Genomic DNA, 57,671 nt, shown 5'->3' with positions numbered 1-57,671 from the left:
ACACCGACTACATCGATCTGCTCTACTTGCACGCCTGGGACTTCCACACGCCGGTCGACGAAATCCTGCGCGGCATGGACGATCTCGTGCGGGCGGGCAAGGTGCTCTACGTCGGTATCTCGGATGCGCCCGCCTGGCAGGTCGCACGCATGCAGACGATCGCCGACCTGCGCGGGTGGTCGCCGCTCATCGCCCTGCAGATCGAATACAACCTGGCCGAGCGGACTGTCGAACGCGACCTCATCCCGATGGCACGGGAGCTGGGGCTCGGCGTCATCCCCTGGTCACCGCTCGCCAGCGGCGTGCTCACCGGCAAGTACAGCCGGGCCGACCTCGCACACGACGCCGAGAGCTCACCGGAGGGCAGCCGCAAAAACGTTGCGGCCGCACAGGGTTCGCTCACCGAACGGACGCTCGACATCGCCGACGTGGTCAAGGACGTGGCCGGCGAGCTCGGCAGGTCGCCCGCGCAGGTCGCGCTGGCGTGGACGCTGCGCAACCCCGGGGTGACCGCGCCGATCATCGGCGCGCGGACCGCCGCCCAGCTGGAGGACAACCTCGGCGCGCTCGACGTCGAGTTCGACGCCGGACAGCTGGCCCGCCTGGAACAGGTCAGCGCGATCGAACTCGGGTTCCCGCACGACATGCTGGCCCGGACGATGACCCGGAATGTGGTGTCCGGCGATCTGAAAGTTCAAGCCCGCGTGTGAGCCGAGCCGTCGGGCGCGGCTCAGTTCACGCAGGGGATGGTGTCGCTGGCGATCGCGGCCTGCACCGGTTTGCCGACATCCGGTGCGGGATCGGCGGTTTCGGTGGTAGTCGGGCTCCCTAGCGGGGGTTCGGATTTGAACAAAGCGGTAGCGGGGTCCGGCTCACCGAAGGCGATCCGGACCTCGCGGCGGATGGCGGCCGGGTCGACGATGTTGACGTCCTGGCCGTTGATGGAGTCGTAGCGCAGCACCGGAAGTGTGCGGAACTCGACGGCGGGGCTGCCCGCGGTGCCGAGGGTGCGCAGAAAGTCGGTGACGTTCCAGCCGTCGGACAGGACGATGTCGCGGTGCGCGACGTCCATCAGCGCGTTCAGTTTGCGCAGGTCGGTGAACGTGCCCGAGCGGCGCAGATCGAGCGCCACCGAGGTGAGGAACGCCTGCTGGCGGTGGGTGCGGTCGAGATCGCCGTTCTTTAGGCCGTGGCGTTGGCGCACGAAGGCGAGCGACTGCGCCGGATCGAGCCGCTGCCGCCCGGCCGGGAAATCCGCTCCCGAATACTCGAGGTCCCGCACCGGTTGATTCAGGCACACCTCGACGCCGTCTAGGGTCTCGGCGAGATCGTAGAAGCCGGCGAGGGTCACCTCGGCGAACCGATCGATCGGCACGCCGGTCAGATCGCGCACCGCCTGCACGACCGACGCCCGGCCCGCTTCCCGGCCCGCCCGCTCCAGGCTTTTCTGGTCGGTCATCCCCTGGTTGATCAACTGGTCCTGCACCGCGGCCTTCTTCAGGCCGTACGCTTCCTTGATCTTGGCTTTGGTGTAGCCCGGGATGCCGGACACCGAGACGTAGTCGTCGCGCGGAATCGATACCGCCACAATCTTTTTCAGGTCCGCAGGGATGTGTACCAGGATCAGCGTGTTGGCGTTGTAGCCGCCTTCTTCCCCGTCGCCCGCGTGCAGTCGATCGAGGATCTCCGTCGGCAAGTCGTTGCCGTCCTGGTCTTTTCGGGTATCCAGGCCGATCAGCAGAACATTCATGTCCCCGGCGAGCGAATGCGGCGCGTCCACGCCCAGCGCCGCCGATCTGGTGAATCCTCGATCGAACCTGGCCTCCGTCGCCCAACCGACCGCAGTCCCCGCGAGCATCGCCGTCGACAACCCGCCGATGACGACCTTCAGCACGATCCGCCCGACCCGGCGAGCCGGTCGCTCATGCACATTCCGAATCGACCGTCGAGAGTGCCGCACACGAGCCCGCCGGGATTCGTCGACCGGAAGGACCGGTGCCGAGTGTTCATCCATAACCCCGTCAAGTCTGACACGAAATCAGTAACCAGCAATTTGCTAATTTCGGCTAACGCGCTGGTCGAGGGCGTGCGAGCGGACCCCGGCAGAGCATGCTCAGCACTTCCAGCTGTGGCGCGAAGTCGGGACAAAACGCTCGTTACGGCTCAGTTCGCCGTCACGGGCCACTGCGGATCGAAGCGGGTGGCGCGACGCGAACCCGAACCGAACACTACGTTCCGACAACCGCCTACTGTGTTGCAGCACACATTTGGCATCCATGTTTGGTACGCGCCGAGCGCTGGGGCAATCTCCAGTGTCCGCAGCCGATCGTCTGCTTTCCGGTGATCGTCCACGGTGCCCGATCACGTTCGGGGACTCGATGCGACCAGGCAGCGAGCGACACGGGTACGGCCTCAGCCTTAACTCGACTTTAAGTTCACGCCAAGGCTTTTCGCGCATGCTGCCCGCATGACGATTCGCACGGTCAGCCTTCTCGCTGCCGCCGCCTGCACGGCAGGCTTGACCACAGCAGCCCTCACCGGGACCGCGCACGCGGACGACTCGGTCTTTTTCACCTCCCCCAGCGGCAATATCTCCTGCGCGATCTTCGGGAAAGAGTTCAACGGCGCCGGGTACGTCCGCTGCGAAATACAGAAATACGACTACACGCCGCCGGAGCGGCCGGCTCGGTGCTATTTTCCGGACGGCACGCCGACTTCGCATTACTACGGCAAAGTCTTCCATCTCAGCGCGGCCGAGGGCGCGGGTTTCGACTGTGGCGGCGGTGGCACCATCGGCTGGAGCGGTGCCGTGCTGGAGTACGGTTCCTCGGTCACCTACGACGGTTTCACCTGCACCAGCGCTGTCGACGGCATCCGATGCAGTCTGGGGAACAAGTCGTTCCGGGTCTCTCAGTTCTCCTACGAGTTCAGCTGAGCCGCAGCGTATTCCAGTGCGCGCGGGTCAGTTTGCGGAGTGCAGGTCGAGGATGCGGGTGAGGGCGTGTTCGAGGGCATAGCTCGCGTCGGCGGCACCGCCTTTGACGTCGGCGTTCAACGTCGCGACCACCTGGAGGGCGGAGCCGATGGTGGCGGGGGTCCAGTTGCGGGCTTGCGCCTGCGCCTTTTTGACCTTCCACGGCGGCATGCCCAGCTGCTGCGCCAGTTTGAACGGGTCGCCGCGGCCCGCGGAGCCGACGCGGGCGATGGTGTGCACCGAATCGGCGAGGGCGTCGGCGAGCAGCACGTGCGGGACGCCGCGATCGTTCGCCCAGCGCAACGCCTCCATCGCACCGGAACGGTCACCGGCGACGGCGAGTTCGGCCACGTCGAACCCGGATACCTCGGCCTTGCCCGAGTAGTACTGGCGGACGGCGGCGACATCGATCTTGCCACCGGTGTCGGCGACGAGCTGCGAACACGCCGCCGCGAGCTCGCGCAGATCGGAGCCGATGGACTCCAACATCGCCTGCACCACGTCGCCGGCGACGCGCACGCCCGCGTTGCGGAACTCGCCCCGGACGAACTCCACCCGCTCGGCAGACTTGGTCAGTTTCGCGCAATCGTGCTGGACGGCACCGGCTTTCTGGAGCGCGGGGACCAAAGCTTTCGCGCGGCCACCACCCGAGTGCAGCACCACGAGCACCACACCGGGCGGCGGGTCGCCCGCGGCTTCGGTGATCACGGTGACGGCTTCCTTGCCCGCCTCGGCCGCCGACTCCAGGATGATGACGCGGTCCTCGGCGAACAGCGACGGACTCAGCAGTTCGGCCAGTTCCGCGGTGCTCGCGTCGCCAGCCCGCATCCGGTCGACCGGCACGGCGTCGGCGTCCGGCGCGGTCTCCCGCACCTGCGCGGTGACCGCGCCGATCGCTCGTTCGACCAACAGTTCTTCATCGCCGAGCACCAGGTGCAACGGTGCGGGCGTGCTCATGACTTCGCCCCGCCGGCCCGCACCTTCGCCCCACCCGACGAAGCACCGTGCCTACGGTTCACTCGCTGACGCTCGTTGTGGTCGGTCACGGCAGCGATCCTACGGTGACCCACCGACAGCCTCCCCGCAGGTTCACCGTTCACCGCGCTATCGGGAGGTCATGGTTCTGGGTGGGTTGCCGCCGAGGACCAGCAGGTCGCCGTGGCGGTCGGTGCGGAGGACGGTGGTGCCGAGGGTGGTGAGTTCGGCCAGGATGCCGTGGTGCGGGTGGCCGAAGGTGTTCTCTACGCCGACGCTGATCAAGGTCAGGCGTGGGTGCACTGCGTCGAGGAAGTCTTTTGTGGTCGTCCGGGATCCGTGGTGCGGCAGCTTCAGGATGTCGGCGCGCAATGCGGTTCCCTGCCGTAGCAGTGCTTGCTGGGCTGGAGCCTCGATATCACCTGTCAGCAGGATGCGTCCGGCCGCGGTGTCGGCGGCGAGGACGATCGACCGGTCGTTGGCATCCTCGGCTTCGGCGCCGGGTGTCGGCCGTGCGCCCGTCGGTTCGGGTGCGAGCACCGTCAACCGGACCGAACCGATGTCCAGCACTTGCCCGGCGGCAAGCGCTACCATCGGAATTCGTTCGCGCCGTGCAGTATCCACCACCTGTGTGAGGTCCTCGACTCGCGCGCCGTTGGAGCGCGCCGCCGGTGGTACATCAGTTCGCCGACACCGGTCGCCACCGGTCGCACACCCATCGGTGGACGCGCATGGTGCCTTACGTTCGTCTCCTGAATGCCCACACCCGCCTACCGCCGGGAGGCACCGCTCGGCTTCGAGTTCACCGCCGTTCGAGTCCGCCCCGGCAGCCGAGCGTGTAGCCGACTCCTTTTGTGCCCCATGTGCTTCGCACATATCAGCATCCGACTGGTGTGAGTCCGGCTCCGTGCCGACGTTCTGAGCTGGTTCCGATGGCCGGGTACGGACCGGCGCACCATCGTGTTCCTGCGCGCCATCGTGTTCGGGCCCACGATCGAGTTTCTGCCTACCGTCGAGTTCGTACCCACCGTCGAGTTCCCGCGCACCGTCGTGTACCTGCCCACCTCCGTGCACCTGCCCACCGCCGAGTTCCTGCCCACCGCCGAGTACCTGCCCACCTCCGTGCACCTGCCCACCGCCCTGTACCTGCCCAGCGCCGAGTTCCCGCACACCATCGAGTTCCCGCGCACCGACCGCGATCGCTGCGACCGCTCGGTCTTCCAGCGCACCGGCGAGCCCTCCGATGTGGTCGGCGTGGGGGTGGGTCAGTACGAGGAGGGCGATGCGGGATACGCCCAAGCGGTTCAAGCACATTCGGATGCGCCGGGGTTCGGGTCCGACGTCGATCACCACTGCGGAGTCGGCGCCGGTGGACAGTGCGAGCCCGTCACCCTGGCCCACGTCGCAGACGGCGAGTACCCAACCGGGCGGGGGCCAGCCGGGATGCCAGACACGGACCGGAATCAGCACAGCGGCGACGCCGGCGGCGACCGTCAGCACCAGCCTTCGGCTGGCCGCGAAACGCAACGCGAGGATGCCGGCGACGATGATCGCTGCGGCGACCAGCCCGCCGGACAAGCCGCCGGGCACCGCGACGGACGCGCCCGGCACCGCGGCCGCGTGTTCGGCGACGAACAGCAGCCACCACAGCGGCGGTGCCGCGCAGTGCACGACCAATTCGGCCAGGGGCGACCAAACCGACGCCAGCACCGCGGCGACCGCCCCGATCACGGTGACCGGCGCGATGACCGGTTCGACGAGCATGTTCGCGAGAATCGCGACGAGGCTGAGCTTTCCGGTCATCGCGATGACGAGCGGCGCCGTAACGACGAACGCGGCGGCCGCCACCGCACAGAGTTCCGCGAGCAGACGCCACCAGCCGCGGGCGCGCAGCCAGTCCGCCCAACTCGGTGCCAGCAGGATCAGTCCGCCGGTCGCGGCAGCCGACAACCCGAAGCCCATCGACACCGCGAGCGCGGGCCATATGGCGAGCAGGCCGATGATCGCCGCGCACAGCGCCGGAAGTGCTTGTTTCCGCCGACCAGTCACCAACGCGAGCAGGGTGATCGATCCCATCGCTCCGGCGCGCAACACGCTCGGGTCAGGCCTTGCGACGATCACGAACAGCACCAGTACGAGCCCGGCGACCAGCGCGGCCGCACGCGGACCGAGGGTGAGCCCGCGCACTGCACCCAACACGACCGCCAGCAGGATCGTGAAGTTCGTGCCGCTGACGGCGCAAAGATGTTCCAGCCCAGCGATTTCGAAGTCCTCGCGGACCTGATCCGACAATGCCGAGGTGTCGCCGACGACGAGCGCCGGGAGCAACCCCGCTGCTTCGGCGGGCAATGCGCGGGTGACCGCCGCCGCGAAATCGGTACGCACAGCCCGAGCCAACCGTTGCCACCAGGGCAATCCGCCCACGGGCTGCGGTTCTCCCACTGCCCGCAGTGTCGCAACGGTGAGGTCACGCTGCCTGGGAAGGTCGGTTTTCGCCGGGAACTGCACCGTCTGTCCGGGCGAAAGATTCGCCCAGCCCGCACCGGCAGCCAGAATCACCACCGCGCCACCGGCCTGCACCGTCCGCTCGCCGTACCGGTACTCCCGCAGGTTCGCCCTGAGCACCCAGCGATCCCCACCGAACGCGTTGCTGCGCACCGGTTTCGGATCATCGCTCGATGTCACCAACACCCGCACCGAATGCCCGGCCAGCGCCCGCAGCGGATGCGTCGCCACCTGATGTTCCCGCCACGCCGCCGCCACCGCGAACCCGGCCGCGAGCAACACCGCCGCCAGCATCACCACCGCCACCGCCCGCCGCCGCACCCGCCGATGCGCCATCGCCCACAGCAGCAACACCCACAACCCGATCGCCAGCACAACCAGTGCGATCGCCACGCACACCCCCACCACCCACCCAGCAGTCAACGCCACAATTGTTGCCCCCCAACAGCACAACGCCGCAGGCACCAACCGCGCATCGAGCACCTCCGGCCCTCGCTCCGCCGCCTCCTCCCGCACCTCGATCGCACCGCCGGCCCTCATCCCCGCCCCCGTGCACCACACCGCGTAGGCCGCGCCGGGCCGACACTATCCGCCACACCGAACTCGGCGATTGCGATGCGACAGCCGCGCACGCACCGAGCGACCATCACGGCGCCCCAACGACACAACGCCGCAGGAATCAGCCGCGCATCGAGCACATCCGGCCCCCACTCCGCCGCGACACCGCCGCGCACCTCGGCCGCACCGCCGGCCGTCATCTCCGCACCCGCCCTTGGGGCCCGGCAGACCGCACCGGGCTGATACTGGCCGTCGCGCCCCGGATCACCGCAGGCCACCGTCCTCATACCCGCACCAGTTCACGGAGGCGGGCGAGGCGGGCTGGGCCGATGCCATCTACTTCGCCGAGTTGGGTTACGTCGGTGAAGCGGCCGTGGGTGGTGCGCCAGGCGATGATCGCTTTGGCGGTGACGGGGCCGACGCCGGGGAGGGCGTCGAGTTGGGCTTCGGTGGCGGTGTTCAGGTCTAGCCGGCCCGACGAGGGTGGGGGCTGGGCAGATCCTGGGGCGGAGGCTGTGGGTCGGCCGCCCGCGCTGATTGTCGCGCTGCCGAGTTTCGGTGCTGCGGGGTCGGCGCCGGACGGGCCGACGAGCACCTGATCACCGTCGGACAGTCGCTGGGCCAGGTTGAGGCCGGTCGTGTCGGCACCGTCCCGCGGGCCGCCCGCCGCGGTGAGGGCGTCGGCCACCCGCGCTCCGGTGGGCAATCGCACCAACCCGGTCCGGTGCACCAGCCCTACGACGCTGACCACCAGTTCACCTGCGGCCGGGGCGGACTCGACGAGTTTCGGCCGGGCCGCGCTCTGTGTTTCGGTACCCGGTGGAAGCGCAGGCGCAGCAGCGTCAGCGGTCGAATGCACCGCGGGCAGCGGCGGCACCGGTCGCGCGATCGGCCGCTCACGAAAGATCGCGACGCCGGCCACCACCATCGCCACCACACCGACCGCCAGCAGCGTGCACACCCCGCGCCGCCCGGGATCGACCCGGATCCCCCGAAACCGCTCCGGCACCAACCGATCCCGCCACCCGCGTCGAGCCACCGGCTCCGTCAGCCATCCAGGCGACCGCACCACCCCGACGTCATCGCCCGCAGCCCTGCAATCCGCCGCAGGAGCCAAAACCTCTTCGTCCCAATTGCCTTCGTGCCCTGCCCCTCCCCGGCGCACGCCAGGCAGAGCCACCGGCTCCGTCCGGCTCGTGTGCGACCGCGCCCCATCGACGTCGTCACCCGCAGTCCCAGGGTTCGCCGCAGCGGCCACCGCCTCCTGGTCGCCATTGCCTTCCTGCTCTGCCCCTCCCCGGCGCACGCGCGGCAGAACCACCGGCTCCCTCCGGATCCTGTGCGGCCCACCGACACCGATGTCGTCGCCCACCCTGGGCACCTCGTCATCCGCCGCGGGAGCCAAACCTCCGAGCGCCCAGTTCACCTGGGGGATGTGACGTTCCCTGTGCGCGCCGAGGCTCGCGTCCGACACAGCTGCCCGTTGGGGCGCACCTGATCTCGAGTCGGCACTGTTCACTGCGGTCGACGGCATGGCCGCATCAGGATCGGCACAGTTCGCGTCCACCCGCGTTTCGACGCTTGCCGAAACCCCCGCCAGCGCATGTATACTCGAGGCTCCGTTCGGGTCGCCCACCGACGAATCGCAGCGGTCAGCGATTACTTCGACACGGTTCGACCGTGCAGGCGGTGCCGAGTCCGTGCGCGGTGGCGCTGCAATCGGCGGTGCACTGGCGCTCGGGTCCGGTGCCGATCGCGTTTCCGTCAGTACCCGCAGTCCCTCGGCCTCCCACCGCTTCACCGCCAGCGCCCGTGACACGTGGGGCCGCCGGGTGCGCGGAGGTTTCGGGCTGGTGCCGCGTCCGGCGCTCACGCGGGCGGTCAGGGTGCCGAGTCGCTGCTGGGTCCGGTCGCGCTCTTGCTGTCGTGACATGGGACCGAACGTAGTTTCGGGGGCGGGGCAAAGGTCTTGGTCGAACAGGTATTTCGCCTGTCTTGTGGACCGTCGCGCGATGGGGACAACTCGCCGACGACACGCACACCGGCGCCCGGATCACCGGTGCGCGCGCACCCGGATTCCGCGGGCTGATGCCAGACTGGCCCCGTGATCCGTTTCCGTTTCGGCTTGGCGCCGGTGGACCGAGTCGCCCCGTGGGGAGAGCAACGCCGGACGCTGCGGTGGTTCGCGCTGACCGAGGGTTGGTACGGCATCGACCTCGGCGGGCAGACCTTGCTGCGTTATTCCGCGCGCACCACCGAACTCCTGCGCACGCAGTCCGGCGGCGCGGAGACGCCTTACGACTGCTACGTCGCCTATTACGTTGCCCGCCTGTGGGAGGATCTGCTGGCCCTGCTGCCCAGCGTGCTGGAACCGGTCCCCGAGGATCTCGCCGATTTCATCGGTGCCGACGCCGCAGACTGGTCCTGGGCCGAATCCGACGAGGCCGATGCCGCCGCCACCTGGTATGGCGAACATACCCTGGACACCGGCTACCTCTGGTTCGGCCCGCATCTGCGCTGGTGGCGCACGGTCGACGGCGCCGCCGACACCGTCACCCTGGCCTGGCACCACCCGCCCGACCCGGAGCACGAGATCGAGTTCGCCGCACCGTCGTCCGGCCGGATAAGGGTATCGACCGACGAATTCCGCAGCGCCGTCATAGAACTCGACCGCGCACTGCTGTCCGCCATGGCGACCCGCCTGCGCGAGTTCGAATCATCCGGTCCCCCACCGGGTATCGATCTCGACCTCGATCACCTCGCGTACGAACAGGACGACCGAGCACGCTGGCTCGCCCGCGCGATGAACCAGCGACCCGATACGGACTGGTCAGCCATTCGGTCCGGAGCCGATGCGCTGCGCCGATCGTCGTCCGCCCTGCCCTGACCGACCGGCTACGCGCAGCCGCCCGGCAGCACGAGCACGCCGACCGCCCCGAGCCCTAGGTGCACCCCGAGAGCGGGCCCGAACTCGGCCACGATCAGTTCCCGAATCCCGGGCACGAGCTCGCGAAGCTGCGTGGCGACGGTCTGTGCGGCCTCTTCGGCCCCGAGGTGCTGGACGGCGACCGCGGCACCGTCCTCCCCTGCCGCATCCACCGCTGCCGCAACGAGTTTCGCGAACGCCTTGGATCGGGTACGCACCTTCTCGCGCAGTTCCAGGCGCCCTTCGACGATCTGCAGCAGCGGTTTGGTGACCAGCTCGCTGCCGAAGAACGCGGCGGCCGAGCTGAGCCTGCCGCCGCGGCGCAGCTGTTCGGTTCGATTGACCAGGATGAATGTGCGGGCGCGGCTCGATGCGGCGACCGCGGTGTCGTAGACGATGTCCAGCGCGGCGCCCGTGCGGGCGCGCCGGGCCGCCGCGAGCACGGGCAGCCCGGTGGCGAGTCCCGCGCCGAGCGAGTCGACGAGCCGCACGCGATCGGCGGCGTCCATGTCCCGCACCGCCTGTCTGCCCGCTTCCCAGGTACCGGAGAGCTGGCGTGAAATATGCACCGCGACAACGCCGTCGCCACCGCTGCGCGCCCAGGCCTGCTCGTACACGGCGCGTAGTTCACCGGGGGAGGCGGCCGAGGTGGTCACCGTGTCGGCGGTGTAGTCGATCTCGATCGGGTCGATACCCTCGCGGATCGTGCGGTCACCGATCAGGACATGCAGTGGGACGACGTCGATCTCGAGCTCATCGACGAATTCGGCAGGAAGGCTGGCCGACGAATCTGTCACGACCACGACGGCCACGGACTACCGAACCTCCTGCAGAGCCTTCACCATCGCGTTGGCCACGGCCTCGTGTCCGGCCCAGCCCCAGTGGATACCGTCCGGGTTCGCGTCACCGGAGAAGATGTTCTCGCGCACGGCTTCGGCGAGGTCGACCAGCGGCACGCCGGTGCGCTCCGACCATGCTCGCAGCGCCCGCACGGCGGGTTCGCGCCCGGTGTGTACGCGTCCGTAGGCCGCGCAGTCGTGCACCGACGGCAGCACCGCGACGACCGGCAGGTCGGGTCGCAGCTGCGCCAGCGCTTCGCGCGACTGTTCGAGGTAGTCGACGCTCACCTTCGGCGGAAGTGCCACGGGGCGACCGAGTTTCGACAGTTTGGGCTGCAGCCAGTTGTAGGTCGCGCGGACCCCGCGGCGCACACCGGACGGTCGCACGTACCGGATCAGTTCGCGCAGCGCGGTCGGCAGCGGCGAGGGCAGCGAGTCCATGCCGCCGACGGCGAAGACCACCGCGTTCGCCCGCGGCACGGCCGCCCAGACGCGCGGGTCACCGATCAACGCCCAGTAGGCATCTCGGCAGGTCCAGCCGATCCGTCCGACCAGCTCGACGTCCCAACCCAGTTCGGCGCCGACGAGATTGGGCCAGATCTGCGGATGATCCGCGGGCAGACCGCCTTTGGGTCCGAAGTACGACAGCGAATCGGCGATCACCAGCAGCACCGGTCGCTCGTCGGACGCGTCGGCCACGGCCTGCGGTTGACCGGACACATCCAGGGCGTCCGCCGCGGATTCGGCGATCAACTCGGCCGCGCCGACCACCTCGGCGACCGGAGCGGCGAGTTCCTCGGATTCTGCGGTGCCGGTGTCTGGCTCGGTCATGACGACCGAACCGGCAAGGGCGCCGCGTACGTCGGGGGGCGGGTCCACCGAGCTGGCGGGCAGGGCGGAGTCGTCCGCGTCGGCGGTTCCCTGCGCGTCTTCCGCACCCGAATCCGTTTCGTCAGAGTCTGTTTCGGTCGCCGCGGCCGGGGGCACCGGCGGCGGGCCGAACAGCGCGTCCGGGATCGAACGTTCCGGTTTCGCCGAAGCTTTCCGGAACAGTTCGTCCGGCACCTGCCGAATCGGATCTTCAGAGGACATCCGGGGCCACCTTCGCAGCTGCGTTCCACACGTCGAGACGCCAGCCGGGCTGGTCGATGCTCGGACCGTGGCTGCTGAGCTGCACCCAGCTGGTATTCGCCAGTCCACCGAGGACCGGCCAGTTGGCTGGCGGCAGGTCGAGCAGCGCGGCCGTGAGGCCTGCGATCAGCCCGCCGTGCGCCACCAGGATGATAGTCCGGCCCGGCCAGTCCTGCCGCTCGACGAGTAATTCCCGCACGACCGGCAGCGCCCGCGCGCCGACCTCCAGTTTGGTCTCCCCGTTGGGCGGCCGAAAGCCGGGGTTACGACGCCATTCCAGGCGCGCGCCGGGGTAATCGGCGTCCACCTCCAGGTGCGTCAGGCCTTCCCAGTCACCGAGATCGGTTTCGCGTAGCCGCTGATCGGGCACCACATCCAGGGCGGTGTGCTCGGCGAGCGCGGACGCGGTGTCGAAGGCGCGGCGCAGGTCCGACGAGACGATGGCGATGGCATTGCGGGAAACGAGTTCGCGCGCGGCTTCTTTCGCCTGCCTGCGACCGAGTTCGGTGAGATCGGTGTCGATCTGCCCCTGCATCCGGTCGGCGGCGTTCCATTCGGTCTGCCCGTGGCGCAACAGAATCAACGTACGCACGCTGGCATATTTGTTCACGACTGCCACCCGGCTACTCCCCCTCGTTCACTCGGTGTCGCTGTCCGCGTCACCGTTCACCGCCGCGGGCCGGTTCTCCGGCGCGCCGATACCGTCCACCGGCACCACCGGGCAGTCTTTCCACAACCGTTCCAGCGCATAGAAATTGCGCTCGTCGTTGTGCTGGATGTGCACCACGACGTCGACGTAGTCGAGCAGCGCCCAGCGCCCCTCCCTGGTGCCTTCGCGCCGCACCGGCTTGTGCCCGGCGTCGCGCAGCTTCTCCTCGACGTTGTCGACGATGGCGTTCACCTGGCGCTCGTTCGGCGCGGAGGCGATGACGAAGCAGTCGGTGATCACCAGCTGCTCCGACACGTCGAGCACCACGACGTCGGTGGCCAGCTTCTCGTCCGCCGCCAGCGCAGCAACCTGCGCGATCTCGACCGACTCGACCGATGCCGTCATGCCCGCCCCTCGCTACGCATTTTCACTCAGCTACCTTCCGCTTCTGCGGCCTCGTACAGGTGCCGCTTCGATATGTACTGCACCACGCCATCGGGGACGAGGTACCACACCGGCCGGTTCTCGGCGGCGCGGCGACGGCATTCGCTCGACGAGATCGCCAGCGCGGGGATTTCGATCATGGTCACCGCGTCGGCCGGCAGGTCGCGCAGATGCTCTTCGAGATGATCGGTATTCAGCTCATACCCCGGACGGCTCACCCCGACAAACCTCGCCAGTTCGAACAGTTCCGCCCAATCCTGCCATGTCAGGATGTTGGCCAGCGCATCCGCTCCGGTGATGAAGAACAGCTCGGCGTCGGGATGCTTGCTGCGCATCTCGCGCAGGGTGTCGACGGTGTAGGTGACTTTCTCCCGATCGATGTCCGCGCGACTGACCGAGAAGCTCGGATTGGAGGCGGTCGCGATCACGGTCATCAGGTAGCGGTCCTCGGCGGGGCTGACCTGTTTGTCCGCCTTCTGCCACGGCTGACCGGTGGGAACGAAGATCACCTCGTCGAGGTCGAACCGGTCGGCGACCTCGCTGGCGGCGACCAGGTGACCGTGGTGGATGGGGTCGAAGGTGCCGCCCATCACACCCAGTTTGCGGCCGCGCCGGCCTGTCTCTTGCATGAGTGCCGAGCTTAACCGGTCGGCTGCCGGTCGACGGGGGCGGTTGGCCGCCGGACGGGCGCCTGCGGGCAACCGCCCGCAGCCGTGCTATTCGCCGGATGCTTCCCCGTCCAGCATTTCGTCCAGCTGCCTGCGCGTCTCGGTGAGTTCATCGGTCACCTCCGCGCTCGGGGCGGCCTGCTCGAGTTCCACGATCAGGTCGTGCATCGCCCGGAACCACGGCCGGTCCGGTTCGGCGCCGTAGCCCCACAGCTGCAACCAGGCCGCCGAGCGCACGCACCTGGTCCGCGAGACCACCTCGCCGAGTTCGCCGAACAGTGCGGCGGCGCGCAGGTACGCCGCCAGCGCCTCCTCGGGGCGTTCGCAGTAGTCCAGCGCCGTCGCGGCGGACCAGGCCAGCTCGGCGTGCAGCGCGCGGCGTTCCGGATCGTGTTCCACCAGCCGGGCGCCCTCCGCGAACTGGCGCGCGGCCTCCTCGTGCCGGTGCAACGCCTTCAGCGACGCGCCGAACTGTGCGCGCACGGTGGCCAGCTCGGCGGCCGGATAGGGCACGTCGGCCGCCATGGCTTCTTCGAACAGCGCAACGGCCTCGCCGTGCCGGGCCGCCCGGTGGAAGGCGCGCGCCGCGATCACCGTGTGATGCAGCAGATCCGGTTCGGACAGCCCCTCCCAGCGCGCGCCCGCTCGCACCGCCGCGTCGGCCAGGTCCAGTTCGCGACCGCGTTGTCCGGCCAGGGCGATGACGAGCTGCGAACTGAGCCGGGCCAGATGCTCGGCGGGCAACACCGAGACACCGATCGCCAGCGCCTCGCGCAGATGCCCTTCGGCCGCGGCCGGGGCGGCGGCGAGTTCCGCGGTGCCGAGTTCGGCGAGCCGCAGCGCCTCGGCCCGGCGGTCGTCGGCCGAGCTGCCCGACCATTCCGCGGCGACCACCGTGCGTTCGACGCAGTCCGCGGCGGCGATCTCGTCCACCGCGGCGCGCACGCTGACCACCTCGAGTTGCTTACTGCGCAGTCCGAGCGGCAGCCGTTCCACCAGCGGTTGCGCGGCCAACCGCGCGGCGATCCGGGTACTCACCGCGGTATTGCCGTTACGCAGGTCGTACCGGGTGCAGAGGCCAGCGATCTCCGTATCGAGTTCGGCCAGCAGCGAATACGCGGTCCCGCCGCCGATGGGCAGATAACCCAGGCCCAGGGTTTGCAACCGGCGCAGCAGGACGCTCACGCCGGTGATGAACGCGAGCCGCGCGCCGACGTCGGCACCGGGCTCGGTGAGCCAGCGGGCATGATCGGCGAGAATCTCCAGCCCGCGCCCCTCGTTTCCGGTGAGCGCGCAGAATTCGATGTGCTGGGCCACCGAGGGCCGCAGGCTGTCGCTGTGCCGCACCAGCGGATACCCCGTGAGGTGCGCACCCCGGGCCTCGGCGATGCGCCCGGTGCGCAGTAGCGGCAGCAGCGCCTGCGCGAGCACCCGGTGCGGCTCCTCGCTACAGCTGTGCGCCCCGTCGAGCACCGACTGCCAGTGCGCGAGCGCGGCCTCGTCGTCGCCGAGAGCCGCACTGCCGGTACCCCATTCGTTGCGTTCGCAGGCTTCGCAGTCGGACATGCCGTCGCGGGGCGCGGCCATGGCCTGCTCGTGCAGCCGGGCGCCCTGCTCGGCATCGCCGAGCTTGCGGGCCAGCTCGCCGCGCAGCGCGAGCACCGGACGCAAACTGTAACCCCGCTGCCGGTACCGATTTTCGAGCTCGTCGAACCAGCGGTGCACGGTCGGCAGCGGGATCGCCGGATTGTCGATCAGCCCCCAGGTCATCCATTTCAGGTACCAGTGCACCGAATACGTCAGCGGACCCAGCTCGGCCGGGTACTGGTCGTAGATCTGCAGCAGTCGGCCGTAGGCGACCGGTGCGAGGTCGCGCTCGCTCGCGTAGGCGTACGACTCGGCCAGCTCCAGCAGCACCCGTCCTTCGAGGTGCCGGTCGGCGGCCGATTTGGCCGCTGCCGCAAGCGTTTCCAGCCGTTCGACGCGGATCCGGCCGTGCGGCAACGAATAGACCTGCGCCAGCGCGTCCTTGATCTCGGCGGTGTCCACGTTCACTCCGTCTCGTCGCCGGTGCCGGTGGCACGACGCGTTGCCCAGCTGAGGAATTCACCGAAAGCGCGGTTGAGCAGCGCGGTGTCGGCGGGCCGCAGCGGGCGGTGGGTCATCAGCAGGGCCTGGCCGTACAGCGATTCCACCGCGGTCTTCAGGAACGCGGGATCGCTGATCCGGGACAGCCTGCGCACGATCGGGCTGTGGTGATTCAGCACGAGCTGCGCGCGCGGCGCGGCGGCGTCGAGCGCGCCGAGGATCTCCGTCCACAGCTCGTCCGCGCCGAGCGCGGTCTCGGCTCTGGTGCGTTCGTTGCGCGCGGCCCGGCCGTCCAGATACAGCGCGGGCACCGAAAGCGGATGGAAGGCACGCAGAATCACGTCGCAGGACAGCGGGTCGAGCACCGCGCGGGCCGTGGTCAGCACCGGGGTCAAGGCCAGTTCCTCGGCCGGATCGACCGGATCGAGCGCTGCCGTAAGGGTATTCACGTCGAGGTCGACCACCTCGACACCGGGGAGTAGTCGTGGTAGCAGCGCCACCAGTTCCCGGTCGTAGGCGTAGCCGCCGTTGACGATGCCGATGCCCTGCGCGGCCGCGGTCGAGGCCACCTGACGGAACTCCTCCACCGTCGAGGTGATCCGGATGACCGGGTGGTTGCGCGCGAAGTCGGCGAGCGGCACCCGGCCGTCCGTGGTATCGAAGTGCAAGTGCGGCAGCATGATCCGGAAGAGTTCGGGCGAATGCCGGGCCATCGCCTTGACTCCGAGCGCGTGCACCGCGAGGAACGCGGCCAGCCGTTGCGGCTGCTCGGCGGCGATCTCGGTGAGCCAGTCGCGTACCCGGTCGCCGAGCACCTCGCGGATGATGGCGAGCCGCTCGTCCTCGTAGAGCCCTTCGCGGGAGGCGGTCGGCCGCAACGAGTCGGTGTCGATCACGCAGCGCACGAAGAACGCCCAGTCCGGCAGCAGCCCGCGGACCGCGTCACCGAGCAGCATCCCCTTCAGGTACACCCGGTGCGCACTGCTCTCGGCCGGATTACCCGGCTGGGCAAGGACATACGCGACACCGGTGACCCCCGCGAGTTCCGCGTCCAGATCGATCACGTCCAGCGGCGCGAAACCGAGCGTGCGCTCACCGAATTCGAGCAGCGCCGCCCGGCGCTCGGCCTGGGACGGATAATCCCGATGCCACACCGCGGGTCCGTCGGTGATCGGCATGATGATGCCGTCGGACTCCACCGTCACCGCATACGGCAGCAGCGAACCGAATTCGCGGGCGAGCTCGATCACCCGGCGCGGCGCGAACCACGACTCGGCGCCCGCCCGCGGGGTGAGCCGCACCGTCGTGCCCGGCTCGGGATAGGCCTTCGGTTCCAGCACGCGCACCGAGTAGGTGCCGTCGGCGGCGGCCAGCCATTCGACCGGCGGGGCAGCGGGGTCCGCGGCGGAACGGGTGACCACCTGGATCGTCTCGGCCACCGTGAAGCAGGCCAGCAGGCCGATCCCGAACTGCCCGAGGAACTCGCGGCGCGCGCCCTCGATCTCGTCGCGCTTCGAGGATCGGCCGATGGTGGCCAGGAAGCGGTGCACGTCCGACTCGGTCAGCCCCACCCCGGGATCGGCGATCCGCAGGCCACGCTCGTCGACACTGATCCGAATCGCGGTGGGCGCCAGCCGGTCTCGCGCGGCCCGCGCGGTGACGGCGTCCACCGCGTTCTGCAACAACTCCCGCAGATAGACGCGTGGACTCGAGTACAAGTGGTGCGACAGTAAATCGACGATCCCCCGTAGATCCACCTGGAACGCATAACTGTCCGCCACCGCCGCCGCCCCGTTCGGCGTTCTTTCCACCATGGTGGGCAATCCTGCCCGAACGGCCCAATGGTTCTCTTAACGATCGCTGATGACGGCGGATCGTTACACCGGCAGCAGGCGCGATACCACCGCGGTCAGCTGCCGGGCCGAACGGCATTCGTGCATCTCGATGACGTCCTGGTACTTGTCGGCGGCCGAATCGCCCGAACCCCAGTTGGTGCGCATCTCCGGATTGAGCCAGTGCGCGTGCTTGGCGGTGCGCACCAGCGAACGCAGCGTCTCCAGATCGGGATCGCGGTAGTTGGTGCGCGCGTCGCCGAGGATCAGCAGCGAACTGCGCGCGGTGACCGCGTCGGGGTAGTTCCTGGCGAAGCCGGCGAGCGCGTTGCCGTAGTCGGAATGCCCGTCCATGCCGACGACGCCGGCCTCGGTGAAGATCCGCGCCATCGCCTTGTCCAGCTGGGTGCGCGGATCGAAGAACCGGGTCACCTCGTCGGTCTGATCGACGAACGCGAAAATCCGCACCCGCGAGAACTGTTCACGCAACGCGCTGACCAGCAGCAGGGTGAAATTGCTGAAGCCGGCCACCGAGCCAGACACATCACACAGCAGCACCAGCTCCGGCCGACCGGGGCGCGGCTTGCGGTTCACCAGATCGATCGGCACGCCGCCGGTGGACATCGACTTGCGCAGCGTCTTGCGCAGATCGATCTCGCCGCGCCGGGAATGCCTGCGCCGCACCGCGAGTCGTGAGGCGAGAATGCGGGCCAGCCGCTGCGTGCTGCGCCGCATCTCGGCGAGCTCGGATTCGGAAGCGCGCAGGAAGTCGACGTCCTCGGATTGCCGGGCGACGCCGTAACTGGCGACGCGCTCGCGTCCGATCCGCTCGGCCACCCGCCGCCGGGTCTCGGCTTCCACCGACGCGCGGAACCCGTCGATCCGCCCGCGGGCGGTGCGCCGGGCGATCTCGGTGTCGAACGCGCTGACGTCCGGCCCGGCCGCGAGCCCGGCCAGGATCTTGGCCAGCAAGGTCTGCGGCTGAACGTCTTTCAAGGCCTGATAGGCCGAGAACGAGGACCCGCTGGCGGACTGGTACTGACCGAGTTGATCGACGAGCTGGGCCGCGAGCGCTTCCAGGCGCGCCTCGGCCGACTCCTCGGTCAGCAACTCGGCGAGCAACTCGCGCAGCGCCGCGATATCCACTTCGCCCGCCGCATTGCGCGGAATCGCGACCTCGTCCCGCGCGGCGGTGCGCTCCCCCAGCGCGACCGGGAACCACAGATCGAACAGTCCGTCGAATGTCGCGCGGTGCGTGGTCCGGCGCAGCAGGGCGCAGGCGAGACCTTCGCGCAGCACGTCACGGTCGAGCAGGTCGAGCACGGTGACCACGCGGCCCGCGTCCACCGTCTCCGACGGACCCACCGGGATACCGCGCTCGCGCAGCGCCTCCACGAACCCGACCAGGTGGCCGGGCAGTCCGTGCGGCGCGTGCAACTCGGGTTCCGGCGCGGGCAACGATCGCGCGGGCATCGGTCAGGCCAGCTTCAGTTCGGCCAGCGCACGCTGGTGATCGCTCTGGTGTTTGAGCACCACACCGAGCGTGGCGCGCACCGTGGTGTCGTCCAGATCGTGCAGGCCGAGCGCGAGCAGTGTGCGGCCCCAGTCGATCGATTCGGCCACCGAGGGCAGCTTCTTCAGCTGCATACCGCGCAGCACGTGCACGATCCGCACCAGCTGGGCGGCGACGGCGGCGGACAGCTCAGGCACCCGGCTGGCCAGGATGCGGCGCTCCAGTTCCTCGTCCGGGAAGTCCAGGTGCAGGTACAGGCAGCGTCGCTTCAGCGCCTCGGACAGTTCGCGGGTGGCGTTGGAGGTGAGCACCACGAACGGCTTGCGGCTCGCGGTGATGGTGCCCAGTTCCGGCACGGTCACCGCGAAATCGCTGAGCACCTCGAGCAGCAGGCCCTCGATCTCGACATCGGCCTTGTCGGTCTCATCGATCAGCAGCACCGTGGGTTCGCTGCGGCGGATCGCGGTGAGCAGCGGCCGCGACAGCAGGAACTCCTCGGTGAAGACGTCGGCTTTCGTTTCTTCCCAATCGTTTTCGCTGGACGCCTGGATACGCAGGATCTGCTTGGCGTGATTCCACTCGTACAGCGCACGGGCCTCGTCGACCCCCTCGTAGCACTGGAGGCGAACCAGCTCCGCGTCGGACGTCTGCGCCACCGCGCGCGCCAGCTCGGTCTTGCCGACGCCCGCCGGACCCTCGATGAGCAGCGGCTTGCCCAGCCGGTCGGCGAGGAATACCGAGGTGGCCGTGGCCTTGTCGGCGAGATAGCCCGTTTCGGCGAGCCGATCGATCACATCCTCGACCGAGGTGAAGATCGGCTCCTGGGGCGTCTCGGGAATGGGGGCCACGTGCAGTCCTTCCTTCGGAGGCGAGCGGAATGCGGACCGCTCGCCCCTCTACTTATACGGGCCGAATCTGGCCCTCGCCCCACACGATCCACTTGGTGGAGGTCAGCTCCGGTAGGGCCATCGGGCCGCGGGCGTGCAGCTTCTGGGTCGAGATGCCGATTTCGGCGCCGAAGCCGAACTGCTCGCCGTCGGTGAACGCGGTGGACGCGTTCACCATCACGGCCGCGGCGTCGACCCGGCTGGTGAATTCGCGGGCCGCGGCGATCTCGCCGGTGACGATGGCTTCGGTGTGCCCGGTGCCCCAGGTATTGATGTGGTCGATGGCCGCGTCCAGGCCGTCCACCACCTTGAGCGCGATATCGAGGGTGAGGTACTCCTCGCCCCAGTCCTTGTCGTTCGCCGGCACCAATCCGGGCAGGTCGCCGTGCACGGTGACGCCGTGCCGCTCCAGCGCCTCGATCAGCTTCGGCACCGCCGTGGTGGCGATGGCGTCGTCGATGAGGACGGTCTCGGCGGCATTGCAGACGCTCGGCCGGCGGGTCTTGGCGTTGAGCAGGATCTGCTCGGCCATGTCCAGGTCGGCGCCGGCGTGCACGTAGACGTGGCAGTTGCCGGTGCCGGTCTCGATGGTCGGCACCTGCGCGTCCCGGACCACCGCGTTGATCAGGCCCGCGCCACCGCGCGGGATGACCACGTCGACCAGGCCGCGGGCCTGGATCAGGTGGGTGACGCTGGACCGGTCCGCGCTGGGCAGCAGCTGCACGGCGTCGGCCGGAAGGCCCTGTGCGACAAGCGCGTCCCGCAGCACGGTGACCAGCGCGGCATTGGAGTGGGCGGCCGAAGACGAGCCGCGCAGCAGCGCCGCGTTGCCGGACTTGAGGGTGAGCCCGAAGGCGTCCACTGTCACGTTCGGCCGCGCCTCGTAGACCATGCCGACCACCCCGAGCGGCACCCGGACCTGCCGGGTTTCCAGACCGTTGGGCAGCACCGAGCCGCGCACCACGGTCCCGATCGGATCGGGCAGCCCCGCCACCTGGCGCAGGCCGGAGGCGATGCCGTCGATCCGGGACTTCGTCAACCGCAACCGGTCCAGCAGCGAATCCTCGGTGCCCGCGGATTTCGCCGCCATCAGGTCCTCGGCGTTGGCATCGAGGACGGTGTCAGCCGCCGCGAGCAGTGCGTCGGCGGCCGCGTGCAGCGCCTCGTTCTTCTGCGCCGTGGTCAGCTGAGCCAGCACCCGCGACGCGACCCGAGCCTTGCGCGCGGCCTCGTGCACCACCTCGCGGACATCCACCTCGGACGCCGTTTCTACCGTCATGGCTACAGCCTACTGACCCGGTCCAGGGCGATTCCCACCGCTGCGCGCGACCGCCACCAGGCCTGTCTCGAAGTCTGTGGCGGCGCCGGATCGGACTCGGCGACAGGGCCTAACCTCGACGGCATGGCCGAAAAAACGGACGTTGCCTCGATCGCGGTGCTCGGCAGTATCAACATGGACCTGGTGACCACGACCCGGCGGCGGCCGGTGCCCGGGGAGACGGTGCTCGGGACGGGGTTCGCGATGGTGCCGGGCGGGAAAGGCTCGAATCAGGCCATCGCGGCGCAGCGGGCGGGCGGGTCGGTGCGGTTCGTCGGGGCGGTCGGTGACGACGTGTTCGCGGACGAGCTGCGGCGGGCGCTGACGGACGCGGCCGTGAACGTGGATCGGCTGCGCACCGTGACCGGGCCGAGCGGGGTCGCCGCGATCGTGGTGGACGACGGCGGCGAGAACAGCATCATCGTGGTCGGCGGGGCGAACGCCGGGCTGACCGAGCTGACCGAGGAGGACCTCGCGGTCATCGCCGACGCCGATATCCTGCTGTGCCAGTTGGAGATCCCGATCGAAACGGTCGCCGCGGCGGCCCGGCACGCCAGGGCGAACGGCACGACGGTGCTGCTCAACCCCTCGCCGGCGCAACCACTTCCCGCCGGCCTCTGGTCGAATATTGATGTGGCAGTGGTCAATTCGGGCGAAGCCGAGCAACTCGGCGCCGCGCTGGACCCGGTGGCACACGTGGTGATCACCCGCGGCGGCGACGGTGCGGTCTATCGCGGGCCGAACAGCGAGATCACCGAGCCCAGCCCGCACGTCGAGGTGGTCGACACCACCGGCGCGGGCGACACCTTCACCGGCGCGCTCGCCGCAGCCTGGGATCGCGGCCCCGAATGGGCGCTGAAGTGGGCGGTCACCGCGGGCGCCCTGGCCACGACCAAGCTCGGCGCCAGCACCTCCATCCCCACCGCCGAGCAGATCACCGGGGCGCTCGTCGCCGAATAGCCGAACGACACACCTGCCGAACAGTGGGTTGCTCCCGCCGGAACTGCCCGCCGCCACCCGCGAATCCCCTGGGCGACACCGGGTTCGACCCGGCGAGTTGTTCCCTGGGCCGGACCCGCGGGCTATCGTTGACGTTCATGCCGACCATGCCGGAGCGCATACCGTCCGAGGACGACCACGAGGCGCTGATCGGCAGGTTGGACGCCGATATCGTCGCCCTCACCTTCGTCGACAACGCCGGGATCACCAGGGTGAAGACCGTGCCGATGCGCCGGCTCGCGCAGGCCGCCCGGTTCGGCGTCGGGGTCTCGCCCTGCTTCGAAACCTTCGCGTTCGACGACCTGATGACGGTCGGCAAGTATCTGGGCGGGCCGGACGGCGACCTGCGGCTGGTCCCGGACCTGTCCATGCTCACCGAACTCGCCTGCCAGCCCGGCTGGGCCTGGGCGCCCGCCGACAAATACACCCAGGACGGCACCCCGTTCGTGGCCTGCCAGCGCGGGTTCGCCACGCGGCAGGCCGCGGCGGCCCGCGCGGCGGGGCTGCGGCTGTCGATGGCGTTCGAGACGGAGTGGTCCATCGGCCAGGACACCGCCGAGTTCACCCCCGCGATCCACGGGCCCGCCTACGGCTTGGTGCGGCTCGGACAGGTCGCGGACTACGCGCGCGAACTCGTCGCGGTGCTGGAGCGGCAGGACATCCTCGTCGACCAGTTCCATCCCGAGTACGCACCCGGCCAGCTGGAACTTTCGGTGCAGCCCTCCGACCCGGTCGGCGCCGCCGACGACGCGATCCTGGTGCGGCACACCATCCGGCAGGTGAGCACACAGTACGGCTGGCGCGCCCAACTCGCCCCCTGCATCGATCCCGCAGGTGCCGGTTCCGGTGCACACCTGCACTTTTCGGCACAGGACGACGACGGGCCGCTGTTCGCCACCGGCGAGGGCCCCTACGGCATGCGCGCGACCGGCGAGGCGTTCCTCGCCGGAATACTCCGGGAACTGCCCGCATTGGTCGCCGTCGGCGCGGGCAATCCGGCCAGTTTCCTGCGCCTGGTGCCGTCACGCTGGGCGGGGGCCTGGCAGTGCTGGGGCCGGGAAACCCGCGAAGCGGCACTGCGTTTCGTCACCGGCGTGCGCGGCACGGCGGAATGGGCGGCCAACGCCGAGGTCAAATGCTTCGACGCGACCGGGAATCCGTATCTGATCGTGGGCTCGATCATCGCGGCCGGCTTGGCGGGGATCGCCGAGGGACTGCGGCTGCCCGCCGAGATCACCGGCGACCCGGTGGATTTCGACGCCGAGCGCTTGATGATCGCCGGCGTACGGCGGTTGCCGACCACCTCCGGCGAAGCCGCCGAACGTCTGGCCGATTCCGCGGTGCTCGCCGAGGCGATGGGCCCCGAACTACACGACGCCCTGCTCACCGTACGCCACGCCGAAGCGACGCGTTACCGGGACACCAGCCCGGAAGAGCTTGTCGCACTGACCCGTTGGCGGTTCTGACGTGCTGACCGACGAACTCACCCTGACCGATCATCACTGCCACGGCGTGGTACCCGCCGATCTCGATCGTCCCGGTTTCGAGCAGTTGCTCAGCGAGGGGCCGAGCGGCACCTTCGACTCCACGATCGGGCTCGCCGTGCGCCGGTGGTGCGCACCGGCCCTCGACCTGCCGCCGCATGTGGGCGCGGATGCCTACCTGTCCCATCGGGCCGAGCTGGGCTGGCGCGAGACCGCGGTCCGCCTGCTCCGCGCGACCGGGACGACCAGCTGGTTCCTCGACACCGGATATGGCGGCGGCACAGCGGATTTCGGCGCGCTCACCGACGGCGAGGTGCGCGAGATCGTGCGCATCGAACAGGTCGCGGAGCAGGTCATCGCCGAGGTCGGTGCGGGGCGGAAGGTCTTCGAGCAGATCGAGGCACGGCTACGGGCGCGGGCGCGCGACGCGGTGGGGCTCAAGACCATCGTGGCCTATCGGTGCGGCCTGGACTTCCCGCTGCGGGATCGGCCGCCGCGCGCGGTGCTGCCCGAACGCAGGCTCGCCGACCCCGACCTGCTCGGCTGGCTGGTCTGTCTCGGCGCGCGGATCGGCGCCGAATACGGTCTGCCGCTGCAGTTCCACACCGGCTTCGGCGATACCGACCTGCGGCTGCACCGGGCGGATCCGTTGCTGCTCACCGACTTTCTGCGCAACACCGCGGACACCGGCCTGACGGTGATGCTGTTGCACTGCTGGCCGTTCCATCGCAACGCCGCATATCTGGCGCACGCGTTCGCGCACGTCCGGATGGATGTCGGGCTCACCGTGCCGTATGTAGGGCACCGCGCCCAAGCGGTGCTGGCCGAAGTGCTGGAGCTGGCGCCATTCCGGTCGCTGTGCTATTCCTCGGACGGCTACGGGCTGCCGGAGCTGCACTATCTCGGCGCGCTCTGGTGGCGGCGCGGCCTCGGGCGGCTCCTGGACGAGTGGATCGCCGACGACGTGATCACCACCACCGACGCCGAACGCCTCGCCGCGGGCATCGCCCACAGCAACGCCGAGGCGGCATACCCGAGCACGCCGGCGCGGTGAACCGGCATTTAATCGAGTGCACTGCGCACACCTGATCCCTACCGTTGAGCGGTAACGACAACGAGAGGATCGAACCGATGTTTCCCGTCGAGCTGCGCGGTACCCGAGCGCAGACGCTGATGTGGGCCGAGGAGCACGCCGTCGAACAGGCGGCGCTGCAACAGCTGCGGAATATCGCCGCGCTGCGCTGGGTCCACGGCGTCCGCGTGATGCCGGACGTGCACCTCGGCAAAGGCGCGACGGTCGGTTCGGTGATCGCGATGAAAGACGCGGTGTCCCCCGCCGCGGTCGGCGTGGACATCGGTTGCGGCATGGAGAGCGTCAAGACCGACCTCACCGCCGCCGACCTGCCCGACGATCTGCGGTCGCTGCGGTCCCGGATCGAGGCGGCGGTGCCGGTGGGCTTCTCCGCGCACGACGACGCGGTCAACGTGGCCAAGCTCGGTGCCGAAGTTTCCGCGCTGGGCGCGAGCACCGCGACCCTGCGTACGGGCTGGGATCGCTTCTGGGGTTCGTTCGCCTCGCTGGACGACGGCGTGCGGGCACGAGAGGCCAAGGCGCACAAGCAGATGGGCACGCTGGGCGGCGGCAACCATTTCATCGAGGTCTGCCTCGACCAGGACGACGCGGTGTGGATCCTGCTGCATTCGGGCAGCCGCAATATCGGCAAGGAACTCGCCGAGCGGCACATGGCCGTGGCGCGCACGCTGCCGCACAACGTCGACCTGCCCGATCGCGATCTGGCGGTGTTCCTTTCCGGCACACCGGAAATGACGGCCTACCGGCGCGACCTGACCTGGGCGCAGGAGTACGCCGCGCGTAATCGTGCGGTGATGCTCGCCCTGGTCTGCCGGGCAGTGCGGGACGAATTCGCCGAGCGCGAAGTACGTTTCGAGCAGCCGATCTCCTGCCACCACAACTATGTGGCGGAGGAACTCATCGACGGCGTTCCGATGCTGGTGACCCGTAAGGGCGCGGTGCGGGCCGGCGCGGGTGATCTCGCGCTGATCCCGGGCTCGATGGGTACCCGCTCATATGTGGTGCGCGGCAAGGGAAATCCGGCCTCGTTCCAGTCGGCCTCGCACGGCGCGGGCCGGCGGATGAGCCGGAACGCGGCGAAGAAGCAGTTCACCGTCGCCGACCTGGTCGCGCAGACCGAGGGCGTCGAGTCCCGCAAGGATGCCGGTGTGGTGGACGAGATCCCGGCCGCCTACAAGGACATCGACGAGGTGATTGCCGCACAGCGCGATCTGGTCGACGTCGTCGCGACGCTACGCCAGGTGCTGTGCGTCAAGGGCTGAGCCGTTGACACCGGGCCGCGCGCACCACACCGTGGGCGCGCGGCCCGGATCTACTTGCGCCGCAGAGTGGCCGCGATCCCGGCGCCGATCAGGAACAGGCCGGTGATCAGCGCGAAGCCGTTCAGCACCCAATTGTGCAGGGCGAGATGGAAATCGTCGGACAGCTCCGGGAGGTTCTCGATCTGCCGGTAGGTGTCCTCCGGGAACAGGATCTGCAACAGGCCGGGGATCAAACCCCACACCAGGCCGGCGATGACCGTGCCGACCGGCGAGAACGCGGCCAGCGCGGCGACCAGGAACAGCAGCACCGCGCCCCCGATGATCTGGAAGTTCGAACCCCACCGGTCGGCGGCGGTGCCGAGCAGCACCCACTGCCGGGTGTCCAGCGCACCGTGCGCGGCGAGCCCGATCCCGATCGGCGTCACCACCAGCCCGACGACCGACCCGATCAGCGTCCGCCCGAAGCCGCTGCGGGTCTGGAACTGCGTGCCCGGCGGTGACCAGCCCGCGGGTGGCTGATAGTTGCTCGACATGGTTGCCCTCCTGCGGGTTCCCGGCGCCGGGAATCTTCCCAGTCCTATTCTCCCCCGGCGTCCGTCACGCCGAGTCGCGAGTGTCGACGCCGTAGAGCGCGGCGATGTTCTCGACCACGACGGTGTTGCCGCCCCGCTGTTTCGCCTGATACATCGCGCTGTCCGCGCAGCGGATCAGATCCTGCACCAGCCGGCGGGTGCGGTGGAAGCCGACCACGTCCGCCTCGCCGATCGACAGGCCGATGCTGGCGGTCACCGAGATCGATCCCATCGGCGCGGCGAGGGCGGCGCGCAGCCGCTCCGCGGCGTCCATCGCGTCGGGCAGCGACAGCCGCGCGACGATCGCGAATTCCTCGCCGCCGAGCCGGGACACGATGCTGTCCGCCGGTGCGTTGTACAGCAATCGTTCCGCGGTCGTCACCAGCACCTTGTCCCCGGCGTGGTGCCCGAAGGTGTCGTTGACGACCTTGAACCGATCCAGGTCGGCCATCAGGACACAGACCGGAACCGGGCCGGGGCGGGCGACCACCAGCGAGGAGTGGTATTCGAAACCGCGCCTGCTGAGCAGCGTCGTCAGCGGATCGGACAGCATGTCGGTGCGCAGCACCCAGTAACAGAACTGCAGGCCCGGCGCCACCACCGTCGCCGCGACCATGCCGAGGATCATGATGGCCGCCGAGGCCGGGTCGCCCTCCCCGAACAGCGGCACGGCGAGCACCACGGCCGAGGCGAGCGACCACGCGGTGTGCACGGCGAGCAGCCGCGGACTGTGGAAAGCGCTGACGTAGATGCCGACGATCAACAGGAGCAGCATGCCGACCGAGCGCACCACGTAACCGGGGCTCAGCAGACAGACCACCGTGACGCACACGTCGCCCGCCGCGATGAGGACCAGCGATTCCAGCACGTTCGGCCAGGGCAGGAACCACCAGCGCGCGACCCACACGACCGACAGCGCCGCGATGCACCAGAGCACCGTCCGGCCGAGCAGCGTGTCCGGGCCCGCAGGCGAGGTCACGGTGAGCACGCTGATGAACGGCGTTGCCAGGCCGCACAATCCGATCGCGATCTTCACCACGCCGAGCGCGGAGCGGGACTCCAGGGCGTTCACCACCCAGCGATAGTCGACGCCGTCGCGCCACCAGTCCCGCAGCAGTTGGAGGTGGTCGGTCATCGCCGCACCCCGTTTGCTCCGCTCGTTCATTGCCACAAGTCCTCGGCGTCGACGAATCCTCGTATCTCCACGAAAAGCGCACCCGATGCGGTGAATACCGCCACCTGACGCCGGACTCGACCCGGCGACGTCACAGCAATTCAGGCAGTGTAAGGCACATCACGAGTTCACCACCCCGGATATACCGACCGTTTCGAACGGGATTCGGCGCGTCGCCATCGCCGGTGGTAATGGACGGCGACAGGCGCACAGGGACGGGCGGACGCGACGCGCGCCAGGTGTGTCGGTACCGTCGGGCACGATGGAGCGCATGACCACGGCGACCGATGTCCCGGCGATCGACCTCACCGCACCCGACCTGCGCGAGCGCGCGGAGGCCCTGCTGCGCGAGCTGGCCGGGCCGCAAGCCCGGCTACGGGAGGATCAGTGGACCGCGATCGAGGCGCTGGTGGTGCAACGACGCCGCGCCCTGGTGGTGCAACGCACCGGCTGGGGTAAGTCGGCGGTGTACTTCATCGCCGCCAAGCTGCTGCGCGGCGCCGGCCGTGGCCCGACGGTGATCGTGTCCCCGCTGCTGGCGCTGATGCGCAACCAGGTCGCGGCGGCGCAGCGGGCGGGAGTGGTTGCCGCGACCATCAATTCGGGCAATATGACCGAATGGGATGAAATACATACCCAGGTCGCGGCGGGCGCGGTCGACGTGCTGCTGGTGAGCCCGGAGCGGCTGAACAATCCGGACTTCCGCGACCAGGTGCTGCCCAAGCTCGCCGCCGACGCGGGTCTCGTGGTGATCGACGAGGCGCACTGCGTATCGGACTGGGGTCACGACTTCCGGCCCGACTACCGCCGCATCCGGACCCTCATCGCCGACCTCGGCTCCGACGTGCCGGTCCTGGCTACCACCGCGACCGCCAACGATCGCGTGGTCACCGACGTGGCGACCCAGATCGGCACCGACACCCTGGTGTTGCGCGGCACGCTGGACCGGGAATCGCTGCACCTGTCGGTGGTGCGCTTCGACGACGCGGTGGAACGCACCGCCTGGCTCAGCGCGCAGCTGCACCGGCTGCCCGGCTCGGGCATCGTCTACACCCTCACCGTCGCCGCCGCGCACGACCTGGCCGACGTGCTGAACTCGCACGGGCACACGGTCGCCGCGTACACCGGCCAGACCGATCCGGCCGAACGCGAAGCGCTGGAAGCGGCGCTGCTGAACAACGAGGTGAAGGCGCTCATCGCCACCTCGGCGCTCGGCATGGGTTTCGACAAGCCCGATCTCGGCTTCGTCGTGCACGTCGGTGCGCCGTCCTCGCCCATCGCCTACTACCAGCAGGTGGGTCGCGCGGGTCGCGGCACCGCCCGGGCCGAGGTGGTGCTGCTGCCCGGTCCGGAGGACGCGCGGATCTGGAGTTACTTTGCCTCCGTGGCGTTTCCGCGCGAGCACATCGTGCGCGCGGTACTCGACGCGCTGGACACCGACCGCCCGCTGTCTACCGTCGCGCTGGAACCGATGGTGGAACTGAACCGGTCCCGCCTGGAGATGGTGCTCAAGGTGCTGGACGTGGACGGGGCGGTGCGCCGGGTGCGCGGCGGCTGGCTCAGCACCGGGCAGCCGTGGACCTACGACACCGAACGCTACGAGCGGTTGTCCGCGGCCAGGGAGGTCGAACAGCAGGCGATGATCGACTATCAGTCGACCACCGCATGCCGGATGGAGTTCCTGCGCCGCCAGCTCGACGATCCCGGTTTGCCTGCGGCGCCGTCGGATTCACCCGGCTGCGGGCGGTGCGACAACTGCACCGGCACCCGTCCCGACGTTTCGGTGGACGCCGCGGCGGTCGCCGCGACCCGGGCCCGCCTCGATCGGCCCGGACTCGACCTCAGCCCGCGCAAGCAGTGGCCGACGGGCATGGCGAAACTCGGTGTTCCGTTGTCCGGCAAGATCACCGACGGCGCCGAGACCGGCCGGGTGCTGGGCAGGCTGACCGACCTCGGCTGGGGCCAACGCCTGCGCACCCTGCTCGACGGACCCGACGACCCGATCCCCGACCCGGTCTTCGACGCCTGCATCGCCGTACTGCGCGACTGGAACTGGGCGACCCGCCCCACCTCCGTCATGGCCCTCGCGTCCCCGCGCTACCCGGTGCTCACCGCGACCCTCGCCGCCCGCCTCGCCGAAGTGGGCCGCCTCGATGATCTAGGCACGCTGCCGACGCGCCCCGACCGCCCCCCGGTCTCCGCCGCCAACTCCGCGCACCGCGTCGCGGGCCTCTACGACTCCTGGGACGTCCCCGACCTCACCGCCGTCGAGGGCCCGATCCTGTTGGTGGACACCCTTTCCGACACCGGCTGGACCCTGACCCTCGCCGCCCACGCCCTGCGCAAGGCAGGCGCGGACGCCGTCCTCCCCTTCGCCCTCGCCTCGGTGACCTAGCGCAGCACACGCCCACCGCAGGGCCACACGCCGAGCGCTGCGCTACAGGCTGAGGGTGGCGCGGAGGCGGGCGTCGAGGGATTCGCACTCGGCGGCGGTGAGTTCGCCGAGATGCTCGGCGAGCCAGGGGCGGTAGGCGCGGTGTAGTTCGAGGGTGTCGGCCCAGCCGTGTTCGGTATGGGTGGCGAGCACGTGCCCGGGGTCCGCCTCGCGGAGCGGGACGACGTGCAGCCAGCGGTACGGGGAGGTGATCACCGCGGAATCGGAGACCAGCACCACCGTCATGCGTCTGGGGAGCGGGGTGCCGTCGCTGAGCGCGGGAGAGTAACGCCAGATCTGTCCGCGCCTCATGCCGCGCCGCGAGCGTCGGCTTCGGCGGCCTCGGTGACGTGCACGTCGTCGTAGGCGGCGGCGCGTTCGGCTTCCTCGTCGACGGCGAGCTTGGCCAGGCTGTCGTGCACGAGCGCGGATCGCAGCGAGGCGTTGATCACCGAGGACAGGCTGCGTTTCTGCTGGTCGGCCGCCTGTTTCGCCCACTCGGCCACCTGCGGGTCCAGCGTCACCGTGACACGCGTCGCCTTGCTCATACCCACATGCATACCAGACCGATGCACTCGGCGCGGGCGCTCGATCGGCTATCGTCGGACCCGTGGCCAGCAAGTCGGCGGCGTCGGCCATCGAATTGGATGTCGGCGACCGCACAGTCCGCATCAGCAACCCGGACCGGGTGTACTTCCCGGAGTCCGGTGCGACGAAGCTCGACCTGGTGCAGTACTACCTGAGCGTCGGCGACGGCATCGTCCGCGCGCTGCGTGATCGGCCGTGCATGCTGCACCGGTTCCCGAAAGGACTGGCCGGGGACAAGGTGCATCAGAAGCGCCTGCCCGCGGGTGCGCCGGACTGGATTCCCACAGTGCGCGTCTTCTTCCCCCGGTACGGCAGGCATGCCGACGAGCTGTGCGTGCACGAGTTGGCCGATGTCATCTGGGCGGTGCAGATGTCGACCGTGGAGTTCCATCCGTGGAACTCGCGCGCGGCCGATACCGAGAGCCCGGACGAATGGCGCATCGACCTCGACCCGATGCCGGACTGTCCGTGGTCGCGGGTGCAGCGGGTCGCGGGCGTCGTGCACGAGGTGCTCGACGAACTGGGCGCGGTCGGCTGGCCGAAAACCTCCGGCGGCAAGGGTTTACACGTCTACGTGCGGATCGCGCCGCAGTGGGGTTTCCAGGACGTGCGGCGCGCCGCGCTCGCCTTCGCCCGCGAGGTCGAGCGCCGCGCACCCGACGACGTCACCACCACCTGGTGGCGCAAGGACCGCGATCCCGCGATGCTGTTCGTCGACTACAACCAGAACGCCCGCGACCACACCATCGCGGCCGCCTACTCGGTGCGCGGCGTGCCGGCGGGCACCGTCTCCGCTCCGGTCCGCTGGGACGAGATCCCCGATATCGATCCACGGGATTTCACCATGCGGACCGTTCCCGCGCGGTTCGCCGAACTCGGCGACCTGCACGCGGGCATCGACGACGCGGTCTTCGAGATCGATCGGTTGCTCGAGTGGGCCGACCGCGACAAGGTCGACGACGACCTGGATCAGGAAACCGACCTCGACCAGGAGTGACCCGAGGCCGTCTGGCCAGCGGTGATAACGTCGCTGCGGCACTGATCGACGGTGTCGCGCGAATCCGTCGCACTGCTTCGAAGGAGGTCCATGCCCATGAACCGACCGGTGGCAGCGATAGCGATCGGACCCGCCGACCCACCGCCCGCACTGTTGGCGAAGGCGGTCGCGGAGGCCGGCGCGCAGGTGACCGACCTGGCCGCGGCCCGCGGCTTGATCTGGGCGGGCACGCCGGGACAGTTCCCCGACGAGCTACCCGCCTCGATCGAATGGGTGCAGCTGCCCGCGGCGGGCGTCGAGCAGTGGTTCGACGCGGGGATCATCGCGAACCATCCGGACATTCGGTTCACCTCCGCCGCAGGCGCTTTCGCGGCCAGCGTGGCCGAGCACGCGCTGATGCTGCTGCTCGCCGGGGTGCGCTACCTGCCCGAGCAGCTGCGCGCGGCGAGCTGGCGGCAGCAGGACTTCGTCCCGCATATCGGTTCGCTGCGCGGCAAGACCGTCACCATCGTCGGCGCGGGTGGCATCGGCCGCGCGCTCATCCCGATGCTGATCCCGTTGGGCGCGCACGTGATCGCGGTGAACCGCTCCGGCAACCCGGTCACCGGCCCCGGCATCCCGGACACGATCGAGACGATCTCCACCGATCAGCTCTCCAGGGTGTGGGCACGCACCGACCACGTGGTCGTCGCCGCACCGGCCACGCCCGCGACCACCCACCTCATCGACGCCGACGTGCTGGCCCGGCTGAAACCGTCCTCGTGGATCGTCAACATCGCGCGCGGCAGCCTGATCGACACCGACGCGCTGGTCACCGCGCTGGCCTCCGGGGCGATCGCCGGCGCCGGACTCGACGTCACCGATCCGGAACCCCTCCCGGACGGGCATCCCCTCTGGGTACTGCCGAACGCCATTGTCACGCCGCATGATTCGAATCCGCCACAACTGCGGCTGGCCGCCTTCGCGGACCATGTCGGCGCGAACGTGCGACGGTTCGTCGCGGGCGAGGAACTGCTCGCGCCGGTCGATCCGGAACGCGGCTACTAGTCGTATACGTATGCCGAGCCGCTCGGCGTACGTATACGACCGCGAAAAGTACCTATAGATGACTGATTCGGGGCAACCCCCTGCGGCCATAACGTAGTCCCTGTCACCGCAACGACAGCGAAACCGCAGATCACAGCCCCGAAGGAGCTCATCATGGACACCATCGTCGCCCAGTACCTGGAAGCCTGGAACACCACCGACGCCGTAGCGCGCAAGGCCGCGGTGGCCCGGGTGTTCACCGAGACCGCGGGCTACACCGACCCCCTCATGGCGGTCACCGGCCACGACGCCATCGACGCCGGAATCGCCGCCGCGCAAGCACAATTCCCCGGCTGGACGTTCCGGCTGGCCGGTCCGGTGGACGCGCACCACGATCAGGTCCGGTTCACCTGGGAGCTCGGCCCGGCCGACGCACCCGCCGTCGTCGTCGGCTTCGATGTGGCCGTGCTCGAGCAGGGCAGGATCGCCAACGTGTACGGCTTCCTGGACCGGGTCCCCGCCACCGCCTGATCGAAACTCCCTCTCCTCCATACTGATTCACCGAAGGATGGCACCGCCATGACCACCACCGCCCCGACCTACCTGTCCTCCGTGCTCGCCCCCGGCCCGAAGCTGCTCCGCCTCTCGCTTCGCTTGGACGCGGTGGTCACCGGCGTCAACGGCCTGGCCTATCTCGCTCTGGCCAAGCCGCTGGAGTCGCTGCTCGGCCTGAACACCGAGATCGGCATCCCGATCGGCGTCTTCCTCACGCTGTACGGTCTCGCGGTGGCGGTCATCGGCACCCGGTCCACGATCAGCAACGGCGCCACTCGCGCAGTGATCGCGGCCAATTCGGCCTGGGTCGTCGTCAGCCTCGCCGCGCTGCTCGAAGGTGCCCTGGACCTGAACGTGGCCGGCTCGGTGTGGGCGGTCATGCAGGCGGTGACCGTCGGCGGCTTCGCCGCTCTCCAGTACCTGGGTCTGCGCAAAGCGTCCTGAACCAGCCGAAACCCAACCGGGGTACCAGCAGGTCTGCTGGTACCCCGGTCGTTTTTGCAGGTCAGGGCCACTTGCAAAAAGCCTGCAATAAATGTGCCATTGACAACTGGCACATTCATGGATGATTCTGGGCACATGACAAGGTCAACGAGGACCTCGGTTCCCGGCGTACCCACGGCACCGTCCGTGCAGGCGACGCTCGCCGCGACGGCCACCCGGCTCGGCTTGCGGCAGCTCAACTGCGCGGTGCCGATGAACGCGCCGGGAGTCTGGTTCGCCCGCAAGCTCGTCGCCACCTTCATGGCCGTCGGGGGTCCGGTGCCGAACGGTACGCAGGTCACGCCGGTACGGTCCGGCGCGGTGCGCGGGGAATGGGTCCGCGCCGCCGGTGTGTCGTTCGGCCCGCGCGCCATCTACTACCTGCACGGCAGCGCCTACGTGATCTGCTCCGCCCGAACCCACCGCGCGCTCGCCGCGCAACTGTCCCGCAAGACCGGCCTGCCCGTTTTCGTCGTCGACTACCGGCTCGCCCCGGAGCACCGCTTCCCGGCGGCGGCCGATGACGTCGAGGCAGGCTACAACTGGCTGCTCGAGCAAGGCTACGCCCCGGAAAACCTTGTGCTCGCGGGTGATTCGGCAGGCGGACACCTCGCGCTCGACCTGCTCGTGGAGAACGGCCGTCGCGGCATGGCCACCCCGGCCGGCGTCGCGTTGTTCTCACCCCTGCTCGACCTCACCCTCGGTCTCGCCGCCGAGCAGGAACGGCAGCAACCGGATCCGCTCATCACCGCCGCGGCGGCGAGCCGGATGCCTGCGATGTACACCCGCGGCCTGCCCGCTGATACACCACGGGTGCGGCTGAGCATCCCCGACGGCCTCGCGTTGCCGCCGATGCTGGTGCAGGTCGGCGGCGCCGAAATGCTGCGCGCCGACGCACGGGCGCTGTGCGCGATGGTGCGCGCCGCGGGCGGCAGCGCCGATCTAGAGGTCTGGCCGGGCCAGATGCACGTCTTCCAGGCGTTGCCGCTGCTGGTGCCCGAGGCAGACCGAGCCCTGACGCGCGCGGCCGACTTCCTGTCCGCCGCACTGGCCTCCCATCCCGTCTCGGAAAAGGTGAGCTGACATGTTCGGACTGGAAAATCTGCTGCCACTGGGTAATCGACCGCGGCGCAGCTACGGCGCGCGAGCGGTGGTGACCGGCGCGGGCAGCGGCATCGGCCGGGCCTTCGCGGTCGAGATCGCCAATCGCGGCGGCCATGTGATCTGCGCCGATATCGACGAGGGGCGGGCCGACGAGACCGTCGCCCTGATCGAGCGCAAGTTTCCCGGCGCCGCGCACGCGTTCCGCTGCGATGTCGCGCAGCGCGAAGACGTGGAAAACCTTGCGCGCTTTGCCGAATCGCTGTTCGAGCGCCCGGTCACCTTGGTGATCAACAACGCCGGCGTCGGCATCGGCGGAACCCGGGTCGGCCAGGTCGGATTCGACGACTGGGAATGGGCCCTCGGCATCAATCTGTGGGGCGTGGTGCACGGCTGCGAGGTGTTCACGCCGAAACTGCGCGCCGCCCGCCGCGGCGGCATCATCAATGTCGCCTCCGCGGCGGCCTTCACCGCCGCGCCCTCGATGGCCGTGTACAACGTGTCGAAGGCGGGCGTACTCGCGCTCTCGGAGACGATGGCGGCCGAGCTGAGCGGCACCGGCGTCGCCCTCACCGTGCTGTGCCCGACGTTCGTGAAAACCAATGTGGCCAAGGACGGCCGGATCACCCAGCAGTCCGCGCGGCTCGCCGACACCCTGATGCGCTGGACCGGGTTCTCCCCCGAGACAGTCGCCCGCAACACCCTCGACGCACACGATCGTGGACAGCTCTACGTGCTGCCGCAATTGGACGCGCACGTGATCTGGCGGCTCAAGCGCTACTTCCCCGCCCAGTACACCTATGTGCTCGGCCTCCTGGATCGCGTACTGCCCCAGGACAATTCCCCCGCCAACGACCCCGCTTCGGTCACCGACAAGACAGGAGTCTGACATGGCCATCGCAATGGACTTCGACGACATGCTCACCAAGATCAAGAACCGGCAGTGGGCGCTGGCCGATATCGATTGGGACGCACCGGGTGCCGAGACGATCTCGCCCGAACTGCACGCCCGGCTCAAGCCGTTCATGGCCGACCTGATGTGGATCGAGAACGTCGGCGCGCGCGGTTTCGCCGCCATGGCGAAGAAGGCGCCCACCGAAACGCTGCGCGAGATCTATCGGTACTTCCACGCCGAGGAGCAGCGTCACGCCAATGCCGAGCTGGCACTGATGCGGCGCTGGGGCATGCTCGAGGGTGACGAGATCCCGCAGCCGAACGTGAACGTCAAGCTGGTGATCGACTTCCTGGACAAGTACGCCGACGACATGTCGCTGTCGTTCCTCGGCACCGTGATCCCGATGCTCGAGGTCGCACTCGACGGGGCGTTGGTCAAGTTCATCATGGACGAGATCGAGGACCCGGTCTGCCAGGAAGCCTTCAAGAAGATCAACAACGACGAATCCCGGCATCTGGCCGTCGATTTCGCGGTGATGGATCTGCTCGGCCACTCCCAGGCCCGCAAGCTGTTCATCGACCTGGTCGGCGGCTGGATGAAGCCCTCGCTGATCATCGGCGTGCTGAGCTACGTGCCGCTGCTGAACAAGATGCGCGACAACATCGTCGAGATGGGCGTCGACGAGGAGAAGCTGTATACAGCGCTGAAGCGCTACGCCAATGTCGGCGAGCGCAGCGAGTTCGCGCGCCGGCTGCCGATGTACCAGATCGTGAAGATGCACGGCGGCTGGGTGATCGACCGCGGCCACCCGTACCACCTGTTCGCCGACGCACTGGTGAAGATCACCGCGCGGGTGCCCAAGGCCCTGCTGCGCCGCGACCCCACCTGGGTCAAGGAAGTCACCTACGAGCCGGCGGCCTGACGGGATGGCAATGACGAACAAGACCCTGGACGTCGCGATCATCGGTGGCGGCTTCGCCGGTATCGGTGCCGCGATTCGGTTGAAGCAGAAGGGCATCGACGATTTCGCCATCTTCGAGCGCGGCGAATCCATCGGTGGCACCTGGCGCGACAACACCTATCCCGGTGCGGCGTGCGATATTCCGTCCCGGCTGTACTCCTACAGCTTCGCGCCGAATCCGAACTGGTCGCACACCTATTCGGGCAGCAACGAGATCCTCGGCTACATCGAGACGATGGTGGCGGAGTTCGGGCTCGCGCCGCATCTGCGGTTCGGCCACAACGTGACCGGCATCGTCTTCGACGAGGCGGCCGGGCGGTGGGAGATCTCGATCGAGGGCCGCGCCGACACCGTGCTCGCCCGCACCGTGGTGCTCGCCTCGGGGCCGCTGGCCAACGCGAGCTTCCCGAACATCCGCGGCATCGAAAACTATGCCGGGCACAAGATTCACAGCGCCCGGTGGGATCACGACTACGACTTCACCGGCAAGAAGGTCGCCGTCGTCGGCACCGGAGCCAGTGCGGTACAGATCATTCCGGAGCTCGTCGACAAGGCCGCCTCGGTCAAGGTCTTCCAGCGCACGCCGGGGTGGGTGCTGCCACGGGTGAACCGGCGGACCAACGCCGTCACCAGGGAGCTGTACCGCCGGGTGCCCGCCACCGAGCAACTGGCCCGGCAGGCGTGGTTCTACGGGCACGAGTCGGTCGCGCTCGGCGTGGTCTGGAACACCCCGCTCACCCGGGTGGTCGAGCTGGTCGGCAAGGCCCAATTACGCAGGCAGGTCAAGGATCCGTGGCTGCGCAGGCAGCTCACGCCCGACTTCCGGGCGGGCTGCAAGCGACTCCTGATGACCGACGACTACTACCCCGCGCTGCAACGGGACAACTGCAAGCTGATCACCTGGCCCATCGCCACCCTGTCCGAACGCGGTATCCGTACTGCGGAAGGCATTGAGCACCAGGCGGATTGCATCGTGTTCGCGACCGGGTTCGATGTGTCCAAGACCGGCACGCCGATTCCGGTGGTCGGCCGCGACGGACGGGTGCTCGCCGACGAATGGTCGCGCGGCGCATACGCGTTCAAGAGCGTCGCGGTGTCCGGGTATCCGAACATGTTCCTCACGTTCGGGCCGAACTCCGGGCCGGGCCACAATTCGGCGCTGGTGTACATGGAGGCCCAGATCGACTACCTGGTGCAGGGCATCGACACCATCCTGAAGCAGGATCTGCGCGTCCTCGATGTCCGCAAGGACCGGCAGGACCGTTACAACGAGGGCATGCAGCGCAGGCTCACCGGCACCACCTGGAACTCGGGCTGCAAGAGCTGGTATCTCACCGAGGACGGTTTCAACGCGACGATGTACCCGGGCTTCGCCTCCCAGTACGTCAACCAGCTGCGCACCGTCGACCTCGCCGACTACACGGTGGTGCCGTCGGCCGGTCAGGTGCGTAAGACGCGGATCGCGGCGGTTTCGTAGGTGATCGGTGCCGGAGATCGGGGCGATAGACTCGGCTCCGGCACCGTGGCGGGCGAGGAGGTGAGGTCGATGGAGTACCGGATCGATGACCTCGCGCGCGCCGCGGGCACCACCACCCGCAACGTGCGCGCCTATCAGGAGCGTGGCCTGTTGCCGCCGCCGATCGGTAAGGACGGCCGGGCCAGCATCTACGACAACTCGCATCTGGAGCGCTTGCGGCTGATCGACGCGCTGTTGCAGCGCGGGTTCACGACCGCGCACATCGGGGATTTCATCACCAGCTGGGAGACCGGCAAGGACCTCACCGAGGTGCTCGGCCTGCAACACGCGGTGACGGCCTCGTGGTCTAAAGACGAGACATTCGAGGTGCCCCGCGAGCTGATCGGCACCATTCTCGGCGCCGAGGCCGACGAGCTGGTGGACCGGCTGCGCGAGATGAAGCTGGTACGGCTCGAGGGCGACACCGTGGTGTTCACCGACACGCAGCTGCTCACCTCGTTCGCCGAACTGCACGAGTACGGCCTGGAACTGCGCACCCTCATCGAGATCTACGCCAAGGTGGCCGACCGGATCGATGACATCACCCACATCATGATCACGGCCGCCAAACAGCACATCATCGATGAGCACGGCCCCGGCTGGCTGCCCGATACCAGCAGCGAGATCGCGGACACCACAACGATGTTGAGCAAAATGCGGGAGCTGGCCGTCGCCTCGGTGCACGCCACGCTCGCCCGCTCACTGGACGTGACCCTGCGCCGGGAACTCGGCGACTACCTGGCCACCGCGGCCGAACGCGAACGCGCCCGCACCGATCCCGCCTAGCCCCTGTCGCGAAGTCCGGCCGGATGCAGCCGGGAAATGGCCGAACCAGCGGCTGATGAGCGCCGGAGCGCGCGCTCGGTCCGTACCGTGGTGCCATGCACGTCGCGCTGTTCACCGACTTCCATCCCGGCACCATGGGCGGAATCCAGACCTCGGTGCACGCCCAGCGGCGGGGGCTCGAACGCCTCGGCCACCGCGTGACCCTGTTCTGCGCGCCCCTGCCCGGCGCCGCCGACACCGACCCCGATGTGGTGGTGCTGTCCGCGCTGGGTGGTGTCGTGGTGAACGGGTTCGCCATGGTGCTGCCGACCAGGACGAACGCCCGGTTGATCGACGCGGTGTTCGCCGAACGCGGCCCGGTCGACGTCGTGCACACCCAGACCACCTACGGCGTCGCCATCGCCGGGCTGCGCGCCGCCCGCAGGCACGGCATTCCGGTGGTGCACACCGTGCACAGCCGCGACGACGTGTTCATCCAGCACACCTCCCCCGCCCCTACCTGGCCGCGCTGACCATGCGCGCGCTGCACGGCCGCTTCGTCGCGCACCCCGAGCGGATGCCGCGCAACGACGAACCCCGGGCGGCCAGGCATGCCTGGCACACCATGGTCGGCCAGGCCCAGGCGGCGGATCGAGTGATCGTGCCGACCAACCATTTCGCCGAGCGGCTGCGCGCGCACGGGCTGGCGCGTCCACTGCGGGTGATCTCCAACGGCATCGATGACGCGCTGCTCGATCGAGCACAGACCGCCCACTCGGCCGAAACGGCCACTGCCGCAACCGGACCGCTGCGTGTGCTGTGGTGCGCCCGGCTGTCTGCCGAGAAGCGGCTGCTGGAGGCGCTCGACGCGGTGGCCGCGGTGCCGAACTGCGAGTTCGACATCTACGGTTCCGGCGATCTCGAGGACCGCGCGCGAGCGGTGATCGACGCACGCGGACTCGGGGCGCGGATACGGCTGCACGGCGCGGTCGACCAAGCCGAGTGCCTTGCCGCGATGGCGAACCACGACGTATTGCTTTTCCCCTCTTCAGGTTTCGATACCCAAGGCATGGCCTTGCTGGAGGCCGCGGCGATGCGGCTACCGGTGGTCTACTGCGATCCCGATCTGGCCGAGACCGTGCCCGACGGCGGCGGCATCCGCACCGGCGATCCGTCGGTGGCGGCGATCGCGGCGACACTGCGGGAATTGGCCGACGATCCCGACCTATTGGCGCCGATGCGCAAGATACTCACCGAGTACACCGATTCCGCGCGACAGTCCCGGCTGACCGCGTCGATCCTGGAGGTCTACGCCGCTGCCGCACAGCAGGTTCCGGATGTGCCCACCGCGCCGGGACGGCTGCCGCTGATCGGCCACACCGCGGTCGCGCTGCGCGACGGACTGCGCTTCGTCACCTCGCTGGCCGAACTCGGGCCGGTCGTGCGGATCTATCTCGGCCCGCGCCCGGCCTACCTGATCACCACCCCGGAGTTGGTCCGCGCGGTGGGTTTCGGCGAGGCAGGGCAGTTCCACCGCGAGGAGTTGCGCGAGGCGATCGCAGAGGTCATCCGCGAGGCGTCCAATGTGCTCAGCGGCAAACCGCACGAGCTCCGCCGCCGGTTGATCGCGCCCGCACTGCGACAACGTCGTTTGAACGAATATGCCGTGGTCGCAGCGGATCTCGCGAATACCTGGTCGACGGCGCTGCGCCCCGGACAGCAACTCGATCTCGCGGACGAGGCGCACCGCGTGGTGCTCGACATCATCTCCTCGACCCTGTTCACCGCGGACTTCGGTGCGCGCGCCAAACGCGAAGTGCAGCAGAGCATCCCGTGGCTGCTCGGCCAGGTGATCCAGCGCGCCGCGCTGCCGCCGCCGGTGCGCCGGATGCGGGCGCTGGCCAACCGCCGCTTCGCGCGCACGGCGCACCGGCTGCGCGCCCAGATCGGTGCGGTGGTCGCCGAATACCGCCGTGCCGACCGCGATTTCCACGATGTGCTCTCGGAGTTGGTCCGCCACCGCGACCCGGAGACCGGCGTCCGGCTCTCCGACGAGGAGATCATCGACGAGCTGCTGCTGATGCTCGCCGCCGGCGTCGGCTCGACCGCATCGATCCTCGGCTGGGTCTGGCACGAGATCATGCGCCAACCCCGGATCGCCGACGAAATACGCCGGGAGCTGGACGATTTCGTGGGCGCCGGGCCGGTGACCGCCGAACACGTCACGCGACTGCCGTACCTGCGCTCGGTTATCCAGGAGACGCTGCGCTTCTGGGGTCCGTGGGTGAGCACGCAGACCGCGGACGGTCCCGTCACGTTGGGCGAAACGATCCTGCCCGACGGCGCGACGGTGGTGTTCAGCCCGTACCTGATCCACCACAACCCGCACTACTATCCCGACCCGGAAACCTTCGACCCCGACCGCTGGTTCCCCGATCGGGTCGAGGAGATCGACAAGAAGACGATCCTGCCGTTCGGCGTCGGCAACCGGCACTGCCCCGGCAGCAACTTCGCGCTGATGACCATTACCCTGGCCACCGCCGCCCTTTTCGCCCGCTGGCAGCCGGTCCCCGACCCGCTCTATCAGGTCACCGCGTCGAACCGCGATTTCGTGCCCGCACCGTCCCGGATCCCGGTGGTCCTGCATCTTGCTCCGTAACCGATGAGATCCGCGACGTCATGTCGTCAGGAGAGGTATGGACACCAAGAATCTCGCAGACCTCTACTCGCTGCCCGCGCTGGAATGGTCGAGCGTGCGGGCGAAGCTCGAACAGAACATCCCGCAGGCGCCCGACACCGGCGGTCCGAACCGGCACTCCTATTGGCTGTCCACGCTCAATCCTAATGGCAGCCCGCACCTGACCGCGGTGGGCGCGCTGTGGCTCGACGGCGCGGTCGTGTTCACGACCGGCGCGCGAAGCCGCAAGGGCCGCAACCTCGCTCGGGATCCGCGCTGCGCGGTCAGCCTCTCGCTGCACGACTTCGATCTGGTCATCGAGGGGACGGCGAGTCAGGTCATCGACCCGGCGGTGGTGGCCGAGGTCGCCGCGCAGTACGCCGCGGACGGGTGGCCCGCCGCCCCCGACGCGACCGGGCAGGCGCTCACCGCCGAGTACAGCGCGCCGTCGGCGGGACCGCCGCCGTGGCACGTCTACCGGATCACCGCGCAGTCGGCGACGGCCCTGTCCACGGTGGAGCCCGGCGGCGCGACCCGCTGGACGTTCTGAACGCATCGGCCGCGGCCGGATCGCCCTGCCGAGCGGGTACGGACCACGTACGCTACGTGGGGCGCGTTGTTCACAGCGCACCAGCGCGGAGCTCGGTGAGCACTGGTGCGGCGAGCGCGCCGGCACGGGTACCGCGCTGATCCGGCGGTGCCGACCGTCGAGGGGATGGAGCCACCCATGGCATCCGGGCAATCGAGAGTTCCGCCGCAGGTGGTGGTCCGCGCCGTCGAACTGATCCGCTACGGAGTGGCCGTCGCATATCGCAAACTCGTTCCCGGCCATATCGCGGTGATGGAACTGCTCGCCGCCGGATGGCTCACCCAGGCGATCCACGCCGCCGCCGAACTCGGCATCGCCGACGCGCTCGCGGACGGCCCGCGCAGCGGGGCCGAACTGGCCGAACAGCTCGGAGCCGACGAGGACGGGCTGCACCGGCTGCTGCGCTTGCTCATCGCCTACGGCATCTTCACCCGCCGTCGCGACGGCAGGTACGCGCTCACGCCGATGGGCAAAGCCTTGCGCCGCGACAGTGCCGTTTCACTGCGTGACGCGGCGCTGTTCTTCGGCTCCGCGGTGCATCGCGACCACTGGTCGCATCTGGTCGACGCGGTGCGTACCGGTAAGCCGGTCGGCCAAGCGCTGCACGGCATGTCGTTCTTCGAGCACGTACAGGCCAACCGCGAACTCGGCAGGCTCTTCGACAACGCGATGACCAGCATCGGCACCCTCTCGCTCGGGCCACTGCTGGCCGCCTACGATTTCACCCGCTTCGGCACCGTCGTCGACGTCGGCGGCGGCGAGGGCACACTCATCGCCGAAATCCTGCGCAGCGCACCGGAATCCACTGGAATCCTGTTCGATCTACCGGAGGTCGCCGAGGCCGCGGCCGACCATCTCGCCGCGCGCGGCGTGGCCGAACGATGCACCATCGAGCGCGGCTCGTTCTTCGACACGGTGCCGCAGGGCGGCGACGTCTATATCCTCAAGCACATCCTGCACGACTGGCCGGAAGAGGACGCGGGACGCATCCTCAGCGCAGTCCGCGCGGCGATGAAACCCGGTGCGCGCCTGGTGATCGTCGAGCTGGTGCTGCCGGAGAACAATCACCCGCACCCGGGCAAGTTCGTGGATCTGGAGATGCTGGTGAACGTCGGCGGGCGCGAACGCACGGCCGCGGAGTATCGAGAGTTCTTGGCGCGCTACGGGTTCACCTTGCAACGGGTGATCCCGACGGTGTCGCCGGACAATATTCTCGAAGCCGTGCCGAGCTGAACTCGTTCGCCACGTATGCCTGCCAGGCGTCTACTCGGCGGTCAACGCACCACCGATCACAGTGGTCACCACTCTGATGACGGCGGCGGTATCCGGCAGCGGTCCCGTGCGGTCGGCGAACAGCAGGTGCCCCGTGCCGATCAAAGCGGGTGCGAGCGCGTCGATATCGGCATTCTTCGCGATCCGGCCGTGCACGCGTTCGGCGGCGAGGTACTCCGCCAGCATCGCCGTCGCCTCCGACATCAGCGGCAACCCGGTCGGCCAGCGGTGACGTAGCCTGGCGCGCAACTCGTCCCGGAACGTGACCAGGCCGACGATCGCCACCACGACCGACTCGAATATCGATGTCAGTGCGTCCGAGAGGTTTTCGACCACGGAGCCGGTGCCCGCCGACACATACAGTGCGGCCGAGAGCTGTTCCAGCTTGCCGACACGATCCAGCACCAGTTCGGCCAGGAAATCGTCGAAGTCGGCGAAATGCCGGTGCAGCACGCCTTTCGCGCACCCCGCCTCCGTGGTGACCGCCCGACTGGTCAGCGCGCTCGGCCCGTCCCGGCGCATGATCCGTTCGGCGGCGTCGAACAGCTGCGCGCGCACGTCACGCATGGCGACTCCCGTTGGCACCGTGTACATCCCCTTTCGTCGCCGAATCCACCCTTGCCGAGTGGGCACTTGCCCATTTACAGTGGGCACATGCCCACTATACCGCCGGGGCAATCGCCCGCCCCTCAGCTCGAATCCCATCGAGCCCGCGCGATCGCGGAATCATTCGGTAACGATGCCGCGCGCTACGACCGATGCCGTCCGCACTATCCCGCGGAACTCGTCGCGGCGGTCATCGACGCCATTCCAGGACGCAGCGTCCTGGACATCGGAGCCGGCACCGGCATCGTCACGCGGCAATTCCAGGCCGCCGGCTGCACCGTCCTCGGCGTCGAACCCGACACGCGCATGGCCGAATTCGCACGCCACCGGGGCGCCGAGGTCGAAGTATCCACCTTCGAGACCTGGGATCCAGCCGGGCGCAGTTTCGACGCCGCCGTCGCCGGGCAGACCTGGCACTGGGTCGATCCTGTCGCGGGCGCACACAAGGCCGCCGCCGCCCTACGTCCAGGCGGCACCGTCGCCCTGTTCTGGAACGTGCAACAGCCGCCACCCGAACTCGAACAGGCCCTCGCCGAGGTGTTCCGCCGCGTGGTTCCGGAATCCCCCATCGCGCACCTACCCAACGTGTCCAGCGTCGAGATCTACACCGCGATGTGCGACAAAGCCGCCGACGGCATTCGCGGAACGGCCGCGTTCGACGAGCCGCAACAGCAACGTTTCGAGTGGACCCAGCGCTATACCCGCGACGAATGGTTGGACTACTCCGCCACCACCGGCGCCACGACCCGCCTGGCACCGGCCGTACTGGACGAAGTACTCGCCGAACTCGGCGCGGTCATCGATCGAACGGGAGGCGATTTCGTCTGCCGCTACACGACCGTCATGGTCACCGCGACCAGAGTGGCTTGAGTGCTCGTATTGTTCGCCGACCCGCTATCCGATCTCTGGTACCGACACCTCTACGCCTGGTTACAGTCTCGGGAAACGCGCGACGAGATCGAGGAACCGATGACCACAACCATCACAGACGAGCAGATCCAACAGCTGGCCGCCTCCGCGAAGCCCTACAGCGTAGCCATCCTGCACTGGGGCCCGCAGCGACACATGGACGGCGCCGCCGCAATCGAACTCGAACACCAGCGGCGCATGGTGACACTGCGCGCCGACGGCGTCATAGCCATCCTCACTCCCGTCGTCTCCGACACCGTGGCGGGCATCGCCATCATGACCGTCACACCGGAAAAGGCCAAAGAGATCATGGACGGAGACCCCTGCGTCCAGGCCCAGATGATGCACTGCGAAGTCCACCCGTGCCTCAGCTTCCCCGGCGACACCCTCCCCGCCTGACCGGCTCGTTCGGGCGGTGGTGGAGTGGGGTTAGCGTGGTGGGGTGACGCAGGAGGATGGGGTTGCCGGGCTGGTTCGGAGGGTGTTCGGGGAGCAGTTGGTCGGGGTTTATCGGCATGGGTCGGCGGTGTTGGGTGGGTTGCGGCGGTACAGCGATATCGATGTGCTGGTGGTGAGTGCGGACTCGTTGGATGGGGCGCAGCGGCGGGTGCTGTTGGAGGGGTTGCTCGAGTTGTCGGGTGGGGTGGGGGGAGCGCTGCGGCCGGTCGAATTGACCTCGGTGGTGCAGGGTGCGGTGCGGCCGTGGCGGTATCCGCCGACGAGTGATTTTCAGTATGGGGAGTGGTTGCGGGCGGAGTACGAGGGTGGGGAAATACCCTCGGCCACAGTCAGTCCTGATCTGGCGGTGCTGATAACCATGGTGCTGGACGGAGATTCGACGCTGGTGGGGCCGCCGCCCGCGCGAGTGCTCGACCCGGTCCCCCGGGCCGATCTGACGCACGCGATGGTGGCGGGCGTACCGGAACTGGTCGAGGAACTCGGAACCGATACGCGCAATGTGCTTCTCACTCTCGCCCGCGTGTGGATGACGGTCGCCACCGGTGTGATCGCCGCTAAAGACAAGGCGGCCGACTGGGCGCTGGATCGGATCGCGCAGGAGCACCGACCGGTGCTCGCTCATGCGCGAGCCGTGTACCTGGGTGCGGCCGAAGAGAATTGGACAGGACAGGCCGCACGGATCGAGCGGGCCGCCCTGACGCTGCGTGCCGGGATCGAGCAGGCCGCCACGGGAAACGAGACGTCCTGAGGCCGATTACCTCGGCGTCACGAACGCCCGCGTGGTGATGCCGAGGGTGTCGTCGGAGATGCAGGACGCGCGCATCGGCTGGCCGACCGCCGACGGCACCGATTCGGTGCCGGAGTAGGCGCCGAAGATCGGCCCGTCGGGCGTGCTGGGCGTCATCAACCCGAGGCATTCGACTTCGAGCGCGGACGCACCCGCACCGTCGTGGCACCGCGCGACGGCGTCGGTGATCCCCGGCTCGACGTAGCACGCGTCGGGATCTGCCTGCGCGGACCCCGAGCCCGCGATCAGTAGCCCGGAGGCGAGCGTGACCAGGCAGCCGCCTCCACCGATACGCCACAGCAGGGTCCTCACAGCAGTCCTTTCTTCCGCGTTATATCGCTCGAATCTCCGATCGTCCCTGGTGTTCCACCGGAACGGCGGCCGACACGACGAGGCGCACCGGCACGAGTTCGCTACGGCAGGATCAACGCCTGCGCGACCAGGGTGAGATACAGCGTCAGGATGAACAGCACAGCGGGCCCGAACGGATAGTCGATCCGCGCCGAGCGCAGGAACTTCCACGCGCCGAACCCGGGCAGCACCAGCAAAACCACCGGCACACACGCGATCAGCGACCCGGGTGCCGCGAAATCCCATGGCCGGACCAGCAAGATATCGCACAGCACCGCGACGACCGCGCACAACAGCATCGCCGCGACACTCCCGTTGGCGCCCAGCGCATTCGAGTACAGCATCTCGCCCGGACGACGTTCCCGCGAAGTCTTCCTGGCGAACTCGAATTGCAGGAACGCGCCCGCGAAGATGACCGCGACCGCCGCGGCCTGCCAGTGTGCGCGCACCTCGCCGGTGTCGATGGCCGAGACCACCACGTAACCGGTGACGAGCAGTTGCACCGGATAGGTCACGAGCAGGTTCACCATGATGGCGTCGCGCACCGGGCGGAACGCGCGTTCCAGCCCCCACAGTGCCAGCCCGTAAGCCATTGCCACCGCGATCATCACGGCCGAGCCGACGGACAGCGCCAGGCTGCCCGCGATCGCGCCGACCGCGATGACGCCCATGCCGATCCGCAGTTCCACGGCGCTCACCGCTCCGGTCACCAGCGGCCGGTCCGGATTGTGCACCCGGTCGTACTCGAGGTCCTTCTGCTCGTCGACCATGCGCAGGTACAGCAGCACGAACGCGACCACGACGATCCGGACCAGGGTGGCACCGGTCGGCCGCCATGCCGAATCCGGCTGTGTCACCAGCGAAGCCGTGCCCTCCAAGGCCAGCACCCACAGCACGCCGTACAGCAGGTAGTGCGGCTTGTACATCACCGCGGTGAACCGCGCTATCCGCGCGACCGAGACCAGTGGGTTGGTCACGCCCACCGATCCCAGCTGGTCAGCTCGGCGGCAGGCGTGCGCCGGCCCGGCCGGTCCCGCCCGGGCAGCAGGTGCGCGACCGGCACCATGGCCACCTGGGTGACCTCGTCGTACGGAATCCCCAGCAGCTCCGCGATTTCCCGCTCGTACGCCAGGTGCGCCGTCGTCAGGCAGGATCCGAGCCCGCGTTCCCGCAAGGCGAGCATGAAGTTCCACACCGCCGGGTAGATCGATCCGTAGAAGCTCGCCAGCCGCGGCGGCGAGGCGGGTTCGGGCGGACGGCCGAGCGAGCAGACGAACACCAGCGCGGGTACCTCCGCCAGATGATCGGCGAGATACTGACCGGACGCGAGATCGCCGAGCTGGTCGGGCCGCGGTGTCCGGCCGGACATGTTGGCGGCGAAGCTTTTGCGGTAGAACTCCCCGATCTGCCGCTTGGTCTCGCCGTCCTGCACGATGAGGAATCGCCACGGTTGCCGATTACTGCCGCTCGGCGCCTGCACCGCGATGTCCAAGCACGCCAGCAGATCTGCGCGATCGACCGGACGGGACAGGTCGAGGCGGCGGCGGGTGGACCGAGTCGTCGTGAGCAGGTCGGTACCGGTCAACGGCCCGCCCCCGGTTGCTCGGCGCCGAAAGCCAGCTCGTCGTCGGCGAATTCGAGATCGATCTCGGCCGCCACGGCACCGGCCTGCCGGATCTCGCAATGGATCACGGTGCGATCGGCCTGCTGTCCGGTGATCTCCGCGACGCATTCCGCGGGCCGGTCCAACTCGACGAACCGCTCGAAAGAGCTTCCGACGCACTCCAATCGCGGCGCGCGGTGTAACACCATCGCCAACGCGGTCTGCCTGCACGCCTCGATCAGCAGGCTGCCCGGCACGTGGTCCAACTCGTGATCGAACAGGAACGGGTGGCCCAGGTCCGGGACGAGCGTCGCGCGAGCGGTATTGCCGTCCAGCTGCGGCGGTCCGATCACGACGTTGCGCCAATTCTCCCGGCCGACAACCGCGGCGGCGGCGCGATCACCCAGCGCCGAGGCACCGACATACGGTCCGAGCTCGAGGCTCGTGCGGAAGGCGGAGCGCAGCGCCGCCCACTGCCGCGGCGTCACCCAGGAGAACGATCCGTCCACGGTCATCATCGACTCACCGCCGCAGTCGATTTCGAGCACCATGTCCAGGCCGTGCAACGTGTCGCCGCGCACGTGCCTGCGCGGCACCCGCACCCGCATGACGAGGTCGGCGGGCGCGGTGCCCACCGTCCACGCCGCGGTGTCCGCGCCGGTGCCGTTGAACGTGCGCACGATGAACCCCATTTCGGCGGGGACGCCGTAGAACTCGTGGCTGAGCGCGATCGCGGCCTGTCTGGCCGCCTCCATCACCAGCAGCGGATCGTGGCGCAACCCCAGCGTCCCGGTGTGGTCGCTGTAATACGCGTGCATCCGCGGTAATTGGGCACCGGCCACGAACTCGTGCTCGGCGACGGCGTCCAGCGAGGTGACGAACACCTCGGACACCGCACACCGATGCGCGAGCTCGCGCGAGATGGTGCGTAGGTGGGTTGCCGTTTTCACCGTTTCCACATTTGGCGTCACGGTCGTGCCTCCTGCCAGTCTTCGGCGGATACCGGTCGCAGCGTCTGCTGCTGGGTGCCGGCCCGCATCGGGAGTACATAGGACCCGAGCACGATCACCGACCACGGATCGAGTTCTCGGCCATCGGCCCACGCGGCATACAGCAGCCGCGCACACTCGTCGTCCGCCTGTGGGTCGAAGTCGTCGGGGGCCGGCGCACCGGCCCGTGCGAGGTCACGCAGGATCTGCTCGGTCGCGTCCGCGCGATCGAAACTGCGGGCGGGGACCTGCGTGTAGAGCCCGTTGGTGAGCGCGAGCGCCTCGGCCGAGCGATCCTCGCCCGTCCCCGCCTGCGCGATCACCGCCGCCCGCCGCTGCTCGCCCAGGTAGATGGCGAGCTCCCGCAGCACGTCGGCGGGATCGTCGGGCGAATGCACCAGGTTGAGTAGGTAATTGTGTCTACCGAGGAGATATCGCAGCTGACCGGCCTCGCGTTTACGCGGATCCGTCGGCCCTTTGGCCTCGGTGAGGCGCACCGAGACCGGCAACTGCCCGTCCTCGCCCCGGACGACGAGCACCAGCACGTCCGAGATGCCGACCAACAGGTCGGCCAGCGTCCGGCGTTCGGGCGAGGCGATATTCCAGGCGAAGTACCACAGCGCGCGGGCGAGATGCCGGTCCACCGCGACCCGGAACGCGGCGACGACCTGGAAGTCGTTGCCGGCCAGCCATTTCAGGGTGGGGCCGACCGCCCTGGCGACGATCGCGTCGGGCTTTAGCAACAGCAGCGAATGCTCGCGGGCGAACTTCGCGGCGTCCACGCCGAGCCGGTCCAGCTGATCGACCGTCTCCAACAGGTAGGTGTCTGCGGCGTAGGCCGTCACCTTCTCCGGCTGCGGCGTCAGCCCGGCGAGCAGTTGTTCCAGCGACGTGCTCATCGGTCCGCCCCGCCGAAGTCGTTGCCCGCCAGCACTTCTTCGATCGAAGGCAGCGGCACGCCCAGGTAACCGGATTCCAGGCAGTAGTCCAACAGCAAGCGCAAATACTCCTTACCACTCGCGGGGGCGGGTTTACCCAGCAGCACTTCGGCATTCGCCGTGGCGAAGCGCAACTTGCGGCGGAAATAGCTGGTGTACAGCACACCGATGCGCCGGTAGTACTCGCGCTCGATGCCGTCGAGATCGTTCTCGTCGAACGTGCCGGCGGGCACGAACGTCGCCACCTCGAAGGAGGGGTACTCGGCCAGCACGTCGGAGACCTCACGCAGTGACAGCGCGTCCCGGCCGACGGCGTGGAAGGTGCGCCCGTGCGCGGAATCGAAATCCAGTACGGCGGCGGCGATCACGTCGGCGACATGATCGACCGGTGCCAGCGCGAGCGTCGCGTCGTACCGGCCGGGCAGCGAGCGCAGCTTGCCTTCGACCATGAGTTTGACGACGGTGTAGAGGTTCTTGTATTCGCGGATCACGCCGGTGCCGCTCGCGCCGGTGACGATGCCCGGCCGCACGATCGCCCAGCGCAGCCCCTGCTCCCCCGCGGCCCGCACCAGCTGTTCGGCCCGGAACTTGCTCTCCTCGTAGCCGTTTCCGAACGACTGCCCGACATCGAGGTCGTGCTCGCCGACGGTGCCGCTGCGTTCGCCGCACACGTAGGCCGTGCTGACGTGGACGTACGGGACGTCCCAGGCGCGGGCGAGCTCGATCGCGTTGGCGGTGCCTTGCACGTTCAGCTCGTCGTAGTCGCTCGCCGAGGCATCGAACGCGGTCGTCGCCGCCGAGTGCACGATGATGCCGACGCGGTCGGCCAGATCGGCCCGATCCGGCTCGGACAGACCGAATCCCGGCGCCCGGATGTCACCGGCTACCGCGCGGCCCGCGCCGAGCACAGTGCCGTCGTTGCGGATGATCCGCGAATTGCTGTGCAGCACCGCAGCAACCGGACGGCTCGCCGCGGACAGCCGGGCGAGGACTTCCGCACCGACCAGTCCCGAGGCACCGGTGAGCAATACCGTGTCCCGCCCGGTCACGCGCGTCCCTCCGCAGCCAATGTCCCGGTGACCAGCGTGACGACCTCGCCGACGCGACGTACGCCGACGAGCTGCTCGGGCCGGTAGCGGGGCAGGTCGAAGGATCGCTCGAGCACCACGGTCAGCTCCATCAGACGCAACGAGTCGAAGCCCAGGTCCTCGATGAGCCGCTGACTGTCCTCGGCGGTTGCCTGCGCGTCCGGGGCCATCCGCTGGATCAGCCCACGGACCCGTTCGGCCACGGCGGCGTCGGCCACGGCGGTCATGCCTGCACCTCCTCGTCGCGTAGATGCGGTTGCTGCCCACCGGAAGCCAGCAGGTCGCGGGCCTCGTCCAGGGGCAGTTCGGTGTTCAGATAGCCGGCGATGCGCAGCCAGTCGTAGCCGATCGCCAGCGTGCGACGCCACTGCTCCCGCGAGTCGAACGAGGCGGGGAAGCCGGTAGCGGCCGGGTCCGCGGCCACCGAACGTACCAGCGCGACGAACTCGTCCACGACGGCGAGCCCGGCCAGCGTGTCGCCGCCGTCCACGAGCCGCGCGAACCGTACCCGCCGGGCCGATTCCAGGCGTGCGAGCAGATCGTCCCGGCGCGGCGAAGCCGGCGGCAGCAGCCGGGCCAGCGTGGACGACGGCGCGACGTCGGCAGGCAGCGGGTGAATACCGTAGGCGGACAACACCACTCGCACGGCCATCGCGATCATCCGGTGCGCGGCGATCTCGGCGACCGCGCCCTGCGCGTTCTTGATCGCGCCCGCCAGGTCCTCCCTGGCGTTCTCCAGCACGATGTTCGACCACACCAGATTCAGCGCACACTCGGTGAACCGGCGCGCGGGCAGCGGCGAGAGCGTCGCGATCGCCCCCTCGCGGACCGCCCCGGTCACGCCGAGCGCGGGCGATATCGCGGACGGCACCGGTGTGTACGGTTTGGCCCGTTTACAGAGAGCCAAAGCGGGCGTGAGCACTTCACCACCGCGCCATTGCAGGCCGACGAAGCCGAGACGCAGGAACTCGGCCAAGGCCGCGGTGCTGTCGCGCTGGGCGCGACCGAGCACCGCGGCGATCGAATGCCGGAACACTACCGAACGCCAAGCCCGCGCCGCGTCGTCCGAGAGCACGAAAACCGCACTGCTGTCCCGCATGACGTGCACGCGCGGGCCGATCTGCCAGGTGGTGACCTCAGGCATCCGGGCGAACAGGATCTGGTCGGGATCATCGACGACGCCGGTCACGCCGAGTTCTCCAGCCAGCGTGCACAACTGGGCCCAGGTCGCGTCCTCGGACAGTGCCGGGGCGTCGAGTCGCACATCCCCGTCATTGCGGCCGCTGCCCTCGCCCGCCCAGGCAGCCGGATCGGCGAGAGCACGGTAGCGGTCGACGAGTTCGTCGGCACCGATCCGATCCAACTGGCGCGGCAGCCATTTGGTCTCGACGTAGCTTTCACCCCGGCGCGCCGCCCAGCCCTTCATCGCCTGGAGCAAACCGTCGCGGGCCCACTCGACCGCTTCGTCGCGGGCGTGCAGCGCCCGCAACGCGACGGCGTATCGCAGCGCGTGCCGGGCGCGGTCGCGCCACCATTCGGCGAGCAGCGCCGTGAACGCGGCATGCGGGAGCAGCGCCCGCAATTCGCCGACGTCCTGGCTGCCGGCCCGGACCACGGTGGCCCGCAGGAACCGCTGACATCGATTGAGCAGGTCCTCGTCCAGGTCGGGCACGCTGGTGGCGTGCGCGACTTGTTCGAGCTGCCTGCGCAGTTGGGCGGCCGAGCGGGTCCGCACCTCCACCCGGCGGCCGTCGATGAACAGCACCGTCGGCAGCGTGGGCAGTTCGTCGTCACCGGGCGCGAGCACCAGGAAGTCCACATCGGACCCGTCGTTGCCGAAGCCCTCGGCCAGCGAGCCCTCGAACAGCACCGTCGAATCCCGGGGCACGGCAACGCTGTCCAGCGCCTTGTCCAGCAGTTGCACCGCCCGGTCGAGGGCCATGGTCGGCACCGGCAGGTCCGAGCCGGCTGTCCCGCGGGCCGCCCCGGATTCGGCGGCGCCGACCTGCTCTTCGTGCGCGACCGCGTCGGTCAGCGCACCGCCGCGGAACTGCTCCCACATGTACCTGCGGCGTGGTTTACCACTGGAGGTGCGGCGGATGATGCCGCGCGGGCCGGTGACGACGGTGACCGTCTGCGCCGGACCGAGCTCGCTGCGCATGATCTTGCGAGCCTCGGCGATCCAGTCACCCGGCTTCGACTCGGCGAACAGTGCGATGCCCTGGGCACCGGGCTCGGTGATCGCGACCGCGGCCAGCTTGCCCTTGGTGATACCGGTTTCCTGGGCGACCCGGGATTCGATGTCCTCCATGAACACCGAGCGCCCGCGCACCTTCAGGCTCGACCCCATCCGGCCGAGCACGAAAACCTCACCGCGGTGCAGGAACCCGGCGTCGCCGGAATGCAGCGCGCCGTCGAGGATCCGGGTGGACGCGGACTCGGATTCGTCGGAGTAGCCCAGCGCGACCGAATCGCCGATCACCACCATCTCGCCGAGCGTGCCGTCCGGCAGCGGACGGCCTTCGTCGTCGACCACCGTGACGGTCGATTCCGGGGTCGAGAAGCCGAGCCCGGTGATCCAGCCCGCGCCCTCGACGCGGTGGGTATCGTCGAGCAGGCGCTCCTCCAGTACGGTGACCGGCTCACCGAAACGCAGTGTCGGAGTATCGATCCGCAGCGCGGTGATCGGGCGATGGCGCGCCGAGGAGGTCACCATCAGCGTCGACTCCGCCAACCCGTACGCGAGTGTGTAGGCGCTCATCGAAAAGCCTTGCGGACCGGCGAGTTCGGCGAAGGACTGGAGATCGGCCACCTCGACTGGTTCGGATCCCACGGCCAGCGTGCGCCAACCGGACAGGTCCAGATCGGCGATCTCGGCGGGCGAAACCCGATGTGCCACATAGCCGAGCGCGAACGAAGGCGACGGGGAATGCTGGGCGTGCGCCATCGCGCGCAACCAGCGGACCGGATCGCGGACGAACTGGTCCGGCCGCATCAGGTACAGATCGCCCTGATTGGTGACGGTGGTCAGGAACGCACCGACCAGACCCATATCGTGATAGAGCGGCAGCCACGAGACCATCGCCTCGCCCGGATCCCACTCGACCAGCGCGGAGATCATCGCGATGTTGTTCGCCAGGTTGTGCCAGCTCACCCGCACCCCGCGCGGGGCGGCGGTGGAGCCAGAAGTGAACTGCAGCAGCGCGCATTCGTCGGGTTCGCCGAATATCCGTTGCGCGGGCGGGCATTCGGGCAGCGCCGCGGCGTTGATCACCAACGGCTCGTCGGTGCGCCCGGCCGCCGTCGCCGCCTGGCGCACGAGCTGCTCGAACTCGATCGAGGTGACCACCAGTCGCGGCTTCGCCTGGCTCAGGATGCCCGCGATGTGCGCGATGATCTGCTCCAGATCGCCGAACATCGGCGGCGCGACCGGCGTGAACACCCCGCCGCACGCCCAGACCGCGTAGAACGCGGCGACGCAGGGGAATCCGGTCGGCATGATCACGCAGGCGCCGTCACCACTGCTCATGCCGTGCGCTCGCATCAGCGCCGCGATCGACCAGGTCGATTCGGCGAGCTCGGCATAGCTGCGGTATTCCCAGCCGTCCGCCTCGTCGGCCAGGTGGATACCGGCCCCAGCGGCCGGGTCGGCTAGCCAATTACGTACGGCGGCAACATCTTTGTCGTCACGCATCGTGGTCATCTCCTTCGGCCAGCACGGTAACGGTGCCATTGGTGCCATCGACCCGGATCCGCATACCGGTCCGTATCACTTTGGTGACGTCTTTGACCTGGACCACCGTGGGCACGCCCAGTTCCCGCGCCACGATCGCCACATGGGTGAGCGGGCTGCCGCGCTCGATGACGAGCGCCGCCGCCGAAGGCAGCGCGGCCACCCAACCGGGATCGGTTCGATAGGCCACCAGGATGCCACCCGCGACGTCGCGCGGCTCGTCCACGACCACCGCGGCACCGTCCACGAGGCCCGAGGCCGACGGCGTGCCCGCCAGCACAGTCCCCGCCTCGGCCGCCGGGGTGTCGGTGACCGGCACCCAACCCTGTTGCGCGAGTTCGGCCCGGCCGAACGCCGAACCGACCGTGACGAACCGATCCGGCGCCACCAGACCGGCGTCCTTGGCGCGCTGTGCCTTCCGGGCGGCGACGAGCTCACGCATCGAGGCGGTATCGGCGCCGTCATAGCAGCCGCGCAACTCCTGCACGGTCAAGTAGAACACGTCGGCGAACTCGTCGATCACACCGCGGCCGGCCAGATCCCGACCCATCGCCCGGATCATCCGCTTGACCATGCCGAACGCGCGGGTCCGGCAGAACCGCAACCGTTCGCGATGCGCTGCGCAACGAGATACCTTGCCGCGCAACCGTTCATAGATCCGGCGGCGGAAACCGCGCAGATGGGCGTCCAGGTACTCCTCGGCTTCGTCGCGGTGCCCGAGCGGCGCGTCGGGCAGGGCGCTGCGCAACATGATGAACAGGCTCGCCGGATCTTCGCGCAGGTCCGGCGTTTCCAGCTTCAGCTCGTCCAGGCTGCGGTATCCGTATCGATCGATATAGGCATCGACCTTCGCCCGGAAGTCGGGATGCTGCGCCAGTGCGGGGTAGATCTGTTCCGGCTCAGTCGAATTCACCAGGGCGGTCAATTCCGGGTCGATCCTGGCCGCATCCGCCAGGGCCTTCATCGCGCGGGCCGGTTCCGCGGACTCGACGTCGGCACCGGGACCGACCACCGCGTACAGGAACCACTCCGGGGCCTTCGGCAGGAACAGCTTGGTGAGCAGGAACATCAAGCCGGTACAGGTCAGCAGGATGGCGTCGAGCACCATCAGCGGTCCCCAGCGCTCGACCAGATCGCGGTCCACCTTCCGGTAGGCCGCATAGGCTTCGGCACCGGAGAGCGCGGTGTAGTCGATCGCGTCGTATTCGTCGTAGACGCGGTAGAAGTCCGTCATGAACTGCTCGACCAGTTCGTCGATGCCGAACAGCCGGCGCAGGTAGGTCACCGTGGTCACGGTCCGCGACCGCAACCGGGCCAGCGGATTGCCGAAGGTGAACGGCCGCAACGTCTTCGCGACATCGTCGGGCAGCGGCTCGGCCACCCCGAGCGCGGCCTCGAGCACCTTGCGGTTCAGCGGATAGCCCGGCGCGATGCCGACCATCCGATACCAGTGCAGCAGGTTGTAGTACACCCGGCCGTGAAAGTAGCCGAGCAGCACCGGAGTCCACTGTTCGGTCTGGCGCACCTGCGCGCTCGGCACGCGCAGCGAGCGCGCGTAACCGTGGTAGACCCGGCCGTAGATATCGGCGGCGGTGGTGTAGGTGAGCGGCGAGGTGATACCGCTGAAACTCTCGATGATGTTGGAGTTGTCCCAGATTCGGCGCTCACCGTCGGGCACCACCTCGCCCGCGCCCCGCAACACCGCGCCGGGTGGCGCACTCGCCAGCGCCGTCGTGATGGGGCGTGCCTGCAGGAACCAGAGGCCCGCGCCGTCGATCGCCCATTCCACGTCCTGCGGCGCGCCGAATTCGACCTCCAATTTCGCGCCCAGTTCGGCGATCTCGGCGATCTCGGCCGCCGTGAGCGCGGACTGTTCGCGTCGAGCCGGCTCGACCGGATCGATCGTGTAACCCTGATCGGCAGAGACTGTGTAGGACTGGTCCTTCTCGCCCAGCACCGTCTCCAGCACCGTGCCCGAACTCTTGTCGATCACCACGGAGTCGGCGTCCACCGCACCGGACACCAGCCCCTCGCCGAGTCCGTAGACCGCGCTGAGCACCAGCTCGTCCCGGGCGCCGCTGATCGGGTTCGCGGTGAACAGGACGCCGCTGGCCCGCGCGGCGACCAGCCGTTGCAGTACCACCGCGACACCGGCGGCGGGCGGGCGCTGGTTCGCGAACGCGTAGCGCAGCGACCGCTCCGAGAAGGCCGACGCCCAGCAGTCGCGGACCCGGTCCAGCACCGCGTCCAGGCCGTTGACGTTCAGAAACGAATCGAACTGGCCCGCGTACGAGTGATCCGGGCCGTCCTCGGCGACCACCGACGAGCGCACCGCAATCGCCCCGCTACCGAGCCGCCGATAAGCGTCGGCGACCAGTTCACCGATATCCGGCGGCAACGGTTTCGCGGCGATTTCGGCCCGGAATGTGGCCGCGACGGTGAGCGCGGCGTCGAGATC

At 69.0% G+C, this 57,671-nt stretch carries 51 protein-coding genes and 1 pseudogene (2 of these 52 cut by a window edge); 24 read left to right on the top strand and 28 right to left on the bottom strand.

Going from position 1 to position 57,671, the window contains the following annotated elements; translation table 11 throughout:
* On the top strand, positions 1–710 hold the 3' portion of the coding sequence (locus O3I_RS09445) for an aldo/keto reductase (RefSeq protein WP_014982681.1). The gene continues 361 nt to the left of window position 1, outside the view; 710 of the gene's 1,071 nt are visible here — the last part of the coding sequence; its start codon lies off the left edge, out of view; its stop codon occupies positions 708–710.
* A 194-nt stretch (positions 711–904) separates the two neighbouring features.
* Here the strand turns inward: O3I_RS09445 and O3I_RS09440 are convergent.
* Positions 905–2,014, bottom strand: a pseudogene (locus O3I_RS09440) (LCP family protein); the annotation flags it as partial.
* A gap of 453 nt (positions 2,015–2,467) precedes the next feature.
* Between O3I_RS09440 and O3I_RS42510 the strand changes: the two are divergent.
* Complete coding sequence (locus O3I_RS42510; protein ID WP_014982679.1) at positions 2,468–2,935, top strand: DUF6636 domain-containing protein; 468 nt, start codon at positions 2,468–2,470, stop codon at positions 2,933–2,935.
* Positions 2,936–2,962: 27 nt separating this feature from the next.
* On the opposite strand, the gene holA is transcribed toward O3I_RS42510, so the two are convergent.
* The 3 genes from holA to O3I_RS44450 form a co-directional block, all read right to left on the bottom strand.
* Complete coding sequence (holA, locus tag O3I_RS09430) at positions 2,963–3,931, bottom strand: DNA polymerase III subunit delta (RefSeq protein ID WP_014982678.1); 969 nt, start codon at positions 3,929–3,931, stop codon at positions 2,963–2,965.
* 147 nt (positions 3,932–4,078) lie between these two features.
* Positions 4,079–6,877: a ComEC/Rec2 family competence protein gene (locus O3I_RS45890; protein ID WP_193364893.1), complete on the bottom strand. Its 2,799-nt coding sequence runs from the start codon at positions 6,875–6,877 to the stop codon at positions 4,079–4,081.
* Between the two features lie 418 nt (positions 6,878–7,295).
* Positions 7,296–8,063 (bottom strand): helix-hairpin-helix domain-containing protein, encoded by a 768-nt coding sequence (locus O3I_RS44450; protein WP_424769578.1) that lies wholly within the window; start codon positions 8,061–8,063, stop codon positions 7,296–7,298.
* Between the two features lie 1,053 nt (positions 8,064–9,116).
* On the opposite strand from O3I_RS44450, the gene O3I_RS09415 reads away from it, so the two are divergent.
* On the top strand, positions 9,117–9,899 hold the full coding sequence (locus O3I_RS09415; RefSeq protein WP_014982675.1) for a DUF5984 family protein: 783 nt from the start codon (positions 9,117–9,119) through the stop codon (positions 9,897–9,899).
* 8 nt (positions 9,900–9,907) lie between these two features.
* Here O3I_RS09415 and O3I_RS09410 read toward each other — a convergent pair whose 3' ends face one another.
* The 10 genes from O3I_RS09410 to O3I_RS09365 form a co-directional block, all read right to left on the bottom strand.
* Positions 9,908–10,750 carry a DegV family protein gene (locus O3I_RS09410; RefSeq protein WP_014982674.1) on the bottom strand — a complete coding sequence of 281 codons (843 nt, stop codon included), beginning with the start codon at positions 10,748–10,750 and terminating at the stop codon, positions 9,908–9,910.
* 3 nt (positions 10,751–10,753) lie between these two features.
* Entirely contained in the window at positions 10,754–11,476 is a 723-nt protein-coding gene (gene octT, locus O3I_RS46935; protein ID WP_041563577.1) for a diglucosylglycerate octanoyltransferase, read from the bottom strand.
* 382 nt (positions 11,477–11,858) lie between these two features.
* A complete protein-coding gene (locus O3I_RS09400) occupies positions 11,859–12,518 on the bottom strand; it encodes a histidine phosphatase family protein (protein ID WP_051066532.1) in 660 nt (219 codons plus the stop codon).
* A 27-nt stretch (positions 12,519–12,545) separates the two neighbouring features.
* Complete coding sequence (gene rsfS, locus O3I_RS09395) at positions 12,546–12,962, bottom strand: ribosome silencing factor (protein WP_014982671.1); 417 nt, start codon at positions 12,960–12,962, stop codon at positions 12,546–12,548.
* Positions 12,963–12,988: 26 nt separating this feature from the next.
* Positions 12,989–13,591: a nicotinate-nucleotide adenylyltransferase gene (nadD, locus tag O3I_RS09390; RefSeq protein ID WP_228833510.1), complete on the bottom strand. Its 603-nt coding sequence runs from the start codon at positions 13,589–13,591 to the stop codon at positions 12,989–12,991.
* Positions 13,592–13,717: 126 nt separating this feature from the next.
* Positions 13,718–15,718 carry a hypothetical protein gene (locus O3I_RS09385; protein WP_141691967.1) on the bottom strand — a complete coding sequence of 667 codons (2,001 nt, stop codon included), beginning with the start codon at positions 15,716–15,718 and terminating at the stop codon, positions 13,718–13,720.
* A 2-nt stretch (positions 15,719–15,720) separates the two neighbouring features.
* On the bottom strand, positions 15,721–17,571 hold the full coding sequence (locus O3I_RS09380; RefSeq protein ID WP_014982668.1) for an HSP90 family protein: 1,851 nt from the start codon (positions 17,569–17,571) through the stop codon (positions 15,721–15,723).
* 63 nt (positions 17,572–17,634) lie between these two features.
* The gene (locus tag O3I_RS09375) at positions 17,635–19,062 is read right to left on the bottom strand and encodes a vWA domain-containing protein (protein WP_014982667.1); all 1,428 of its coding nucleotides are present in this window, start codon (positions 19,060–19,062) and stop codon (positions 17,635–17,637) included.
* Positions 19,063–19,065: 3 nt separating this feature from the next.
* On the bottom strand, positions 19,066–19,950 hold the full coding sequence (locus tag O3I_RS09370; protein ID WP_014982666.1) for an AAA family ATPase: 885 nt from the start codon (positions 19,948–19,950) through the stop codon (positions 19,066–19,068).
* 52 nt (positions 19,951–20,002) lie between these two features.
* Positions 20,003–21,268: a glutamate-5-semialdehyde dehydrogenase gene (locus tag O3I_RS09365; protein ID WP_014982665.1), complete on the bottom strand. Its 1,266-nt coding sequence runs from the start codon at positions 21,266–21,268 to the stop codon at positions 20,003–20,005.
* 123 nt (positions 21,269–21,391) lie between these two features.
* Between O3I_RS09365 and O3I_RS09360 the strand changes: the two genes are divergently transcribed.
* From O3I_RS09360 to O3I_RS09345, 4 genes are all read left to right on the top strand, one after another.
* Positions 21,392–22,267, top strand: coding sequence for a ribokinase (locus O3I_RS09360; protein WP_014982664.1), 876 nt, complete (start codon positions 21,392–21,394; stop codon positions 22,265–22,267).
* 137 nt (positions 22,268–22,404) lie between these two features.
* Entirely contained in the window at positions 22,405–23,772 is a 1,368-nt protein-coding gene (locus O3I_RS09355) for a glutamine synthetase family protein (RefSeq protein ID WP_014982663.1), read from the top strand.
* Position 23,773: 1 nt separating this feature from the next.
* The gene (locus tag O3I_RS09350) at positions 23,774–24,844 is read left to right on the top strand and encodes an amidohydrolase family protein (protein ID WP_014982662.1); all 1,071 of its coding nucleotides are present in this window, start codon (positions 23,774–23,776) and stop codon (positions 24,842–24,844) included.
* Between the two features lie 77 nt (positions 24,845–24,921).
* Positions 24,922–26,145 (top strand): RtcB family protein, encoded by a 1,224-nt coding sequence (locus O3I_RS09345; protein ID WP_014982661.1) that lies wholly within the window; start codon positions 24,922–24,924, stop codon positions 26,143–26,145.
* A 50-nt stretch (positions 26,146–26,195) separates the two neighbouring features.
* Here O3I_RS09345 and O3I_RS09340 read toward each other — a convergent pair whose 3' ends face one another.
* Together O3I_RS09340 and O3I_RS09335 are read right to left on the bottom strand one after the other, a co-directional pair.
* Positions 26,196–26,678 carry a hypothetical protein gene (locus O3I_RS09340; RefSeq protein ID WP_014982660.1) on the bottom strand — a complete coding sequence of 161 codons (483 nt, stop codon included), beginning with the start codon at positions 26,676–26,678 and terminating at the stop codon, positions 26,196–26,198.
* A 64-nt stretch (positions 26,679–26,742) separates the two neighbouring features.
* Complete coding sequence (locus tag O3I_RS09335) at positions 26,743–27,852, bottom strand: GGDEF domain-containing protein (RefSeq protein ID WP_167829121.1); 1,110 nt, start codon at positions 27,850–27,852, stop codon at positions 26,743–26,745.
* A 310-nt stretch (positions 27,853–28,162) separates the two neighbouring features.
* Here O3I_RS09335 and O3I_RS09330 point away from each other — a divergent pair, with 310 nt between their 5' ends.
* Positions 28,163–30,286: a RecQ family ATP-dependent DNA helicase gene (locus tag O3I_RS09330; protein WP_041563574.1), complete on the top strand. Its 2,124-nt coding sequence runs from the start codon at positions 28,163–28,165 to the stop codon at positions 30,284–30,286.
* Between the two features lie 42 nt (positions 30,287–30,328).
* Here O3I_RS09330 and O3I_RS09325 read toward each other — a convergent pair whose 3' ends face one another.
* Positions 30,329–30,637 (bottom strand): hypothetical protein, encoded by a 309-nt coding sequence (locus O3I_RS09325; RefSeq protein WP_029899785.1) that lies wholly within the window; start codon positions 30,635–30,637, stop codon positions 30,329–30,331.
* The gene (locus O3I_RS09320; protein ID WP_014982656.1) at positions 30,634–30,873 is read right to left on the bottom strand and encodes a DUF6364 family protein; all 240 of its coding nucleotides are present in this window, start codon (positions 30,871–30,873) and stop codon (positions 30,634–30,636) included. The genes O3I_RS09325 and O3I_RS09320 overlap by 4 nt, the downstream gene beginning before the upstream one ends.
* Before the next feature lie 62 nt (positions 30,874–30,935).
* On the opposite strand from O3I_RS09320, the gene ligD reads away from it, so the two are divergent.
* From ligD to O3I_RS09260, 13 genes are all read left to right on the top strand, one after another.
* Positions 30,936–31,910 carry a non-homologous end-joining DNA ligase gene (ligD, locus tag O3I_RS09315; protein WP_014982655.1) on the top strand — a complete coding sequence of 325 codons (975 nt, stop codon included), beginning with the start codon at positions 30,936–30,938 and terminating at the stop codon, positions 31,908–31,910.
* Positions 31,911–32,006: 96 nt separating this feature from the next.
* Complete coding sequence (locus tag O3I_RS09310; RefSeq protein ID WP_014982654.1) at positions 32,007–32,957, top strand: D-isomer specific 2-hydroxyacid dehydrogenase family protein; 951 nt, start codon at positions 32,007–32,009, stop codon at positions 32,955–32,957.
* Between the two features lie 153 nt (positions 32,958–33,110).
* Positions 33,111–33,467, top strand: coding sequence for a nuclear transport factor 2 family protein (locus O3I_RS09305; protein ID WP_014982653.1), 357 nt, complete (start codon positions 33,111–33,113; stop codon positions 33,465–33,467).
* 48 nt (positions 33,468–33,515) lie between these two features.
* On the top strand, positions 33,516–33,935 hold the full coding sequence (locus tag O3I_RS09300; RefSeq protein ID WP_014982652.1) for a hypothetical protein: 420 nt from the start codon (positions 33,516–33,518) through the stop codon (positions 33,933–33,935).
* Positions 33,936–34,070: 135 nt separating this feature from the next.
* The gene (locus O3I_RS09295; RefSeq protein ID WP_041562507.1) at positions 34,071–35,057 is read left to right on the top strand and encodes an alpha/beta hydrolase; all 987 of its coding nucleotides are present in this window, start codon (positions 34,071–34,073) and stop codon (positions 35,055–35,057) included.
* A 1-nt stretch (position 35,058) separates the two neighbouring features.
* Positions 35,059–35,964: an SDR family NAD(P)-dependent oxidoreductase gene (locus O3I_RS09290; protein ID WP_014982650.1), complete on the top strand. Its 906-nt coding sequence runs from the start codon at positions 35,059–35,061 to the stop codon at positions 35,962–35,964.
* 7 nt (positions 35,965–35,971) lie between these two features.
* Entirely contained in the window at positions 35,972–36,892 is a 921-nt protein-coding gene (locus tag O3I_RS09285; protein WP_041563572.1) for a reductase, read from the top strand.
* Positions 36,893–36,902: 10 nt separating this feature from the next.
* On the top strand, positions 36,903–38,408 hold the full coding sequence (locus O3I_RS09280) for a flavin-containing monooxygenase (protein WP_014982648.1): 1,506 nt from the start codon (positions 36,903–36,905) through the stop codon (positions 38,406–38,408).
* A gap of 69 nt (positions 38,409–38,477) precedes the next feature.
* Positions 38,478–39,233 (top strand): MerR family transcriptional regulator, encoded by a 756-nt coding sequence (locus tag O3I_RS09275; protein WP_041563571.1) that lies wholly within the window; start codon positions 38,478–38,480, stop codon positions 39,231–39,233.
* Between the two features lie 95 nt (positions 39,234–39,328).
* Positions 39,329–39,745, top strand: a complete 417-nt coding sequence (locus O3I_RS46240) for a glycosyltransferase (RefSeq protein WP_063632240.1) — start codon at positions 39,329–39,331, stop codon at positions 39,743–39,745.
* A gap of 2 nt (positions 39,746–39,747) precedes the next feature.
* Positions 39,748–41,871, top strand: coding sequence for a cytochrome P450 (locus O3I_RS09270; protein WP_063632239.1), 2,124 nt, complete (start codon positions 39,748–39,750; stop codon positions 41,869–41,871).
* Positions 41,872–41,908: 37 nt separating this feature from the next.
* The gene (locus tag O3I_RS09265; protein WP_014982646.1) at positions 41,909–42,439 is read left to right on the top strand and encodes a pyridoxamine 5'-phosphate oxidase family protein; all 531 of its coding nucleotides are present in this window, start codon (positions 41,909–41,911) and stop codon (positions 42,437–42,439) included.
* 177 nt (positions 42,440–42,616) lie between these two features.
* The gene (locus tag O3I_RS09260; protein ID WP_041562505.1) at positions 42,617–43,711 is read left to right on the top strand and encodes a methyltransferase; all 1,095 of its coding nucleotides are present in this window, start codon (positions 42,617–42,619) and stop codon (positions 43,709–43,711) included.
* 30 nt (positions 43,712–43,741) lie between these two features.
* Here O3I_RS09260 and O3I_RS09255 read toward each other — a convergent pair whose 3' ends face one another.
* The gene (locus O3I_RS09255) at positions 43,742–44,317 is read right to left on the bottom strand and encodes a TetR/AcrR family transcriptional regulator (RefSeq protein WP_237748276.1); all 576 of its coding nucleotides are present in this window, start codon (positions 44,315–44,317) and stop codon (positions 43,742–43,744) included.
* Between the two features lie 87 nt (positions 44,318–44,404).
* Between O3I_RS09255 and O3I_RS09250 the strand changes: the two genes are divergently transcribed.
* Genes O3I_RS09250 through O3I_RS09240 form a run of 3 tightly spaced genes read left to right on the top strand, consistent with a single transcriptional unit; the run spans position 44,405 to position 46,472 of the window.
* Positions 44,405–45,226, top strand: coding sequence for a class I SAM-dependent methyltransferase (locus O3I_RS09250; RefSeq protein WP_014982643.1), 822 nt, complete (start codon positions 44,405–44,407; stop codon positions 45,224–45,226).
* Positions 45,227–45,664, top strand: a complete 438-nt coding sequence (locus O3I_RS09245; RefSeq protein ID WP_014982642.1) for a hypothetical protein — start codon at positions 45,227–45,229, stop codon at positions 45,662–45,664.
* A gap of 43 nt (positions 45,665–45,707) precedes the next feature.
* Positions 45,708–46,472, top strand: a complete 765-nt coding sequence (locus tag O3I_RS09240) for an aminoglycoside adenylyltransferase family protein (RefSeq protein ID WP_041562504.1) — start codon at positions 45,708–45,710, stop codon at positions 46,470–46,472.
* 6 nt (positions 46,473–46,478) lie between these two features.
* On the opposite strand, the gene O3I_RS09235 is transcribed toward O3I_RS09240, so the two are convergent.
* From O3I_RS09235 to O3I_RS09195, 9 genes are all read right to left on the bottom strand, one after another.
* Positions 46,479–46,823 (bottom strand): hypothetical protein, encoded by a 345-nt coding sequence (locus tag O3I_RS09235; protein ID WP_014982640.1) that lies wholly within the window; start codon positions 46,821–46,823, stop codon positions 46,479–46,481.
* A gap of 101 nt (positions 46,824–46,924) precedes the next feature.
* Complete coding sequence (locus O3I_RS09230; protein ID WP_237748275.1) at positions 46,925–47,839, bottom strand: hypothetical protein; 915 nt, start codon at positions 47,837–47,839, stop codon at positions 46,925–46,927.
* On the bottom strand, positions 47,836–48,447 hold the full coding sequence (locus O3I_RS09225; protein ID WP_014982638.1) for a nitroreductase family protein: 612 nt from the start codon (positions 48,445–48,447) through the stop codon (positions 47,836–47,838). The genes O3I_RS09230 and O3I_RS09225 overlap by 4 nt, the downstream gene beginning before the upstream one ends.
* Positions 48,444–49,415, bottom strand: a complete 972-nt coding sequence (locus O3I_RS09220; protein WP_237748274.1) for a ScbA/BarX family gamma-butyrolactone biosynthesis protein — start codon at positions 49,413–49,415, stop codon at positions 48,444–48,446. Before O3I_RS09220 ends, O3I_RS09225 begins: the two co-directional genes overlap by 4 nt.
* Before the next feature lie 17 nt (positions 49,416–49,432).
* Complete coding sequence (locus O3I_RS09215; RefSeq protein WP_014982636.1) at positions 49,433–50,353, bottom strand: nucleoside-diphosphate kinase; 921 nt, start codon at positions 50,351–50,353, stop codon at positions 49,433–49,435.
* The gene (locus O3I_RS09210) at positions 50,350–51,441 is read right to left on the bottom strand and encodes an SDR family oxidoreductase (protein ID WP_014982635.1); all 1,092 of its coding nucleotides are present in this window, start codon (positions 51,439–51,441) and stop codon (positions 50,350–50,352) included. Before O3I_RS09210 ends, O3I_RS09215 begins: the two co-directional genes overlap by 4 nt.
* On the bottom strand, positions 51,438–51,707 hold the full coding sequence (locus tag O3I_RS09205; protein WP_014982634.1) for an acyl carrier protein: 270 nt from the start codon (positions 51,705–51,707) through the stop codon (positions 51,438–51,440). Before O3I_RS09205 ends, O3I_RS09210 begins: the two co-directional genes overlap by 4 nt.
* Positions 51,704–55,174, bottom strand: coding sequence for an AMP-binding protein (locus tag O3I_RS09200; RefSeq protein WP_014982633.1), 3,471 nt, complete (start codon positions 55,172–55,174; stop codon positions 51,704–51,706). The genes O3I_RS09205 and O3I_RS09200 overlap by 4 nt, the downstream gene beginning before the upstream one ends.
* Positions 55,167–57,671 carry the 3' portion of a phosphoenolpyruvate synthase gene (locus O3I_RS09195; RefSeq protein WP_063632238.1) on the bottom strand. It continues 195 nt past the right edge of the window, so 2,505 of the gene's 2,700 nt are visible here — the last part of the coding sequence; its start codon lies beyond the right edge, outside the window — the gene reads right to left on this strand; it ends in the stop codon at positions 55,167–55,169. The genes O3I_RS09200 and O3I_RS09195 overlap by 8 nt, the downstream gene beginning before the upstream one ends.

Origin of the sequence: Nocardia brasiliensis ATCC 700358 (genome assembly GCF_000250675.2) — a bacterium.
Classification (GTDB): Bacteria; Actinomycetota; Actinomycetes; order Mycobacteriales; family Mycobacteriaceae; genus Nocardia; species Nocardia brasiliensis_B.
The sequence above is the reverse complement of the archived record's forward strand: the minus strand, read 5'-3'. Positions and strand labels throughout refer to the sequence as shown.

Excerpts from the sequence above, each read along its gene's own strand:
- rsfS (WP_014982671.1), bottom strand. The coding sequence starts at position 12,962 with ATGACGGCATCGGTCGAGTCGGTCGAGATCGCGCAGGTTGCTGCGCTG.
- O3I_RS09320 (WP_014982656.1), bottom strand. The coding sequence starts at position 30,873 with ATGAGCAAGGCGACGCGTGTCACGGTGACGCTGGACCCGCAGGTGGCC.
- O3I_RS09330 (WP_041563574.1), top strand. The coding sequence starts at position 28,163 with ATGACCACGGCGACCGATGTCCCGGCGATCGACCTCACCGCACCCGAC.
- O3I_RS09300 (WP_014982652.1), top strand. The coding sequence starts at position 33,516 with ATGACCACCACCGCCCCGACCTACCTGTCCTCCGTGCTCGCCCCCGGC.
- O3I_RS09205 (WP_014982634.1), bottom strand. The coding sequence starts at position 51,707 with ATGACCGCCGTGGCCGACGCCGCCGTGGCCGAACGGGTCCGTGGGCTG.
- O3I_RS09340 (WP_014982660.1), bottom strand. The coding sequence starts at position 26,678 with ATGTCGAGCAACTATCAGCCACCCGCGGGCTGGTCACCGCCGGGCACG.
- O3I_RS46240 (WP_063632240.1), top strand. The coding sequence starts at position 39,329 with ATGCACGTCGCGCTGTTCACCGACTTCCATCCCGGCACCATGGGCGGA.
- nadD (WP_228833510.1), bottom strand. The coding sequence starts at position 13,591 with ATGGGCGGCACCTTCGACCCCATCCACCACGGTCACCTGGTCGCCGCC.
- O3I_RS09295 (WP_041562507.1), top strand. The coding sequence starts at position 34,071 with ATGACAAGGTCAACGAGGACCTCGGTTCCCGGCGTACCCACGGCACCG.
- O3I_RS09215 (WP_014982636.1), bottom strand. The coding sequence starts at position 50,353 with ATGAGCACGTCGCTGGAACAACTGCTCGCCGGGCTGACGCCGCAGCCG.
- O3I_RS09200 (WP_014982633.1), bottom strand. The coding sequence starts at position 55,174 with ATGCGTGACGACAAAGATGTTGCCGCCGTACGTAATTGGCTAGCCGAC.
- O3I_RS09290 (WP_014982650.1), top strand. The coding sequence starts at position 35,059 with ATGTTCGGACTGGAAAATCTGCTGCCACTGGGTAATCGACCGCGGCGC.
- O3I_RS09260 (WP_041562505.1), top strand. The coding sequence starts at position 42,617 with ATGGCATCCGGGCAATCGAGAGTTCCGCCGCAGGTGGTGGTCCGCGCC.
- O3I_RS09265 (WP_014982646.1), top strand. The coding sequence starts at position 41,909 with ATGGACACCAAGAATCTCGCAGACCTCTACTCGCTGCCCGCGCTGGAA.
- O3I_RS09255 (WP_237748276.1), bottom strand. The coding sequence starts at position 44,317 with ATGCGTGACGTGCGCGCGCAGCTGTTCGACGCCGCCGAACGGATCATG.
- O3I_RS09305 (WP_014982653.1), top strand. The coding sequence starts at position 33,111 with ATGGACACCATCGTCGCCCAGTACCTGGAAGCCTGGAACACCACCGAC.
- O3I_RS09280 (WP_014982648.1), top strand. The coding sequence starts at position 36,903 with ATGACGAACAAGACCCTGGACGTCGCGATCATCGGTGGCGGCTTCGCC.
- O3I_RS09270 (WP_063632239.1), top strand. The coding sequence starts at position 39,748 with ATGCGCGCGCTGCACGGCCGCTTCGTCGCGCACCCCGAGCGGATGCCG.
- O3I_RS09335 (WP_167829121.1), bottom strand. The coding sequence starts at position 27,852 with ATGACCGACCACCTCCAACTGCTGCGGGACTGGTGGCGCGACGGCGTC.
- O3I_RS09375 (WP_014982667.1), bottom strand. The coding sequence starts at position 19,062 with ATGCCCGCGCGATCGTTGCCCGCGCCGGAACCCGAGTTGCACGCGCCG.
- O3I_RS09380 (WP_014982668.1), bottom strand. The coding sequence starts at position 17,571 with ATGGTGGAAAGAACGCCGAACGGGGCGGCGGCGGTGGCGGACAGTTAT.
- O3I_RS09360 (WP_014982664.1), top strand. The coding sequence starts at position 21,392 with ATGGCCGAAAAAACGGACGTTGCCTCGATCGCGGTGCTCGGCAGTATC.
- O3I_RS09355 (WP_014982663.1), top strand. The coding sequence starts at position 22,405 with ATGCCGACCATGCCGGAGCGCATACCGTCCGAGGACGACCACGAGGCG.
- O3I_RS09275 (WP_041563571.1), top strand. The coding sequence starts at position 38,478 with ATGGAGTACCGGATCGATGACCTCGCGCGCGCCGCGGGCACCACCACC.
- O3I_RS09345 (WP_014982661.1), top strand. The coding sequence starts at position 24,922 with ATGTTTCCCGTCGAGCTGCGCGGTACCCGAGCGCAGACGCTGATGTGG.
- O3I_RS09325 (WP_029899785.1), bottom strand. The coding sequence starts at position 30,637 with ATGAGGCGCGGACAGATCTGGCGTTACTCTCCCGCGCTCAGCGACGGC.
- O3I_RS09310 (WP_014982654.1), top strand. The coding sequence starts at position 32,007 with ATGAACCGACCGGTGGCAGCGATAGCGATCGGACCCGCCGACCCACCG.
- O3I_RS42510 (WP_014982679.1), top strand. The coding sequence starts at position 2,468 with ATGACGATTCGCACGGTCAGCCTTCTCGCTGCCGCCGCCTGCACGGCA.
- O3I_RS09365 (WP_014982665.1), bottom strand. The coding sequence starts at position 21,268 with ATGACGGTAGAAACGGCGTCCGAGGTGGATGTCCGCGAGGTGGTGCAC.
- holA (WP_014982678.1), bottom strand. The coding sequence starts at position 3,931 with ATGAGCACGCCCGCACCGTTGCACCTGGTGCTCGGCGATGAAGAACTG.
- O3I_RS09250 (WP_014982643.1), top strand. The coding sequence starts at position 44,405 with ATGCCCACTATACCGCCGGGGCAATCGCCCGCCCCTCAGCTCGAATCC.